The sequence below is a fragment of the Klenkia soli genome, assembly GCF_900103975.1.
Classification (GTDB): Bacteria; Actinomycetota; Actinomycetes; order Mycobacteriales; family Geodermatophilaceae; genus Klenkia; species Klenkia soli.
This window is the reverse complement of the sequence record NZ_FNIR01000006.1, coordinates 226,754-283,322: the sequence shown is the minus strand read 5'-3', so window position 1 is coordinate 283,322 and position 56,569 is coordinate 226,754. Positions and strand designations below refer to the sequence as shown.

At 74.6% G+C, this 56,569-nt stretch carries 56 protein-coding genes and 1 tRNA gene (2 of these 57 cut by a window edge); 26 read left to right on the top strand and 31 right to left on the bottom strand.

What is annotated here, in order from left to right; genetic code table 11:
- Together BLS67_RS11605 and BLS67_RS11600 are read left to right on the top strand one after the other, a co-directional pair.
- A protein-coding gene (locus BLS67_RS11605; RefSeq protein ID WP_091244901.1) for an alpha/beta hydrolase crosses the window boundary here: on the top strand, positions 1-401 show its end. Its footprint begins 547 nt before the window's first position; only the last 401 of its 948 coding nucleotides appear in the window; its start codon lies beyond the left edge, outside the window; its stop codon occupies positions 399-401.
- The gene (locus tag BLS67_RS11600; protein WP_091244898.1) at positions 398-1,843 is read left to right on the top strand and encodes a glycoside hydrolase family 43 protein; all 1,446 of its coding nucleotides are present in this window, start codon (positions 398-400) and stop codon (positions 1,841-1,843) included. Before BLS67_RS11605 ends, BLS67_RS11600 begins: the two co-directional genes overlap by 4 nt.
- On the opposite strand, the gene BLS67_RS23795 is transcribed toward BLS67_RS11600, so the two are convergent.
- Positions 1,816-2,286, bottom strand: coding sequence for a cupin domain-containing protein (locus BLS67_RS23795; RefSeq protein WP_165617551.1), 471 nt, complete (start codon positions 2,284-2,286; stop codon positions 1,816-1,818). The genes BLS67_RS11600 and BLS67_RS23795 overlap by 28 nt on opposite strands.
- 335 nt (positions 2,287-2,621) lie before the next feature.
- On the opposite strand from BLS67_RS23795, the gene BLS67_RS11590 reads away from it, so the two are divergent.
- The 12 genes from BLS67_RS11590 (at position 2,622) to BLS67_RS11535 (ending at position 14,174) form a co-directional block, all read left to right on the top strand.
- Positions 2,622-3,938 carry an HNH endonuclease signature motif containing protein gene (locus tag BLS67_RS11590; RefSeq protein ID WP_165617550.1) on the top strand — a complete coding sequence of 439 codons (1,317 nt, stop codon included), beginning with the start codon at positions 2,622-2,624 and terminating at the stop codon, positions 3,936-3,938.
- 74 nt (positions 3,939-4,012) lie between these two features.
- Positions 4,013-4,402 (top strand): hypothetical protein, encoded by a 390-nt coding sequence (locus tag BLS67_RS11585; RefSeq protein ID WP_091244892.1) that lies wholly within the window; start codon positions 4,013-4,015, stop codon positions 4,400-4,402.
- 41 nt (positions 4,403-4,443) lie between these two features.
- The gene (locus BLS67_RS11580) at positions 4,444-4,938 is read left to right on the top strand and encodes a GNAT family N-acetyltransferase (RefSeq protein ID WP_165617549.1); all 495 of its coding nucleotides are present in this window, start codon (positions 4,444-4,446) and stop codon (positions 4,936-4,938) included.
- Entirely contained in the window at positions 4,935-6,341 is a 1,407-nt protein-coding gene (locus BLS67_RS11575) for an NAD(P)-binding protein (RefSeq protein ID WP_091244886.1), read from the top strand. The genes BLS67_RS11580 and BLS67_RS11575 overlap by 4 nt, the downstream gene beginning before the upstream one ends.
- Before the next feature lie 5 nt (positions 6,342-6,346).
- Positions 6,347-7,324 carry a phosphotransferase enzyme family protein gene (locus BLS67_RS11570; RefSeq protein ID WP_091244884.1) on the top strand — a complete coding sequence of 326 codons (978 nt, stop codon included), beginning with the start codon at positions 6,347-6,349 and terminating at the stop codon, positions 7,322-7,324.
- Positions 7,325-7,428: 104 nt separating this feature from the next.
- Positions 7,429-7,983, top strand: a complete 555-nt coding sequence (locus BLS67_RS11565; RefSeq protein WP_091244880.1) for a quercetin 2,3-dioxygenase — start codon at positions 7,429-7,431, stop codon at positions 7,981-7,983.
- Complete coding sequence (locus tag BLS67_RS11560; protein ID WP_165617548.1) at positions 7,980-8,846, top strand: alpha/beta hydrolase; 867 nt, start codon at positions 7,980-7,982, stop codon at positions 8,844-8,846. Before BLS67_RS11565 ends, BLS67_RS11560 begins: the two co-directional genes overlap by 4 nt.
- Positions 8,843-9,706: a fumarylacetoacetate hydrolase family protein gene (locus BLS67_RS11555; protein ID WP_091244872.1), complete on the top strand. Its 864-nt coding sequence runs from the start codon at positions 8,843-8,845 to the stop codon at positions 9,704-9,706. Before BLS67_RS11560 ends, BLS67_RS11555 begins: the two co-directional genes overlap by 4 nt.
- Positions 9,703-10,935: a DUF3500 domain-containing protein gene (locus BLS67_RS11550; RefSeq protein WP_242654005.1), complete on the top strand. Its 1,233-nt coding sequence runs from the start codon at positions 9,703-9,705 to the stop codon at positions 10,933-10,935. The genes BLS67_RS11555 and BLS67_RS11550 overlap by 4 nt, the downstream gene beginning before the upstream one ends.
- A complete protein-coding gene (locus BLS67_RS11545; RefSeq protein WP_091244869.1) occupies positions 10,932-12,533 on the top strand; it encodes an FAD-dependent monooxygenase in 1,602 nt (533 codons plus the stop codon). Before BLS67_RS11550 ends, BLS67_RS11545 begins: the two co-directional genes overlap by 4 nt.
- The gene (locus tag BLS67_RS11540) at positions 12,530-13,696 is read left to right on the top strand and encodes a glycoside hydrolase family 1 protein (protein ID WP_091244866.1); all 1,167 of its coding nucleotides are present in this window, start codon (positions 12,530-12,532) and stop codon (positions 13,694-13,696) included. Before BLS67_RS11545 ends, BLS67_RS11540 begins: the two co-directional genes overlap by 4 nt.
- A gap of 61 nt (positions 13,697-13,757) precedes the next feature.
- Positions 13,758-14,174, top strand: coding sequence for a PaaI family thioesterase (locus BLS67_RS11535; RefSeq protein WP_091244864.1), 417 nt, complete (start codon positions 13,758-13,760; stop codon positions 14,172-14,174).
- On the opposite strand, the gene BLS67_RS11530 is transcribed toward BLS67_RS11535, so the two are convergent.
- The 14 genes from BLS67_RS11530 to BLS67_RS11465 are packed head-to-tail and all read right to left on the bottom strand — an operon-like array spanning position 14,146 to position 28,366.
- Positions 14,146-14,895, bottom strand: a complete 750-nt coding sequence (locus tag BLS67_RS11530) for an alpha/beta fold hydrolase (RefSeq protein WP_091244861.1) — start codon at positions 14,893-14,895, stop codon at positions 14,146-14,148. The two genes, BLS67_RS11535 and BLS67_RS11530, sit on opposite strands and share 29 nt — an antisense overlap.
- Positions 14,895-15,917 (bottom strand): ABC transporter substrate-binding protein, encoded by a 1,023-nt coding sequence (locus tag BLS67_RS11525; RefSeq protein ID WP_242654009.1) that lies wholly within the window; start codon positions 15,915-15,917, stop codon positions 14,895-14,897. The genes BLS67_RS11530 and BLS67_RS11525 overlap by 1 nt, the downstream gene beginning before the upstream one ends.
- Before the next feature lie 16 nt (positions 15,918-15,933).
- Positions 15,934-16,761 carry an ABC transporter ATP-binding protein gene (locus BLS67_RS11520; protein WP_091244858.1) on the bottom strand — a complete coding sequence of 276 codons (828 nt, stop codon included), beginning with the start codon at positions 16,759-16,761 and terminating at the stop codon, positions 15,934-15,936.
- Positions 16,758-17,819, bottom strand: coding sequence for a FecCD family ABC transporter permease (locus BLS67_RS11515; protein ID WP_091244855.1), 1,062 nt, complete (start codon positions 17,817-17,819; stop codon positions 16,758-16,760). Before BLS67_RS11515 ends, BLS67_RS11520 begins: the two co-directional genes overlap by 4 nt.
- Complete coding sequence (locus BLS67_RS11510; RefSeq protein WP_207500499.1) at positions 17,816-18,829, bottom strand: FecCD family ABC transporter permease; 1,014 nt, start codon at positions 18,827-18,829, stop codon at positions 17,816-17,818. The genes BLS67_RS11515 and BLS67_RS11510 overlap by 4 nt, the downstream gene beginning before the upstream one ends.
- 15 nt (positions 18,830-18,844) lie before the next feature.
- Entirely contained in the window at positions 18,845-19,960 is a 1,116-nt protein-coding gene (locus tag BLS67_RS11505) for an MSMEG_0565 family glycosyltransferase (protein WP_091244854.1), read from the bottom strand.
- Positions 19,961-19,970: 10 nt separating this feature from the next.
- Positions 19,971-20,786, bottom strand: a complete 816-nt coding sequence (locus tag BLS67_RS11500; protein ID WP_091244851.1) for a carbon-nitrogen hydrolase family protein — start codon at positions 20,784-20,786, stop codon at positions 19,971-19,973.
- A complete protein-coding gene (locus BLS67_RS11495) occupies positions 20,783-22,111 on the bottom strand; it encodes an MSMEG_0569 family flavin-dependent oxidoreductase (RefSeq protein ID WP_091244849.1) in 1,329 nt (442 codons plus the stop codon). Before BLS67_RS11495 ends, BLS67_RS11500 begins: the two co-directional genes overlap by 4 nt.
- On the bottom strand, positions 22,108-22,959 hold the full coding sequence (locus BLS67_RS11490) for a carbon-nitrogen hydrolase family protein (protein WP_091244847.1): 852 nt from the start codon (positions 22,957-22,959) through the stop codon (positions 22,108-22,110). Before BLS67_RS11490 ends, BLS67_RS11495 begins: the two co-directional genes overlap by 4 nt.
- A complete protein-coding gene (locus tag BLS67_RS11485) occupies positions 22,956-24,392 on the bottom strand; it encodes an MSMEG_0567/sll0787 family protein (RefSeq protein ID WP_091244844.1) in 1,437 nt (478 codons plus the stop codon). The genes BLS67_RS11490 and BLS67_RS11485 overlap by 4 nt, the downstream gene beginning before the upstream one ends.
- The gene (locus BLS67_RS11480; RefSeq protein WP_242654004.1) at positions 24,389-25,429 is read right to left on the bottom strand and encodes an MSMEG_0568 family radical SAM protein; all 1,041 of its coding nucleotides are present in this window, start codon (positions 25,427-25,429) and stop codon (positions 24,389-24,391) included. The genes BLS67_RS11485 and BLS67_RS11480 overlap by 4 nt, the downstream gene beginning before the upstream one ends.
- Positions 25,430-25,464: 35 nt before the next feature.
- Positions 25,465-25,998: an MSMEG_0572/Sll0783 family nitrogen starvation response protein gene (locus tag BLS67_RS11475; protein WP_207500498.1), complete on the bottom strand. Its 534-nt coding sequence runs from the start codon at positions 25,996-25,998 to the stop codon at positions 25,465-25,467.
- 31 nt (positions 25,999-26,029) lie between these two features.
- Positions 26,030-26,872, bottom strand: a complete 843-nt coding sequence (locus BLS67_RS11470; protein ID WP_091244837.1) for an amidohydrolase family protein — start codon at positions 26,870-26,872, stop codon at positions 26,030-26,032.
- Between the two features lie 57 nt (positions 26,873-26,929).
- The gene (locus BLS67_RS11465) at positions 26,930-28,366 is read right to left on the bottom strand and encodes a DHA2 family efflux MFS transporter permease subunit (RefSeq protein ID WP_242654003.1); all 1,437 of its coding nucleotides are present in this window, start codon (positions 28,364-28,366) and stop codon (positions 26,930-26,932) included.
- A gap of 53 nt (positions 28,367-28,419) precedes the next feature.
- On the opposite strand from BLS67_RS11465, the gene BLS67_RS11460 reads away from it, so the two are divergent.
- Positions 28,420-28,944 carry a winged helix-turn-helix transcriptional regulator gene (locus BLS67_RS11460; protein WP_091244831.1) on the top strand — a complete coding sequence of 175 codons (525 nt, stop codon included), beginning with the start codon at positions 28,420-28,422 and terminating at the stop codon, positions 28,942-28,944.
- Here BLS67_RS11460 and BLS67_RS11455 read toward each other — a convergent pair.
- The gene (locus BLS67_RS11455; RefSeq protein ID WP_091244827.1) at positions 28,910-30,148 is read right to left on the bottom strand and encodes an alpha-hydroxy acid oxidase; all 1,239 of its coding nucleotides are present in this window, start codon (positions 30,146-30,148) and stop codon (positions 28,910-28,912) included. The two genes, BLS67_RS11460 and BLS67_RS11455, sit on opposite strands and share 35 nt — an antisense overlap.
- A 40-nt stretch (positions 30,149-30,188) precedes the next feature.
- Positions 30,189-31,226 (bottom strand): LacI family DNA-binding transcriptional regulator, encoded by a 1,038-nt coding sequence (locus BLS67_RS11450; protein WP_207500497.1) that lies wholly within the window; start codon positions 31,224-31,226, stop codon positions 30,189-30,191.
- A gap of 241 nt (positions 31,227-31,467) precedes the next feature.
- Between BLS67_RS11450 and BLS67_RS11445 the strand changes: the two genes are divergently transcribed.
- The 9 genes from BLS67_RS11445 to BLS67_RS11405 all read left to right on the top strand — a co-directional run bounded on the left by BLS67_RS11445 (position 31,468) and on the right by BLS67_RS11405 (position 43,023).
- Positions 31,468-32,988, top strand: a complete 1,521-nt coding sequence (locus BLS67_RS11445) for a sugar ABC transporter ATP-binding protein (protein ID WP_091244824.1) — start codon at positions 31,468-31,470, stop codon at positions 32,986-32,988.
- Positions 32,985-34,034 carry an ABC transporter permease gene (locus BLS67_RS11440; protein ID WP_091244821.1) on the top strand — a complete coding sequence of 350 codons (1,050 nt, stop codon included), beginning with the start codon at positions 32,985-32,987 and terminating at the stop codon, positions 34,032-34,034. The genes BLS67_RS11445 and BLS67_RS11440 overlap by 4 nt, the downstream gene beginning before the upstream one ends.
- Positions 34,027-35,121 (top strand): ABC transporter permease, encoded by a 1,095-nt coding sequence (locus BLS67_RS11435; protein WP_165617547.1) that lies wholly within the window; start codon positions 34,027-34,029, stop codon positions 35,119-35,121. The genes BLS67_RS11440 and BLS67_RS11435 overlap by 8 nt, the downstream gene beginning before the upstream one ends.
- A gap of 169 nt (positions 35,122-35,290) precedes the next feature.
- Positions 35,291-36,370, top strand: a complete 1,080-nt coding sequence (locus tag BLS67_RS11430; protein ID WP_091244817.1) for a substrate-binding domain-containing protein — start codon at positions 35,291-35,293, stop codon at positions 36,368-36,370.
- An 81-nt stretch (positions 36,371-36,451) separates the two neighbouring features.
- Entirely contained in the window at positions 36,452-36,820 is a 369-nt protein-coding gene (locus tag BLS67_RS11425; protein WP_091244814.1) for an L-rhamnose mutarotase, read from the top strand.
- On the top strand, positions 36,817-37,986 hold the full coding sequence (gene rhaI, locus BLS67_RS11420; protein ID WP_091244811.1) for an L-rhamnose isomerase: 1,170 nt from the start codon (positions 36,817-36,819) through the stop codon (positions 37,984-37,986). The genes BLS67_RS11425 and rhaI overlap by 4 nt, the downstream gene beginning before the upstream one ends.
- A gap of 52 nt (positions 37,987-38,038) precedes the next feature.
- Entirely contained in the window at positions 38,039-40,075 is a 2,037-nt protein-coding gene (locus tag BLS67_RS11415; RefSeq protein WP_091244809.1) for a bifunctional aldolase/short-chain dehydrogenase, read from the top strand.
- Positions 40,076-40,103: 28 nt separating this feature from the next.
- Positions 40,104-41,555, top strand: a complete 1,452-nt coding sequence (locus tag BLS67_RS11410) for an L-fucose/L-arabinose isomerase family protein (protein ID WP_091244807.1) — start codon at positions 40,104-40,106, stop codon at positions 41,553-41,555.
- A 1-nt stretch (position 41,556) separates the two neighbouring features.
- A complete protein-coding gene (locus tag BLS67_RS11405) occupies positions 41,557-43,023 on the top strand; it encodes a rhamnulokinase (protein ID WP_242654002.1) in 1,467 nt (488 codons plus the stop codon).
- On the opposite strand, the gene BLS67_RS11400 is transcribed toward BLS67_RS11405, so the two are convergent.
- Entirely contained in the window at positions 43,009-43,803 is a 795-nt protein-coding gene (locus BLS67_RS11400) for a CPBP family intramembrane glutamic endopeptidase (RefSeq protein WP_207500496.1), read from the bottom strand. The two genes, BLS67_RS11405 and BLS67_RS11400, sit on opposite strands and share 15 nt — an antisense overlap.
- 173 nt (positions 43,804-43,976) lie before the next feature.
- Between BLS67_RS11400 and BLS67_RS11395 the strand changes: the two genes are divergently transcribed.
- Entirely contained in the window at positions 43,977-45,833 is a 1,857-nt protein-coding gene (locus BLS67_RS11395) for a GAF domain-containing SpoIIE family protein phosphatase (protein WP_091244804.1), read from the top strand.
- 91 nt (positions 45,834-45,924) lie between these two features.
- Here the strand turns inward: BLS67_RS11395 and BLS67_RS11390 are convergent.
- Positions 45,925-46,000, bottom strand: a tRNA-Asn gene (locus BLS67_RS11390).
- 115 nt (positions 46,001-46,115) lie between these two features.
- On the opposite strand from BLS67_RS11390, the gene BLS67_RS11385 reads away from it, so the two are divergent.
- Positions 46,116-46,316, top strand: a complete 201-nt coding sequence (locus BLS67_RS11385) for a hypothetical protein (protein ID WP_091244801.1) — start codon at positions 46,116-46,118, stop codon at positions 46,314-46,316.
- A gap of 1 nt (position 46,317) precedes the next feature.
- On the opposite strand, the gene BLS67_RS11380 is transcribed toward BLS67_RS11385, so the two are convergent.
- The 12 genes from BLS67_RS11380 to BLS67_RS11325 all read right to left on the bottom strand — a co-directional run.
- Positions 46,318-46,854 (bottom strand): hypothetical protein, encoded by a 537-nt coding sequence (locus BLS67_RS11380; RefSeq protein WP_242654001.1) that lies wholly within the window; start codon positions 46,852-46,854, stop codon positions 46,318-46,320.
- Positions 46,851-48,749, bottom strand: coding sequence for a DNA primase (gene dnaG / locus BLS67_RS11375; RefSeq protein WP_091245069.1), 1,899 nt, complete (start codon positions 48,747-48,749; stop codon positions 46,851-46,853). Before dnaG ends, BLS67_RS11380 begins: the two co-directional genes overlap by 4 nt.
- 56 nt (positions 48,750-48,805) lie before the next feature.
- Positions 48,806-49,426, bottom strand: a complete 621-nt coding sequence (locus BLS67_RS11370) for a YdcF family protein (protein ID WP_091244799.1) — start codon at positions 49,424-49,426, stop codon at positions 48,806-48,808.
- 36 nt (positions 49,427-49,462) lie between these two features.
- Entirely contained in the window at positions 49,463-50,077 is a 615-nt protein-coding gene (locus BLS67_RS11365) for a hypothetical protein (RefSeq protein ID WP_091244797.1), read from the bottom strand.
- An 87-nt stretch (positions 50,078-50,164) separates the two neighbouring features.
- Complete coding sequence (locus BLS67_RS11360; protein WP_091244795.1) at positions 50,165-50,614, bottom strand: Rv0361 family membrane protein; 450 nt, start codon at positions 50,612-50,614, stop codon at positions 50,165-50,167.
- Positions 50,611-51,774: a tRNA dihydrouridine synthase DusB gene (gene dusB / locus BLS67_RS11355; RefSeq protein WP_242654000.1), complete on the bottom strand. Its 1,164-nt coding sequence runs from the start codon at positions 51,772-51,774 to the stop codon at positions 50,611-50,613. Before dusB ends, BLS67_RS11360 begins: the two co-directional genes overlap by 4 nt.
- On the bottom strand, positions 51,771-52,418 hold the full coding sequence (locus BLS67_RS11350) for a response regulator transcription factor (RefSeq protein ID WP_242653999.1): 648 nt from the start codon (positions 52,416-52,418) through the stop codon (positions 51,771-51,773). Before BLS67_RS11350 ends, dusB begins: the two co-directional genes overlap by 4 nt.
- The gene (locus BLS67_RS11345; protein WP_091244793.1) at positions 52,415-53,539 is read right to left on the bottom strand and encodes a sensor histidine kinase; all 1,125 of its coding nucleotides are present in this window, start codon (positions 53,537-53,539) and stop codon (positions 52,415-52,417) included. Before BLS67_RS11345 ends, BLS67_RS11350 begins: the two co-directional genes overlap by 4 nt.
- 53 nt (positions 53,540-53,592) lie before the next feature.
- The gene (locus BLS67_RS11340; protein WP_091244790.1) at positions 53,593-54,375 is read right to left on the bottom strand and encodes an ABC transporter permease; all 783 of its coding nucleotides are present in this window, start codon (positions 54,373-54,375) and stop codon (positions 53,593-53,595) included.
- Positions 54,372-55,319, bottom strand: coding sequence for an ABC transporter ATP-binding protein (locus BLS67_RS11335; protein ID WP_091244788.1), 948 nt, complete (start codon positions 55,317-55,319; stop codon positions 54,372-54,374). Before BLS67_RS11335 ends, BLS67_RS11340 begins: the two co-directional genes overlap by 4 nt.
- A gap of 213 nt (positions 55,320-55,532) precedes the next feature.
- A complete protein-coding gene (locus tag BLS67_RS11330) occupies positions 55,533-56,186 on the bottom strand; it encodes a class I SAM-dependent methyltransferase (protein ID WP_207500495.1) in 654 nt (217 codons plus the stop codon).
- Positions 56,187-56,339: 153 nt separating this feature from the next.
- A protein-coding gene (locus BLS67_RS11325) for a glycine--tRNA ligase (protein WP_091244783.1) crosses the window boundary here: on the bottom strand, positions 56,340-56,569 show its 3' end. Its footprint extends 1,165 nt past the window's final position; the window shows 230 of its 1,395 coding nt (coding positions 1,166-1,395); its start codon lies beyond the right edge, outside the window — the gene reads right to left on this strand; it ends in the stop codon at positions 56,340-56,342.

The window sequence follows — 56,569 nt, the reverse complement described above, 5'->3', positions numbered from 1 at the left end:
CCCTGGTGCTGGCCTACACGACGACGCACGCCGTCCTCCCCCCGGCGACCGCCGAGCTGACCGCGCTCATGGCCGAGGTGCCCGCGCTGCTGCGCTTCCCCCCGGAGGCCCGCGCCGGGATCACCCGGAACTACGTCGGCGGGCCCGAGAGCCGGGCCGACGGGTACGCGATGCCGGCCGGGGCGGTGCTGACCGGGCTGTGCCCCGTGGTCGCGCTGACCGCCGAGTACGACGACCTGCGGGTGTCGGCCGAGCACTTCACCGCGGCGCTGGCGGTGGCCGGGGTCGACGTCCGGCAGGTCGTGCTGCCCGGGATGCTGCACGGCTTCCTCAACCTGCCGGCCACGGTCGAACCCGTCGGCCGCGCACTCGCCCTGATGAGCGAGGTGGTCGCGTCGTGAACCCGGTCCTCCCGGGCTTCCACCCGGACCCGAGCATCGTGCTGGTCGACGGCACGTACTACCTGGTCACGTCGACGTTCGAATACCTGCCGGGGTTGCCCGTGCACCGCAGCACCGACCTGGTGTCGTGGGAGCTGGTCGGCCACGTGGCCGTGCGGCCCGAGCAGCTGGGACTGGACGACGTCCCCACCCCGGGCGGCACCTGGGCGCCGACCATCCGGCACCGCGACGGCACCTTCCACGTCGTCGTGACCGTGATGCTGGGCGGTCGCGGCTGCGTGGTCTTCTCGGCCACCGACCCGGCCGGCCCGTGGAGCGACGGCGTGCAGGTGCCCGCCGTCGAGGGCATCGACCCCGACCTGGCCTGGGACGACGACGGCACCGCGCTGATCACCTTCGGCGGGTTTCCGCACCCGATCCGGCAGGTGCCCGTCGACCTGGCGACCGGCGAGGCGCTGGGCCCGGTGCGCGTCGTGTGGGAGGGCACCGGGGCGTTCGCGCCGGAGGGTCCGCACCTGTACCGACGCGGCGAGCACTGGTACCTGCTGGTCGCCGAGGGCGGCACCGACCGCGGGCACCGGGTCAGCATCGCCCGCGGCCCCTCGCCGTCCGGCCCGTGGGAGGCGAACCCGGACAACCCGGTGATCACCGCGGTCGGCACCGAGCACCGGGTGCAGAACCTGGGGCACGCGGACCTGGTCGACACCCCGGACGGCGGGACGGCGCTGGTGCTGCTCGGCGTGCGGCCGCTGGGCTTCGCGAACGCGTTCTCGCCGCTGGGACGGGAGACGTTCCTGGCCCCGGTCACCTGGGTCGACGGCTGGCCGCAGGCGACGCTGCCCGAGCCGACCGGGACACCGGACGAGGACGTCGCCGGGGGCGACGACTGGATCGCCGTCCGCCGGACGCCGTCGTCGGTGCTGACCGGCGACGGCCTGGTGCTGACCGGCGAGGGCACGACGCTCGCCGACCCGCGACCGGTGTTCGTGGGCCGGCGGCAGCGGCACCTGGGCTGCGCGGTCGACGTCGTGGTCGACGCGTCGGCCGGTCGCGGTGGCCTGGCCGCCCGGCACGACGAGCAGCACTGGTTCGGGCTGGAGGCGGCGACCTCCGGGGACCGGACCGTGGTCACGGGCCGCGCGGTGCTGTCCGGGCTGGAGAGCACCTGGACGGCGGCGTTCCCGGCCGGTCCGGTGCAGCTGACGATCGAGCAGCAGCTGCCGCCGAGCGGGTTCGTACCTGCGGCGATCGGCGGCGGGGTGGTGCGGCTGCTGGCCGCCTGGGCCGACGCCGACCCGGTGCTGCTCGCCGAGTTCGACGGCCGGTACTGGTCCTACGAGGTGGCGAAGTCCTTCACCGGCCGGGTCTGGGGGTTGTTCGCCGTCGACGGGACGGTGTCGTTCACCGACCTCCGCTACCGCGGCAGCGACGTGGTGTCGTAGCGGGAGCGGAGGGCGGCCAGCAGGTCGTCGGTGGGGTCCTCGCCCGCGGCGACGGCGGCGTGCACGTCGCGGAAGTACTGCTCGTAGCCGGCCGGGGTGTACAGGCACAGCGCCCGGGCCGGCTCGGTGCTGCTGTCGTTGCGGTAGCCGTGCGCGGTGCCGCGCAGTGCGGCCGCCGTGTCGCCCGGAGCGAGGACGACGTCGTCCCCCGCGGTGCTCAGCGTCAGCTGCCCGGCCAGGACGACGAAGTACTCGTCGTGCGAGCCGTGCACGTGCGGCCGGGCGCCCAGGGTGGACGGCGGGAGCGCGAACTCCTCCAGCCCGAACCGGCCACCGGTGTCGTCGCCGGTGAGCGCGAACAGGTGCCGGATGCCGCCGACGTCGAGCAGCTCGCCCTCGCCGCGGCGGACCACCAGCGGTTGCGGCCGCTCTGCTGACGTCACGGTCGGACCGTATCGAGGAAGGCCATGGGGTGGCCGCTGATCTCCGACGGTGGTCACCCGTTGCGATGACCGACGACCGTCAGGGATTCGAGGCCACCCCTTGCCCCGGCTCGCGCAGCTACCGGGCGACGGCCTCGTCACCCGTTTGACCTGGGCTTTCGCCTTGCCCACCTGTCGAGGTTCCGCTACTCTTCGATCAGGTGTTCGAAGACAAAGGAGGAGGGGTCGTGGGTCTGGAGTCCGAGACACCCCCTCGCGCCACGCCCACGGGGTGGGTGCCCGAGCCGCTGCCGCCCGGTGCGCTCGGTGCCGACCCGTCGCCTTCTCCATCCCCGGTGACTGCCGCCCGCCGGTTGCCGCAGCCACCGCCCGACGACGTCACGGCGGTGATCGATGCGCTGCTGGCGGCAGCCGGTGCCGAGCTGGGTGAGGCGTCCTCGGCGCAGCTGCTGGACCGGGCGCGGGGCCTGGCGCGGGTGGTGAACCTGGCGCAGGCCGAGCTGTCCCGGGTGGTGGCGCGCGCCGAGACCCAGGAAGCAGCTGCCGCCGACGGGCTGACCGGGATGCGGCCCTGGCTGCGCGGCCACGTGGGGGCCACCGGGCCCGAAGCCGCCGCGGTGCTCGCCGCCGGGCGGCTGCTCGAGCGCATGCCGGTCCTGGGTGCCGCGGCGGCCCAAGGCGCGGTCACCATGGGTCAGCTCGGCGTCGTGGGGCGGATCCTCACCGCCGACGTGTGGGCCACCGGCGCCGCCGGGGGCATCGACCTGCCGGCGATGGACCAGGTGGTCACCGACACGATCACCGGCGACCACCCCCGCACCCTGACCCAGGTGTGCCAGCGGATCGCCGACACCATCGACCCCGACGGACCACCACCGGTCGACCCCACCGCCGGGCGGTTCCTGCGGATCACCCGCCGCACCGACGGCACCCGCGCCCTGCGCGGGTCCCTGGACGCCGCCGGCGGGGAGAAGGTCGAAGCCGCCCTGGAGGCCATCGCCGCCGCCGGGCGCTGCGAAGGCGACCTGCGCACCCGCGACCAACGCAGCGCCGACGCCCTCGTGCAGCTCGCCGACCTGCACCTGGCCTTGGGCGACTTGCCGGTGCTGCGCAAGGTGCGGCCCCAGCTCGCCGCGGTCATCCAGCTCGAGGACCTGGCCGACCCCACCGGCGTCGCCGCCGCCGCCAGGCTCGGGTCGGGGGTCACGGTGTCGTCCCTGGTCGCGCGGCAGGCTGCCTGCGACGCCGACATCGCCCGCATCGTCCTGGGCCCCGACTCCCTCCCGCTCGACGTCGGCCGGGCCCAGCGCCTGGTCCCGGCCCACATCCGACGGGCCGCCGAGGTCCGGGACGGTGGGTGCGTGTTCACCGGCTGCCACAACCCGGCCTGGATGTGCGACGCGCACCACGTCGTGCACTGGATCGACGGCGGCGCGACGTCGCTGGAGAACACCGCACTGCTGTGCGAACGCCACCACACCCAGGTCCACCACGGCTTCACGATCAGGTGGGATCCCGACCAGGGCCGGTGGCGCACCCACCGGCCCGACGGCACCGAGATCCTCATCGGGCCGATGACCGACACCCGCGGCGACCCACTCCCCGACCTGCACACCGAAGACCCACCCCTCTTCGCCGACCGCCGAACCTGAGCACGCCGACCTGGGCCATGATCGACCGGCGCCGCGTCGTGAGCGGCTGAAGCCGACGGGCGGGAGGTGGGCACATGCTGTCCACGAGCGCTGAGCACATCGCCAGCGACCTGCTGCAGTACGGAGAGGACGCGACCGCGGCCTGGGTTCTGCGCTGCACGGATGCGGAGCTGGTCCGGGTCTGCTCCGTCGGCTGCTGGCTGCTGTTCCACGGTCCGGGACCGTCGAGCGGGGGCAGCATGCTCGTCGCGAAGGCGGTGTCGCTGGCCGCCGTCTACGTGCACGAGGGAGCGCCCCGCGAGCTGGCTCGGACGCGCCGTCGCGGGCAGCCCACCTGGACCACCCACCAGGACGAGGACGGCGTCTGGCACCTCGGGCGACTCCCCGATGCAGTCCTCGCCGCCCGGGTCACCGCTGACCACGGCGTCGGGGTCGATGCCCGAGCCGTCTGGCAAGCACGGTGATCGACCGGCGCTACGGTCGGGCCGTGGCCGAACCACCTCGCGTGACCCTTCGGGCGCGCACCGACGACGACCTCGACGTCCTCTTCGGGATCGCCGCCGACCTCGACACCTGGGAGGAGCGGAACCCGCAGGCGCCGGCGCCGCTCACCCGCGAGCGGTTCGACGCGCGGCGTGCGGCCGACCCCGGCGGCGACGCCGTCGAGTTCGTGGTCGACGCCGACGGCCGGGCCGTGGGCGCGGTCTCGCTGTTCGGGTTCGACCTGTACGCCCGGCACGCCGAGGTGGGCATCAGCCTGGCCCCCGAGGCCCGCGGCCGCGGCATCGGCACGGCGGCGCTGGTCCAGGTCGTGGAGTTCGGGTTCACCCGGCGAAACCTGCGCCGCATCCACCTGCAGGCCATCGCCTCCAACGTCGGCGGGCTCCGCGCCTACGAGAAGGCCGGGTTCGTCGTCGAGGGCCGGCTGCGCGAGCACGCCTGGGTCCGCGGCGGCTACGAGGACGTCGTGCTCATGGGCGTCCTGCGGTCCGACCGATGAGCGTGGTGGAGACCGACTACCTGGTCGTGGGCGCGGGTGCGACCGGCCTGGCCTTCGCCGACACCCTGCTCGACGAGACCGACGCGCACATCACGGTCGTCGACCGGCACGGCGCACCCGGCGGGCACTGGAACGACGCCTACCCCTTCGTCACCCTGCACCAGCCCTCGGCGTTCTACGGGGTCAACTCCCTCGAGCTGGGCACCCGGCGGAAGGACACCGCCGGCCCCAACCAGGGCCTCTACGAGCTGGCCTCGGGCGCCGAGATCACCGCCTACTACGACCGGGTCGTGCGCACCCGGCTGCTGCCCAGCGGTCGGGTCGGCTACCACCCGATGAGCGAGTACGACGGTGCGCACGGCTTCCGCAACCTGCTCTCCGGCGCGGTCACCGAGGTCCGGGTCCGCCGCAAGGTCGTCGACGCCACGTACGCCAGCCCGTCGGTGCCCTCGACCCACCGGCCCCGGCTCACCGTCGCGGACGACGTCCACCTCGTCCCGCCGAACGCCCTCCCCGGGCTCGCGCACCGGCCACCGGCCCGCTTCGTCGTCCTCGGCGGCGGCAAGACCGCGATGGACACCTGCGTCTGGCTGCTCCGCAGCGGCCTCGACCCGGAGGCGATCACCTGGGTCGTGCCGCGCGACTCCTGGCTGATCAACCGGGTCACCACCCAGCCCGGGACGGAGTTCTTCGCGGAGTCGATCGGCGGCCAGGCCGACCAGCTGGAGGCCATGGCGGCCGCCACCAGCACCGAGGACCTCTTCCTCCGGCTGGAGCGGGCCGGCATCCTCACGCGGGTCGACCAGGACCGCCGGCCCGGCATGTTCCACCTGGCCACCGTCGCCCCCGGCGAGGTCGAGGTGCTTCGCCGCATCCACGACGTCGTCCGGCTCGGTCGGGTCCGCGAGCTGCACCCGGATCACATGGTGCTGGACGAGGGCTCGGTGCCGGTCGCCCCGGGCACGGTGTTCGTCGACTGCACGGCCTCCGCGGTCGAGCCGCGCCCGCCCCAGCCGGTCTTCCAGGGCGACCGGATCGTGCTGCAGCTCGTGCGGCTCCCGCAGCCCGCGTTCAGCGCCGCGCTCACCGCCTGGGTCGAGGCCCACCACGAGGACGACGGGACGAAGAACCGGCTGTGCGGCACCGTCCCCTTCCCGCACACCCTCGACGACTACCCCGCGACCATGCTGGCCACGATGTGGAACCAGTTCCACTGGGGTCAGGACACCGAGCTGCGCCGCTGGATCCGGGCCAGCCGCCTCGACGGCTTCGGCGAGCTCATGGCCCGGGCCGACCGTGCGGACCCGCAGCAGCTGGCGATCCTGACCCGCCTCAAGCAGCACGCACCGGCCGCCGTGGCCAACCTGACCCGCCTCGTCGAGGCCCGCACCGGAGCGAGCTGACCGCAGTGCCGACCACCCCGCCGGAACCGGTGGTGTCGATGCTGTGGGAACGCACCGACGCGCCGACCGCGCTGCGCCGGCGGTTCGGCTTCCCGGACGGCGCGACCGCGGCGGCGCACCTGCAGGCAGCCCTCGGGCGGCACTGGGGCCTGCGCGCCACGACCTGCCGGCGGATGACGATGAGCGACCAGAACCTCCTGGCGTGGATGGACACCCCCGCCGGTCGGGTCGTGGTGAAGGCCTGCGCCTGGGCACCGCTGTTCGACCGGCTGGGTGTCATCGGCGAGGTGGTGACCGCCCTCGGGGACCAGGGACTCCCGGTCGCGGCACCGGTCCGCAGCACGGCGGGTGCTGCCCGCGCGCTGCTCGACGGCCCCGTCCCGCTGTCGGTGGCGGTGCTGCCCGAGGTGGACGGCGAGCTGCTGGACAGCACCGACCCGGGCGCCGTCCGCGCGACGGGCGAGGTGCTGGCCCGCGTCCACAGGGCGATGGCCGGGCTCGACCTCGAGCTGCCGCCGCTGGCCGGTGGCGGCGCGGTCCACCCGTTCGCCGCGCCGGAGGCCGCGACGGCCCGCACCCGCGGACGCGCACCCGGTGCGGCCGCCCGGCTGGACGCACTGCTCCGCGACCTGCCGGAGCTCGACGTCCCCGCTGCCCTGGTGCACGGGGATGTCCGGGGCGCCAACGTCCTCGTGTCCGGTGGCCGGGTGTCCGCGCTGCTGGACCACGACAGCCTGGTCGTCGGGCACCGGGTGCAGGACCTGGCGGCCGCCGCGGTCAAGCTCGCCACCCGCTTCCACGACTGGGACCCGCCCCCGCCCGGCAGCCGTGACCAGCTGCTGGACGGCTACCGGTCGGTGGCCGCGCTGACCGCGGCGGAGGAGCACTGGCTGGAGGTGTGCGTGCTCGCCGAGGGGCTGGGCCAGATCCCCGCAGGGCCCGACCCCGCCGGCTGGGCCGCCGCCGTGGAGCGCGGTCTCTGACCCGCCAGGAAGCCGTGCCGCTCAATGGCAGGCCGCTGCCGTGCGGTGACCGCGGTCACCGATGCTCGTGGGAGTCGACGCCGACCCCGCGCCTGGAGGCAGCCATGAGCTTCGAGTACCTGATCGACCCCGCCAACGGTCCGCAGTGGCAGGGCCAGCTGCCCGGTACGCCCGAGCCCTACGTGCTGCGCCGCGGCGAGGGCGAGCACGCCAAGCTCTTCGGCGACCTGTTCACCGTGCTGCTCTCGGGCGCGGAGACCGAGAACCAGTTCGGGATCATCACCGCCGAGTGCCCACCCGGCGACGTCATCCCCACCCACAAGCACGACGCCACCCACGAGACGTTCTTCGTCCTCGAGGGCCAGGTCCGGCTGTTCTTCGAGGACGCCGAGGGCGCTCAGCAGACCCGCCTGCTCGCCCCCGGCGACTTCGGCTACGTGCCCGCCGGCTTCGCGCACGCCTACCAGGTCCTCGAGCCCAGCCGCATGATGGGCACCCTCTCCGGCGGCTTCGAGCGGTTCTTCCAGCACATGGGCACCCCCACCGACCACACCGGCGAGCAGCCGCCGTTCATCCCGGACTTCCCGCGCATGCAGTCCGCCGCGCAGCAGCACCGCATGCAGTTCCTCCCCGAGCACCGGTGGGACGTCCAGGAGTGACCCCGCCGCCCCCGGCGCACACGGCTCCCCTGCCGCCCGCCCGCACCACCGCGGACGGCGTCCGGGTCCTGGCCGGCGTCCCCTACGCAGCCCTGCCCGGTGCCCGACCGCTCGAGCTCGACCTCCACCTGCCCGCGCACCCCGGACACGCGCCGGTCGTGGTGTTCCTGCACGGCGGCGGCTGGCGGCTGGGCAGCCGGCACTCGGCCGGCCCGTCGTTCACCGGCAGCGAGCCGTTCGAGCAGCTGGCCGCCGCCGGCATCGCGGTGGCCAGCGTCGACTACCGGCTCTCCGGCGAGGCGGTCTGGCCGGCCCAGCTGCACGACGCGAAGGCCGCCGTCCGGTGGCTGCGGTCCCGGGCCGACGAGCTGGGGATCGACCCCGACCGCATCGCGGCCTGGGGCGAGTCCGCCGGCGGGCACCTGGCCGCGCTGCTCGGGCTGACCGGCGGGGAGTGGGACGGCGAGGTCGGGGTCACCGGGGTGCCGAGCACGGTGTGCGCCGTCGTCGCCTGGTACCCGCCGACCGAGCTGGCGACGGTGGCCGACCCGGGTGACCCGGCCTCCCGCGAGGCCCAGCTGCTGGGAGCCCCGCCCGCGGCCGACCCGGTCCGCGCCGTGCAGGCCAGCCCGGTCAGCCACGTCACCCCGACCGCGCCGCCGTTCCTGCTGCTGCACGGGGACGCCGACCGGCTGGTCCCGCACGACCAGAGCGTGCGGCTCGCGCAGCTGCTCCCCGACGTCGAGTTCGAGACCCTGACCGGCGCCGACCACATGTGGCTCGGCTCCCCCGACGCCGCCGCGACCGCGCTGGCCCGCACCACCACCTTCCTGACCCAGCACCTGATCGGAGACCAGCAGTGAGGATCGTCGGCTTCCGCCACCGAGCCGGGGACGGCGCCGTCGGGGACGTGCAGGTCGGGGCGCTCTCCGAGGACGGCGCCCGGGTGACCGCGCTGGCCACCCTGGAGGAGTTCTGGTCCGACGCCGCCGCGCTGCTGGCCGCCGACCCGGCCGCCGCGATGGGTGCCCCCGACCTCGCGGTCGACGACGTCGAGCTGGTGCCGCCGGTGCTGCCCGGCGCCCGGGTGGTCTGCATCGGGCTGAACTACCTCAAGCACGTCGCCGAGGGCTCCTTCAGCGGCCAGGCCCTGCCCGAGCACCCCACGCTGTTCGCCCGCTGGACGCAGTCGCTGTCGGTCGGCGGGGTCGGCGTCCCGGTGCCGGTCGACGAGGACGGGCTGGACTGGGAGGGCGAGGTGATGGCCTACGTCGGCGCCGAGCTGGCCGACGCCACGCCCGAGGAGGCGCTGGCCGCCGTCGTCGGGTACTCGACGTTCAACGACATCACCGCCCGCCGGGCGCAGAAGCTGACCAGCCAGTGGATCCTCGGCAAGAACGCCGACCGGTCCGGCCCGCTGGGTCCGATCGTGCCGGCCGCCGAGGTCGGCGACCTGCGCGACGGCCTGCGGGTGCGCACCCGGGTCAACGGCGAGACGGTGCAGGACGGCTCCACCGACGAGATGGTCTACACCGTCGGCGACACCCTGGCCCTGATCAGCCGCACCTTCACGCTGCGGCCGGGCGACCTGCTGGCCACCGGCACGCCGTCCGGGGTCGGCTACGCCCGCGACCCGCAGTGGCTGCTGCACCCCGGCGACGTCGTCGAGGTGGAGATCGACGGGCTCGGCACGCTGACCACGCCCGTGGTGGCCGACCGGTGACCGACTTCCGGCAGTACCTGTTCCCGCACGACCACCCGCGGCTGGCGTCGGTCCGCGGCATGGACCCCTACGCCTACCGCGAGCACGCCCGCACGCCCGGCACCTTCACCGGCGGGCTGGTCGAGGGCTGGACGCCGCTGTACCTCGCGCCGTTCCGCGGCGTCACCGAGGACGGCGTGCTCCGCGAGGGCCTGCACGACCTCACCCCGGCCGAGCCCGGCGAGGAGGCCCCCGTCGCGGCGATGGTGGCCGCGGCGGAAGCGCTGATCGCGGTCGCCGACGACCCCCGCCTCCGGTACGACGTGGACGCCCCCGAGTGGCAGACCTGGGCCAACCCGGAGTTCCTGCAGTTCGACACCGGCCTGCGCCTGGAGCTGCAGCCCGACGCCGTGCGGCAGGCCGCGCTGGACCTGGTGCGGGCCTCGCTGAGCCCCGAGGGCTTCGACCTGGCGCACGGGATGATGCTGGTCAACGGCTTCCTCGGCGAGGTCGTCGACCTGCCCACCGTGCTCGGCGAGTTCAGCTACAACATCGCGGTCTACGGCACCCCCGACCTGCGGGCGCCGTGGGGCTGGCAGCTCTACGGCCACCACTGCGCGCTGAACTGCCTGGTGGTCGAGGGCCGGATGGTGCTCTCGCCGGTGTTCCTGGGCGCCGAGCCGGACCGGATCGACGAGGGACCGAACGCCGGCCCCACGCTCTTCGCGCACCGCATCGACCTCGGCCGGGCGGTCATGGCCGCACTGCCGGCCGACCAGCGCACGGCCGCCGTCGTCTACGAGCAGATGGTCGACCCGGCGATGCCGCCCGGCCGGGTGCACGCCGGCGACGAACGGCACCTGGCCGGGGCGTTCCAGGACAACCGGGTCATCCCGGTCGAGGGCGTCGCCGTCGCGGACATGCCGCCGGCCGCGCAGGACGCCGTCCTGGCGCTGCTCGAGGACTTCCACGTGCTGCTCCCGGCGGGCCCGCGGGCCGCCCGGATGCGGGAGATCCGGGCGCACCTGGACGGGACCAGCTTCAGCTGGATCGGCGGCACCGACGTCTACTACTGCCGCGTGCAGTCACCGGTCGTCGTCGCCGAGATCGACCACCACTGCGGCGTCTTCCTCGACTACCGCACCCCGCAGCCCTTCCACGTGCACACCGTGCTGCGCACCCCGCACGGCAACGACTACGGCCGGGCCTGGGTCCGCCGGTACCAGCAGATGCACGAGGAGCAGCCATGAACCAACGCGTCCCGGTGCTCGTCGCCGGGGGCGGGCCCAGCGGGCTGGCCGCGGCCATCGAGCTGGGCCGGCGCGGCATCGAGGTGCTCGTGGTGGAGCCGCGGGAGACCCTCGACCCGCTGCGCGCCCGGGCGAAGACCACCAGCGTGCGCACCATGGAGCACCTGCGGCGCTGGGGGCTGGCCGACGAACTGCGCCGGCGGGCACCGCTGCCGGTCGAGCACGCCCAGGACGTCGTCTTCTGCACCTCGGTGTTCGGCCGTGAGCTGACCCGCTTCCCGAACGCGTTCGGTCTGTGGACGCAGCCCCGCGACATCGCCGCCGAGGCCGGCCAGCAGGTGCCGCAGCCCGTCGTCGAGCAGCTGCTGCGCGACGCGGTGGCCGACCTGCCGTCGGTGACGCTGCTGCTGGGGCACCGGGTGAGCGAGGTCGAGGACGGGCCGGACGGCGTCCGCGCGGTGGTCACCGGGCCCGAGGGCACGACCACCGAGGTGCGGGCCGAGTACCTGCTCGGTGCCGACGGCGGCGGCGGGGTCTCCCGGGCGGCCATCGGCGCGAGCTACGCCGGCTCCTCGGGCACCGCCCCGAACCTGTCGCTGGCCTTCCGCTCGCGGATGCTCGACGAGCGGCCGCCGTGCGGGCTGGGTGTGCACTGGTGGGTGGTCGGCGGCGAGCGCGGCGGCCTGATGGGTCGGCTGGACCTCGACGGCACCTGGTGGGCGATCGTGCAGGGCGTCGACGTGCGCACCGAGGCCGTCGACCCGGTCGAGCTGGTGCGCGCCTTCGCCGGCGACCCGCACCTGGACGTCGAGGTGCTGGTCACCGACCCGTGGTCGGCCCGCATGCTGCTGGTGGACCGCTACCGCGGCGAGCGGGTGTTCCTGGTCGGGGACGCGGCGCACCTGAACCCCCCGTGGGGCGGGCACGGGTTCAACACCTGCGTCGGCGACGCGGTCAACATCGGCTGGAAGCTGGCCGCCGTGCTGCAGGGCTGGGCCCCGGTGTCGCTGCTGGACAGCTACGAGCCCGAGCGCCGGCCGGTGGCCGAGCGGACCATCGCCGCGGCCGGCGGGCAGGAGTCGTTCACCGCGGCCGCCTTCGCCGGACGGGACGCCGAGGCCCCCGGACCCGAGGGCGACGCCGTCCGGGCCGAGCTGGCCGCCGCGCTGCAGGCCAAGGACCCGGAGTTCCACAGCCTGGGCCTCGTGCTGGGCTACGACTACGCCGACTCCCCGGTCGTCGTCCCCGACGGGTCGACACCTCCGGCGCACGACGTCGTGGAGTACCGGCCCTCCGCGCACCCCGGTGCCCGGCTGCCGCACGCCTGGCTGCGGCCGGGGTGCTCGGTCTACGACGAGCTGGGCGACGGGTTCACCCTGCTCGTGCTCGCCGGTGACCCCGCTCCGCTGGCGGCCGAGGCGGTGCGACGGAGCATCCCGCTGACCGTGGTCGAGGTGGTCGTGCCACGTGAGCTGTGGGGCGCCGACCTCGTGCTCGTGCGGCCCGACCAGCACGTCGCCTGGCGCGGCGACGCGATCGACTCCCCCACCGACCTGCTCGACGCCGTCACCGGCGTGCACACCCTGGAGACCGCATGACCGCCACCTTCCCCGAGTCCTTCCTCTGGGGCACGGCCACCGCCGCCCACCAGGTCGAGGGCGGCAACACGCAGAACCACTACTGGGAGTGGGAGCACGCCGAGCACTCCCCGTTCGCCGAGGTCAGCGGCGACGCCTGCGACAGCTACCACCGCTGGCGCGAGGACCTGGACCTGGTCGCCGGCTCGGGGCTGGGCGCCTACCGGTTCAGCCTGGAGTGGAGCCGGATCGAGCCCGAGGAGGGCGAGGTCTCCCGCGCCGGGCTGGACCACTACCGGCGGATGGTCGACGGCTGCCTGGAGCGCGGGCTCTCGCCGCTGGTCACGCTGATGCACTTCACCACCCCGCGGTGGTTCCACGCCGACGGCGCGTGGACCTCACCGAAGGCGGCCGACCGGTTCGCCCGGTTCACCGAGACGGTGCTGCCTGTGCTGGCCGACGTGCCGTACACGGTGACCATCAACGAGCCGAACCTGGCCGCCGTCCTGCCGGTGCTGGGCGCGATGGCCGCCCGCGGTGAGGCCATCGAGGGTCTCCCCCGCCCCGACCAGCGGCTGACCGACGCCTTCCTCAGCGCGCACCGGGCCAGCACCGAGGTGCTCCGCGGTGCCGGTGTCACCCACGGGCTGTCGCTGGTCGGGCAGGAGTGGATCGTCGAGGACGGCGGGGACGACGAGCTGGTCGCCCACCGCGCCGCGATGGAGGACCAGTTCCTCGAGGTCGCGGCGGACGGCGACTTCGTCGGCATGCAGATCTACAGCTGCGCCCGGATCGGCCCCGACGGCCCGGTCGCCGGCGACCCCGCCCTGATGACGAAGGCCCACATGGAGTACCGCCCGGGCGCGCTCGGCGCCTCGGTGCGCCGGGTGTCGGAGGTGCTGCCGGGCACCCCGATCGTGGTCACCGAGAACGGCATCGCCACCGGGGACGACGCCCAGCGGGTCGAGTTCACCACCGAGGCGCTGCGGTCGCTGTCCGCGGCGATCGCCGACGGGGCCGACGTCCGCGGGTACGTGCACTGGTCGCTGCTGGACAACTTCGAGTGGTTCGCCGGCTACGGGCCCACGTTCGGCCTGGTGGAGGTGGACCGGCAGACGTTCGTCCGGACGCCGAAGCCGAGCCTGGCCTGGCTGGGCGGGGTGGCGCAGGCCAACGCGGTCTGAGGTCGCCCAGAGTTCACGCCGGGTCCACCCCGGCCGGGTCGGCGGCGCGCCACGCTCGGGCATGGCCTCGACGCTCCCCCTCGCCGACCGGGCCGCCCTGGCCCTGGCCGTCCCGCTCGTCCACGCGCTCGGGGCCCGGCTGTTCGACCCCGAGGACCCCCCGTCCGGCGTCGTCCTCACCGTCGAGGGCATCGCCGGCAACGGGGCCGGCGGGGCGCACGCCTCGGCGTTGTCGGCCCTGCTGGAGCTGGCCGGCTACCTCGCGCTGGCCCCCCGGCTGGCCGACGACGAGCACGCGGTCTCCCACGCGGTGGCCCTGCAGCTGATCGCCGCGGCACCGGTGGGCAGCGAGGTGCGGGCCACCGCCCGGCTGGACCGCCGCGGCAGCCGGCTGGCGTTCCTCACCGCCTCGGCCACGGTGGCCGACCACGTGGTGGCCCGCGCCCAGCTCACGAAGTCGATCGTGCCGTTCCGCTGACGCCGCGCAGGAACCGCTGCAGCAGGCCGGTGACCACCTCGTGCTGCTCGGTGACCAGGGCGTGGGTGGCTCCGGGGACGACGGCCAGCTGGGCGCCGGGGATGCTGCGGGCGATCAGCACGGTGTGCTCGAGCCGGACGGTGTCCCGGTCGGCGGCGACCACCAGGGCCGGCGCGGTGATCCGGGCCAGGTCGGCGGGGTCGATGTCCGGCTCGGTCAGCCACAGCCGTCGCAGCTTGGCCAGCACGACGCCGGCGTGGTCGGGGCCGTCCGGCGACAGCCGGGCGTGCGCCCGGGTGTCCTCGTCGTCGGGGTCCACCGCGACGGGCACGCCGGCCGTGGACAGCGCGGCGGCGAGCTCCTCGGGCGAGAAGGTGAAGCCCGAGGGGTGCAGGTTGGCGCTGATCGCCACCAACGACCGCACCCGCTCCGGGTGCTGCAGGGCCAGCAGGAGCCCGATGATCGCGCCGTCGCTGTGGCCCACCACGTGCACCCGGCCCAGGCCGACGTCGTCCAGCCAGGCCAGGGTGCGGGCGGTCTCGGCGGCGTAGGAGTAGGGCCCGTCGACGTCCGGGGTGCGGCCGTGGCCGGGCCGCTCGAACGCATGCACCCGGAAGTCCGCGGCCAGGGCGTCGGCCTGCGGCCGCATCGTCTCGATCGTGCAGAACCCGCCGTGCAGGAGGAGCACGGGTTCCCCGGCCCCGTGCTCCTCCGCGTGCATCAGGCGGGGTTGACGTCCTGCGACGAACGCAGGATCTCGGCCAGCTGCTCCATGTGGCCGGCCTGCGAGTGGTAGTCCATCGCCACCTGGTTCCAGGCGTGCACCTGGCCGGCGACCAGCGCCGGGTGGGCGGCGAAGGTGGCCTGGGCCGCGAGGTCGTCGGCCTGGAAGCCCTCGACGTTCACCAGCAGCACGTCGCCGGTCATCATCTGGGCGGCGTTCTCCCAGCTGTAGATGTCCCAGTAGTAGTTGCCGTCGTCGGGGTTCAGATCGGTGAAGTCGACGCCGTAGCTGCGGTAGAGCTCCATCTCGGGCTCGTCGTCGGGCTTGGCCAGGTAGATGCCCGAGCTGGCGTCGGCGTACATCTGGGTGACCTCGAGGTCGGACTCCTCGGCAGCCGACTGCAGGTCGGCCGCGGCGGCGTCGAACTCGGTCTTCGCCTCGTCGACCGACGACTGCTCGGCGCCCAGGGCCAGCGCCATCCGGTTGAAGTTGTCGATGACGTCGCTGCCCGTGCCGCCCACCACCACGGTGATGAGCGGTGCGATGGCCTCGAGCTGCTCCTGCTGCTCCACGTCGGCCAGGCCGTAGCGCGGGCCGTCGAGGGCCAGGGTGCCCTCGCGGTCCTCCGGGTAGAGCCCGACGACGATCACGTCCGGCTCGGTCTCGGCCAGCGCCTCCAGGTCGATCTCGCCGTAGCTGTTGCCGACCACCGGGATGTCGGCCGCCTCGGGGTACTCGGCGAACCGCTCGTCGCTCGCGACGTCGACGCGGCCGAAGACCGCCACCGGCTCGACGTCCAGGCTCAGCAGGCCCAGGGCGTAGTCGCTGTAGCTGGCGATCCGGTCCGGTGCCTCGTCGAGGGTCACCGTGGTGCCGGTGTCGTCGGTGAACTCCCACCCGCCCGAGCCGGACGAGCCGTCGGCGGCGTCGGCGGTGGGACCGGAGGAGCAGGAGGCGAGGGTCGCGGCGGCGGCCAGGGCGGCGGCCGCCAGCGCCGTGCGGCGCGGGAGGGAGGTCATGGTCACGCGAGTGAGGTTAGCCTACCCAAACAGGAGCATGATCACCGGCCGGCTCGACCGGCACCACCAGCGGGGTGCCGCAGCTCGGGTCGGGCACCACCCGGGCGTCCAGGTCGAACGCGTCGCGCAGCACCTCCGGGGTGAGCACGTCCCAGGGCGCCCCGTCGGCGAGCACCCGCCCTCGACCGAGCACGACCAGCCGGTCGGAGTAGCGGGCGGCCAGCGACAGGTCGTGCAGCACCATCACCACCGTCGTCCCCCGGGTGCGGTTGATCGAGCGCACCAGGCGCAGCACGTCGAGCTGGTGGGTGAGGTCGAGGAAGGTGGTCGGTTCGTCGAGCAGGACGACGGGCGCCTCCTGGGCCAGCACCAGGGCGATCCAGGCCCGCTGCAGCTGACCGCCGGACAACGAGCCGGCGTCCCGGTCGGCCAGCGCGGCCATGCCGGTGGCGGCGAGGGCGGCGTCGACGGCGGCGGCGTCGGCCGCCGTCCACGGGCGGAACATGCTCTGGTGCGGGTGCCGCCCGCGGGCGACCAGGTCGCGCACGCTGGTCGCGGTCGGCGTGAGCGGCTTCTGCGGCAGGATCGCCAGCCGCCGGGCCACCTCGCGGGTCGGCAGCGACCGGATCGGGGCGCCGTCGAGCTCGACGGTGCCGCTGCCCGGCCTCAGCACCCGGCCCAGCGCCTTGAGCAGGGTGGACTTGCCGCTGCCGTTGGCGCCGATGAACGTGGTCACCCGGCCGGTCTCGACCTCGAGGTCCAGGCCCTCGAAGACCGGGTCGCCGTCGTAGGCCAGGGTGACGCCGCGGGCGGCCAGCGCCGTGGTCGTGGTCGTGGTCGTCATGCGGACCCTCCTCGGGAACGGGTGAGCAACCAGATGAGGTACGGGGCGCCGACGACCGCGGTGATGATGCCGACCGGGACCTCGCCGGGCAGCAGGCCGCGGGCCAGGCCGTCGCCGCCCACCACGACCAGGGCACCCACCAGCGCGGAGGCGGCCAGCGGAGGCCGGTCGGTGCGGGCCAGCCGCAGCGCGATCTGCGGGGCGACGAACGCGACGAACTCGATCGGCCCGCTGGCCGACACCGCGGCGGCCACCAGCAGCACCGCGCACAGGATCACCAGCAGGCGGTGCCGCTGCAGCGAGACCCCGAGGCCGATGGAGACCTCGTCGCCGAGCTGCCCGATGCCCAGGTCGCGCACCTGCGACCAGGCCAGCGGGGCGAGGACGACGAGGGCGGCCAGCACCGGCCACACGCTGGCCCAGGAGATGCCCGACAGGCTGCCGACCAGCCACTGCGTGGCCGCACCGGCCTCGGTGATCTGCGCGCGGGCCACCATGTACTGGGTCAGCCCGGTGAGCGCGGCCGTGGTGCCGATGCCGATCAGGATCAGCCGGAAGCTGTCGATGCCCCCGCGCCAGGCCAGCCCGTAGACCACCGCGGAGGTCACCAGCGCGCCCAGGGCGGCCATCGCGGGCAGGCCCAGCGTCAGCAGCCCCGGCGCCACGGCGTAGGTGCCACCGCCCACCACGATGGCCAGCACCGCCCCGAAGCTCGCGCCAGAGGTGACGCCCAGGATGTCCGGGGTGGCCAGCGGGTTGCGGGCGAAGGTCTGCGTGAGCGCGCCGGCCAGGCCGAGGGCGGCGCCGACCAGGATGCCGCCGACCACCCGCGGCATCCGCAGCTGGTAGACGATGAGCTCCTGGCCGCCGGTCCCCTGGCCCACCAGCACGGCCGCGACGTCGGCGACGGTCAGCGACGACGAGCCGGCGGTGATGCCGTACAGCCCGGCCAGGACCACCGCGACCAGGCAGGTCAGGGTGGCGGCCAGGACCCGACCGCGGCGGAGCGCCGGCGGGGTGCCGCGATCGAGGGTGCCGCGGTCGACGGTGGCGGTCACAGCCGGGCCATCCGGCCGCGGCGGACGATCAGCACGAAGGCGACGCCCCCCAGCACGGTGAGCACCACGCCCACCTCCACCTCCGCGGTGCCGGCGATCAGCCGGCCGACGACGTCGCAGACCAGCAGCACCACGGCACCGACCAGGCCCGAGGCCGGGAGCAGCCAGCGGTGCCCGCCGCCGACCAGCGCGCGGGCCAGGTGCGGGGCGGTCAGCCCGACGAACCCGATCGGCCCGGTCAGCGCCACCGCGCTCGCGGTGAGCAGCGTGATCGCGGCCAGCCCGACCAGACGGGCGCGCAGCAGGCTCTCGCCGAGGCCGGTGGCCAGCTCGGTGCCCAGCGCCAGGGTGTCCAGCGAGCGCATGTTGGCCACCGCGCACAGCAGCCCGAGGACGGCGAACACCAGCGCCGGGGTGATCCCGGTCAGCGAGCGGCCCGACAGCGACCCGACCACCCAGATGCGGTAGCCGGCCAGCGTGGTCTCGTCGGCCAGCACCAGGTAGGACGTGGCGGCGATCAGCAGCGCGGAGACCGCGGTGCCGGCGATGGCCAGCGGCACCGGGCTGGACAGGCCGCGGCCCAGCGCGGCGACGGAGAAGACCACGACGCTGGCGACCGCGGCGCCGACGAGGGCCAGGACGAGGGTGGCCAGCACGGAGGAGGCGTCGAACACGTAGAGCCCGATGACCACGGCCAAGCCGGCACCGGCGGTGACGCCGAAGATGCCCGGGTCGGCCAGCGGGTTGCGGGTCTGGCCCTGCATCACCGCACCGGCCACGCCCATGCAGGCACCGACCAGCAGGCCGAGCACGGTGCGCGGCACCCGCGACCCCCAGACGACGTCGCCGACGTCCTGGCTGCGGTCGACCAGCGCCGTCAGCACCGTGCCGAGCCCCAGCCGGTTGCTGCCCAGCAGCAGGCTGACCAGGCACGCGGCGGCGACGGCGACCAGCAGGGCGGCCACGGCGAGGGCCCGCCGCGGGCGTCCGGTGGTGGTCGTGGTGAGCACGACGGGGAGCTTAGGTCACCCTTGCCTTACCGTGGCCAGGGGTCGACGTCCGAGCCGGTCGTAGAGCGCGAGGTGGGCGGCTGCGGCGGTGTCCCAGTCGTGCGCCAGGGCGAGCGCCCGGCCCGCCGCGAGGCGCTCCGGGTCGCGCGCGGCCGCGGCGTCGACCAGGGCGTCGGCCAGGCCTGCCGGGTCGGTGGCGAAGGCCGCCGTCCCGCCGAAGACCTCGCGCAGCACCGGCAGGTCGCGGGTCACGACCGGGACGCCGGCGGCCAGCGCCTCCATCGCGGCCAGCCCGAAGCCCTCCTTGGTGGAGGGGAAGGCGAACACCTGCGCCCCCGCGACGAGGGTCGGCAGCTGCTCGTGGTCGACCGGTCCGAGCACGAGCGGTCGGACGCCGAGCTCGGCGGCCCGCGCGTCGACCCGGGCCCGGTAGTCGCGGTAGTCGAAGAGCGTCTCGCCGCCGGCGACCACCAGCTCGAGGTCGGGACACCGGTCGCGCAGCAAGGCCATGGCCTCGACCAGGTCCAGGGTGCCCTTGCGCGGCTCGATGCCGCCGACGGCCAGCACGTAGCGGCCCAGCCGGTCCCGCCAGCGCTGCCGTCCCGCGGCGCCGTCGGGGCCGGCCGCGACGGCGAACCGCGCGGCCTCGACCCCGTTGGGGATGACCGTCGCCGTCCGACCCCAGCCGTCCGCCACCTCCCCCGCCACGGCGGCCGACACGCAGACCAGCGCGTGGGGGGTGACCACGGCCCGCTCGTGGCAGGCGGCCAGCTCGGGGGTGGTGAACCGGTCGAGGTGGTGCACGGTGCGGACGCAGTCGGGCACGGCGTTGGCGGAGATGCAGTCCTGGGCGTGCACGACGTCGTAGTCCTCGTCGGCGAACGCGGCCCCGAGGACGGCGATCGACCGCAGGATGCGCGCCCCGACGTCCTCCCCCGGGACATCGGGGAACGGCACCAGCCGCAGGGTCACCGCGGGGTCGACCGGCCGGAAGAACGCGTCGTCCCCGCCCCGGCCGAGCGACCAGACGTGCACCTCGTGCCCGGCCCGGGCCATCGCCTCGGCCAGCGCGAGGGTGTGCACCACGCCGCCGCGGGGCTTGGTCGAGTAGGTCAGCAGCGCGATCCTCATGAGGGCCTCCTCATCGATAGGCCTCCGGGCGCAGCTCCCGCAGGTGGGAGAGCACCAGCCGGGAGCGGGCGACCTCCCCGGCCACGTCCAGGTCGGCCACCGCGAGCCCCGCCTTGGCCCAGGTGCGGGCCAGCACGTCGCCGCCGGGGCCGACCACCTTGGACTGGCCGAGGAACCGCAGCCGGCCCATCGTGCCGGTCTGGTTGGCCGACACCACGACCACCTGGTTCTCCGCCGCGCGGGCGCAGTCGTAGAGGTCGAACAGCCGGGACTGCCGGTCCTGCAGCAACCGCGGCGCCCGGTTGGTCAGCGACGCCGGCCACGCCGACAGGCAGGCCAGCAGCTGCGCGCCGTCACCGGCCAGGGTGCGGGCGGCCTCGGGGAACGTCTTGTCGTAGTCCACGAGCATGCCCAGCCGACCGACCGGGGTGTCGAAGGCGGTGAAGGCGTCGCCGGCCGAGTACGCCGCCAGCTCGCCGACCGGCTGGTGCACCTTGCGGTGCCGGCCGAGGACGCCGTCCCCGGTCAGGCAGACGGCGCTGTTGAAGAACCGGTCGTCGGCGGCCTCCCGGTAGGCCAGGCAGACCACGGTCGGGCCGGCCGCGGCGGCCACCCGGCCGAAGACGTCGTCGTCGGCGGCCAGCGCCGGCGGCAGCCCCGTCTCCCCCACCGCGTCGAACCCGCCGAGGTAGCCGCCGATCGTCGCGTCGGGGAAGACCAGCAGGTCCACGCCCTGCGCCCGGGCGTCCGCGGTGATCGCCTCCACCTTCGCCGCGCAGGCGTCGACGTCCCGGCCGAAGTGCGCGGAGACCGCCGCGATCCTCACGCCATGCGGGAGGCCGACGACGCGGCGGCCGCGGCCAGGGCGCTGCCCAGCCCGGTGCGGGTGCCCGCCGTCGTCAGCTCGGTGATCCGGTCGGCGACGAACTCGGCGTCCCGGGCGATGCCCGAGAACCGGCCCGACCCCCAGGTGTGCAGCCAGGGCAGCCCGAGCACGAACAGCCCGGGTGCGGCGGTGACCCCGCGGACGTGGGTGGGGTACCCGGCACCGTCGAACACCGGCACCCGCACCCACGACCAGTCCGCGCGGAAGCCGATCGCCCAGACCACGCTGCCGACCCGCTCGACGTCCAGGGCGGTCGGGTCCTCCTCCGGCGCCCACACCGGCACGTAGCGCGGCTCGGTCGGGGCGTCGATGCCGGCCGCGGCGATGTGCCGGTCGATGACGTCCTTGGCGCTGTCGTCGACGGCGTCGGCCCGGTCCAGGTGCGCGGTCAGGTTCGGCTCGAAGGTCAGCACGCCGTCGACCAGGCCGGTGACCGTGCCGTAGAGCTGCATGCCCTGGGCTGCGAACGTGCGCAGGTCGATGTCCCGGCCGCCGTCCCGGCCGGTGACGTAGTGGTTGGTGCCGACCCGGGCGGCCTCGCCGTCCCGGTGCTGCTCGACCGGCATGTCGTAGTGGCCCAGGTCGTGCAGCCAGGCCACGACGTCCCGCCCGCGGTACCGGCGGGCGATCCGCGGCGCGCTGCCGACCGCGAGGTGCACCCGGCGGCCCGCGAGGTGCAGGTCCTCGGCGATCTGCGCCCCGGACTGGCCGGTGCCCACCACGAGCACGTCGCCCGCGGGCAGCTGCTCGGGGTTCCTGTACTGCTGGGAGTGCAGCTGGGTGACCCGCTCGGGCAGCGCGGAGGCCCAGGGCGGGACGACGGGCAGGTGGTAGCCGCCGACCGCCAGCACCACCTGGTCGGCGTGCAGCTCGCCCGCGCTGGTCAGCAGGGTGTAACCACCCTCGGCCGCCGGGGACAGCCGGGTGACGGCGACGCCCTCGTGCACCGGTGGGTCGAACGAGGCCGCGTACGAGCGGACGTAGTCGACGATCTCGTCGCGCAGCATGAACCCGTCGGGGTCGTCGCCGGTGTAGGGCCAGCCGGGCAGCTGGCACTGCCAGTTCGGGGTGACCAGGCAGAAGGTGTCCCAGCGGGCGTCGACCCACTCGTGCGCGACCGTCTCCCGCTCCAGCACGACGTGCTCGACGCCGCGCTGCACCAGGTGCCAGGAGATCGACAACCCGGCCTGCCCGCCGCCGACGACGGCGACCGGCACGTGCTGCGGGAGTCCGGTTCGGGTGGGTGCGTCCTCGGTCAGCGTCATGCCGACACCGCCAGCCCGTAGGTGTCCGGACGCCGGTCGCGCAGGTGCCCCATCGAGCGGCGGGCCCCCGCCAGCGCCTCGCCGACGTCCACGCTGGCGACCGCCGTGCCCGGGGCGACGCCGGTGGTGGCCAGCACGTCGCCGCCCGGGCCCACGACCTTGGCGCTGCAGACGAACCGCAGCGACCCGAACGTGCCCGACTGGTTGGCCGACACCCAGACGATCTGGTTCTCCAGCGCCCGGGCCTGGTCGAACAGGTCGAACCGGCGGGTCCAGCGGTCCTGCGCCAGGTCGGCGGCCGCACCGGTGCGGGAGCCGGGCCAGGCCGACATGCAGACCACGACCTCGGCGCCGTCGACGGCCAGCGTGCGGGCCGCCTCGGGGAAGGCCTTGTCGTAGCAGATCATCATGCCGATCCGGCCGACCGGCGTCTCGAAGGCCCGGAAGCCGTCGCCGGCGGCGTAGACGTTGGACTCCCCCAGCGGCTGGTGCACCTTGCGGTGCACGCCCAGCACGCCGTCGCCGGTCACCGCGACCGCGGTGTTGTAGCGGGCGGTGCCGTCGGACTCGCAGAAGCCCGCCGTCACCACCACGTCCCCCGCGATCCGGGCCAGCCGGGCGACCTCGGGGCCGTCGACGTCCAGCGCGGGCGGGAGCGCGTGCTCGGGCAGCACCTCGGTCACCCCGTGGTCGCCGAGGGAGGCCAGGTACCCGCCGAGGGTGGCCTCGGGCAGCGCGAGCAGGCCGACGCCGCGGGCCCGGGCGTCGGCGACGAGGCCCTCGATCCGGGCGAAGGCGGCGTCGAGGTCACGGCCGAACGGGGCGGCGACGGCGGCGAAGGTGGTCACGGGTTCTCCTCGGGGGTGCGGGATGCACCGAGGCCGGTCACCGGACCGGTCAGGGCGGGGGTGGTCGAGCCGTCGGGCCAGCGCAGCTGCACGCCGGAGCCGGGGACCAGCTCGCCGCAGGTGGCCGTCGTGGCCGGGCCCGCGGGGGCGACGGCGCGGTGCGCGTCGTCGGTGGTGAGGAAGGCGGAGCCGGGGAAGCAGGTGAACCAGTCCCCGACGGTCGCGGCGTCCGGGCGGGGCACTGCCGCGACGTCCAGCACGGCGCCGCAGCCGCTGGCCTCGGCCAGCATCCCGAGGGTGCCGACCAGGCCGGCCATCGACACGTCCTTGGCCGCGGCCGGGGCGGTGCGGGCGACGACGGACCCCATCAGCTGCAGCTCGGCCGTCGTCCGGCCGGTCGTGGAGTCCCACTGCCGCCCGGTGGCGCCGGGCCGCCAGCCCCCGCCCAGGTCGGCGGTCAGCCGGACGCGCTGGCCGGGCCGGCCGCCCGAGGCCGGGACCGGCCGGTCGGTGCGGCCCAGGGCGGTCACGCTGAGCGCGGCCGGGACGCCGAGCTGGGTGTGCCCGCCGAGCACCGGCACGCCCCAGGCCTGCGACCCGGCGCGCAGACCGGCGACGACCCGGGCGGCGAAGGAGGCGTCGCGGGCGCCGATCGAGTCCAGCAGGCCGAGCGGGGCGGCACCCATGGCGGAGAGGTCGTTGACGTTGACCAGCACCCCGCACCAGCCGGCCCACTCGGGGTCACGCTCGACCATCGAGGGCAGGATCGCGTCGCAGGCGGCGACGACGTCGGTGCCGGGCACCGGGGCGCCGTCGTCCCCGACGAAGCCGGCGCCCCCGAGGTGGAGGCCGGCGAGCAGACCGCCGAGCGGTGCCTTCGTGGCCCGGGCCAGTGCGGCCAGGCGGCCGATCGGCCAGGTCATGGCGGTGTGCGGGCGGCCGGCGATCACGGTGGCCCCGGTGCTCGCCCAGCCGAGCCGGGCGAACATCCCCGCGTACCGGTCCTGCACGGTGGCGTCGAACCGCAGGGCACCCGCCTGCTCGGCGCGGGCGCAGGCGGCGGCCACCAGGGCCGGGCCGATGCCGGGGGCGCTGCCGGGGGCGACGACCAACCGCGAGCCGGTCCACCAGCCCACGTCGGCCGCGCCCGGATCCGCCGGGGCGAGCCGGACGCCGCCGAGGACCGCGCCGTCGGACCCGCGGGCCACCAGGACGACGGCGCGGGCGTCGGCGTCGGTGTCGTCGAGGTCGGTGCCGGCGAACAGACCCTGCTCCTCGACGAACGCCCGGCGCCGCAGCTCCCGGTGGGCACGCACCCCCGCGGCGTCGGCCTCCTCGAGCTGCCAGCCCGGGCGGGCGACGGGCAGCCGGTGGTCGACCAGCAGCACGTTGCGGTCCCAGGAGACCCGCTCGGTGGAGCCCTGCTCGGTCATGCGCCGGCCGCCTGGAGCGCGCTGCAGGCACCGCACGCCGCGCAGCCGGCGCCCTGGTCGGCGCCGCGCATGCCCAGGTCTCGCAGGCCCGCGGCCACCCGCGCGGTCACGTCCTCCAGCACGGCCGGGTCGGGGGCACCGACGCCGTCGGCCATCGCCAGCGTGCCGGCCAGCGGCCGGTACGGGACGACGAACGGGTAGACCCCGCGCCGGGCCAGGTCGAGCGCGCCGGCGACCAGCTCGTCTGGGTCCTCCCCCAGCCCGACCAGCAGGTAGGTCGACACCTTGTTCCGGCCGAACACCCGCACGGCCTCGGCCCACGCAGCCCGGTACTGGCTCATCGGCACGGTGGCCTTGCCGGGCATCCAGCGGGCCCGCACGTCGTCGTCCAGGGACTCGACGTGGATGCCGATCGCGGTGGCCCCGGCGTCCTTGAGCTCCTGGATGGCGTCGAGGTCCTGCGGGGCAGGGGGCTCGCACTGCACCTGGATCGGCAGGCCGGGCACGGCCGCGGTGACTGCGCGGACGCAGCGCGCCAGGTGCCGGGCGCCCCGGTCGCGGCCGTTGGTGGTGCCCGTGGTCATCACCATCTGGGCGACGCCGTCCAGCCGGACGGCGGCCTCGGCCACCTCGGCGAGCTGGGCCGGGGTCTTCACCGCGGTGGTGGAGCCGGCGGCGAGACTGGCCTCGATGGCGCAGAACCGGCAGCGGTCGGCCTCGTCGTACCGGATGCAGGTCTGCACCACCGTGGTGGCCAGGACGTCCTTGCCGTGCAGCCGGGCGAGCTGCTCGTAGGGCACCCCCTCGGCCGTGGTGAGGTCGTAGAAGCGGGGGCGCTCGATCACCTCGGCGTCGAACCCGAGGTCGGCACCGTCGAGCAGCAGCCGGCCGCCGCTGATCGAGTAGGGGCTGTCGGCGTTGAGCGGCAGCGCCGTCCCCCTGCCGTCCAGGAGGACGTGGCCGTCGTCGCTGGGGCCCGCCCCGGCCCGTCTCCGGACCGGGGCGTCGACCCGGACGCCGAGGATCGCGACGTCCACGCGGGTGCTCGTCGTCCGGGTCATGGCCGCGCGGCTCAGAGGTTGTAGGTGCTGTTGATGATCGCGCCCTTGCGGGCGTAGTGGATGAGCGCGTCCTGCACGTCGAGCGGGTGGCAGGGGATGCAGCCGGCGATCAGGTCCTCCTCGCGGAGGCCGTGCAGGCTGAGCCCGAAGCGGCAGACGTAGACCGTGCCGCCCTCCTCGATGAACTTCTCGATCTGCGAGTTGATGTTCTGCTCGCCCGGGAAGGCGGAGTCGCCGGTGGTCGGGAAGCCGCGGGTGGCCATCGCGTTCATCGCGGCCGGGCCGTAGAAGTACAGGACCGACTCGTAGCCCTTGCGGAGGGCGCGCAGCGCCTGCAGGCAGGCCACGAAGCTGACCGACGACTCGTGCGCGATGCCGTGCACCAGGGTCAGGTAGCTCTCGCCCTCGCCGGCCTGGTAGTCCGGGAAGATCTTGGTCGAGCCGTAGAGGTTGCTGCCCTTGGGCAGCGAGGGGTGCGGGATCTCGGCCAGGCTGGCCTCGGCGTTGGCCTTGATCTCCTCGGGCGTGGCAAGGGGCGTGGTCACGGGGCGTCCTCCTGGTTGTGGGTGCTGCGGGTCAGGTCAGGCGGTGGAGCTGCTCGAAGTTGCGGCGGAACACCAGGTCGGCGAGCTCGCCGTCCCCGGTGGCCGCCGCGAGGCGGGCGTGTTCGCCCTCGAAGTCGCCCCAGGGCTGGTCGGAGGCGAACAGCACGCGGTCGTGGCCGATGCCGTGCCGGTCGATCTCGGCGGCGAACCAGCGCGGGGCGAAGCCGATGGCCCAGCTGGTGTCGGTGTAGACCCGCTTGCCGGCGGCGACCCAGGCGAAGAACTTCTGCCCGATCAGCTTGATGTGGCCGCTCATGCCGCCGCCCATGTGCACCAGGTGGACAGCGACGTCGTCGGCGTACCGGTCGACCAGCTGGCCGACCTCGTCGACGTCGCTGGCCGCGCCGGGGCTGGTGTGGACGTGGACGACGAGGTCGTGCTCGCGGGCTGCGGCGAAGATCGCGTCGAGCTGGGGGCGGCAGTCGTCGTCGGTGGCCCGGCCGCCGAGCAGGAAGGACAGCTTGAGCGCGCTGACACCCCGCTCACCGGCCAGCGCGAGGGCCTTCTCGGTGGCGACGGCGTCCTGCGGGCGGGGGCTGGTCCACAGCCCGGCCCGGATCCGCTCGTCGGTCTGCGCGGCCTCGACGACCAGCTCGTTGAGCGCGAACGACGCCGTCGGGTCGGGCACCCCGTAGTTGGGGATGACCAGCGCGAACTCCGTGCCCTCGGCATCCAGGTCGGCCCGCAGCTCGGCGATGGTGGCCCGCGCCGTGGTGTCCGGGTTGACCGGCGGGCCGCCGTAGAAGGGGAACGCGGGCAGCACGCCGAGGTGGCGGTGCGCGTCGTGCACCCGCTGCCGGGCCCCCGTGGTCATGGGGAGAACCGTCGTCCCGGGGTGTGTCGCCCGGGTGACGTCCGGAACGAGATGCCGTTACGTCTGCGACCCCGCCAGACCCGCAGACGTCGGCACCGTTTCCGTCCCCGCACCGCTACCCCCACCGGGGCGCCGCGGGGTCATGCCGGGGGCGGCGAGGGCCGCGAGGACGGCGACCGCGGCCAGCGCCCACCACGTGTACCGGAACGCCGTCCGGGCCGCGTCGAACCCGACCGGGGTGCCCAGGACGGCGACGACGAGGCTGACCCCGAGCGCCGTGCCGATCTGCCGGCTCATGTTCACCACCGCGCTGCCGGTGGCCGCCCGGGCCGGGGGCAGGTCGGCCGTGGCCGACGACAGGATCGACGGCAGGGCGAACCCGACCCCCACGCCGCCGATCAGCCACCCGGGCAGGAGGTCGCCGACGTAGTCGGGGGTGGGCCCGACCGACGCGGCGGTGAGCACTCCGCCGGCCCCGAGCAGCACGCAGCCGAACGCCACCAGCCACCCGACCGGGAACCGCCGGGCCAGGCGGTGGGAGACCGCGGCGAAGACCGGCACCATGAGCGGGCCGGGCGCGATGGCCAGGCCCGTGCGGATCGCCGAGTAGCCCCACACCTGCTGCATCCAGAGGATGTTGGTCAGCAGCGCGGCGGCGAAGGGCACGGCGAACAGCAGCGAGGTCGCGTTGGCCCAGACGAAGGCGCGCACCCGCAGCAGGGCCGGGTCGACCACCGGCGAGGCGTGCCGCCGCGAGCTGAGCAGGAACCCGCCCAGCGCCACGACGCTGACCACCCACGCCGCGCTGGTGCGGGCCGACCCCCACCCCCAGTCGGGGCCCTCGACCAGCCCCAGGGTGAGGGCGCCGATGGCGAGGGCGAGCAGGACCGCACCCCGGACGTCGGGCAGGGACGACGCGGCCTCGTCGCGCGAGCGCGGCACCAGCAGGGCGGCGCCGACCAGCGCCACCGCGCCGATCGGCAGGTTGACCAGGAACACCCAGCGCCACGAGGCCTCGACCAGCACGCCGCCGACGGCCGGGCCCAGCGCGGCGGCCACCGCACCGGTGCTCGCCCAGATCCGCACCGCCCCGGCCCGCCGCTCGGGCGGCACCGACGCGATGACCAGGCCCAGGCTGGCCGGGGTCAGCAGCGCGGCCCCCACTGCCTGCACCGCCCGGAAGGCCACCAGCCACCAGACCCCGTCGGCGGCCGCGCAGGCCGCGCTCGCCGCGGTGAACACCCCGAGGCCGAGCAGGAACCCGCCCTTGCGGCCGTACCGGTCGGCGATCCGGCCCGCGGGGACCAGCAGCGCGGCGTAGACGATCGCGTAGGCGTTGAGCACCCAGGACAGCTGCGACAGCGTCGAGCCGGTGAAGTCGGCGCCGATGTCGTCGAACGCGACGTTGACGATGAAGACGTCCAGGCTGGCCACGAACGCGGCCACCGAGAGCACGGCGAGCACGAGCGACGTGCGCTGGCTAGGGTTGGGCACAGCCAGCAACGTAGAGGTCTGGCTCCGGTCAGCACAAGCCAGGAGGCACTGTCGTGGACCAGCACACCGCCGTCCTCGAGGGCGGGCTCGCCGACCGCAGCCGGTGGCGGGACGAGGCGTGCCCCGTCCGCTCCGCGCTGGACGTCGTCGGCACCCGGTCGGCCATGCTGCTGCTGCGCGAGGCCTACTACGGCACGCGGCGGTTCCAGGACTTCGCCGCCCGGGTCCGCATCACCGACGCCGTGGCCGCGGCCCGCCTGCGCGAGCTGGTCGAGGTCGGGGTGCTCACCACGGTGCCCTACCGGGAGCCCGGCACGCGGACGCGCCACGAGTACGTGCTCACCGACTCGGGCCGCGACCTCCTGCCGGTGGTGCTCGGCCTCTTCGCGTGGGGCTCGCGGCACCGCACGCCCGACGGCCGCGGCCCGCTCGAGCTGCACCACCGCGACTGCGGCGGCGCCGTGCGGGTCGAGGTGCGCTGCGAGCACGACCACCCCGTCCCGCTGGGCGAGCTGGCCGTCTCCCCCGCCCGCGGCTCGCGGCTCAGCCGCGGGGCAGCAGGCGGTGCAGCTGGGTGACGTGCCGGGGCTCGAGCTCGGCGATCGAGCTGACCCCCAGCAGGCGCATGGTGCGCACGACCTCCGACCGGAGGATCTCGATGGTGCGGTCGACGCCCTGGCGCCCGCCGGCCATGAGGCCGTAGAGGTAGGCCCGGCCGATCAGGGTGAACGAGGCACCCAGCGCCATCGCGGCGACGACGTCGGCGCCGTTCATGATCCCGGTGTCGACCATGACGCAGGCGTCGTCGCCGAGCTCCTTGCGCACGGCCGGCAGCAGGTGGAAGGGCACCGGGGCGCGGTCGAGCTGCCGCCCGCCGTGGTTGGACAGCACGATGCCGTCGACCCCGGCGTCCATCAGCTTCGCGGCGTCGGCCACGGACTGCACGCCCTTGACCACGAGCTTGCCCGGCCACATGCCCCGGATGACGTCGAGGTCGTCGTAGCTGATGGTCGGGTCCATGGCCATGTCGAGCAGGTCGGCCACGGTGCCGCCGGTGGTCGACAGCGAGGCGAACTCCAGCTTCGGGGTGGTCAGGAAGTCCCACCACCACCAGGGCCGGACGGCGGCGTTGAGCACGGTGCCCGCGGTCAGCTGCGGCGGGATGGAGAATCCGTTGCGCTTGTCCCGCAGCCGGGCCCCGGCGATCGGGGTGTCGACGGTGAACTGCAGGGTGTCGAACCCGGCGGCCGCGGCCCGCTCGACCAGGCCGTAGGAGATCGACCGGTCGCGCATCACGTAGAGCTGGAACCAGTTGCGGCCGCGCGGGTTGGCCGCCTTCACGTCCTCGATCGTCGTGGTGCCCAGCGTGGACAGGGTGAACGGGATGCCGGCGGCACCGGCGGCACCGGCCCCGGCGCTCTCGCCCTCGGTCTGCATGAGCCGGGTGAACCCGGTCGGCGCGATGCCGAAGGGCAGCGCGCTCGGCCCGCCCAGGACCTGCACCGAGGTGTCGACGTCGACCGCCGGGCGCAGCACGTCGGGGTGGAACTCGACGTCGGCGAACGCCTGGCGCGCCCGGGCCAGCGACAGCTCGCCCTCGGCGGCGCCGTCGGTGTAGTCGAACGCCGCCCGCGGGGTGCGGCGCTTGGCGATCGTGCGCAGGTCGGCGATGGTCAGCGCCGACTCCAGCCGGCGCTTGCGGCCGTCCAGCTCGGGCTTCTTGAACTTCACGAGCTCGAGCAGCTCGGCGGGTCGGGGCGCCTGACGGCGGGTCGGGGACATCACAGCACCTCGCGGGTGTCGGGGACGGGGATCCGGTGGGTCACGCGGTGCGCTCCCCCTGCGCGGTGGACCGGCGGGCCATGGAGGACTCCCGCACCACCAGCACGGGTTCGTAGACGATCTGCTCGTGCACGTGGTCGTCGCCGGCCTCGGCCAGCAGCAGCTCGGCAGCCCGGCGGCCCATCTCCTGCCGGGGCTTGCGCACCGAGGTCAGCGGCACGGCCGCGGCCGCGGCGAACTCGATGTCGTCGTAGCCGACGATGGCGCACTCCTCGGGCACCCGCACGCCGTGCCGGGTCATCTCCTGCAGCACGCCGAGGGCCAGCAGGTCGTTGGCGCAGATGACTGCGGTCGGGCGCACCGCAGCGGGCATGCCGACGATCTGCGCGGCCGCCTCCCGCCCGGTGGCGACCGTGAGCACGTCGGGGGCGAAGACCGTCAGGGAGTCCTCGTCGCCCCACTGGTCGCGGACGGCCGCGACCACGCCCGCGTGCCGCTCCTCGATCTGCGGGAGCCCCGACGAGCCGCCGACGAAGGCGATGCGCCGGTGGCCCCGCTCGATGAGGTGGTCGGCCGCCAGGCGCCCGCCCAGGACGTCGTCGACGGCGACCGAGCACTGACCCGGGCCCGTGGCCCGACGGTCGACCAGCACGACCGGCACACCCCGCCGGCGCAGCGAGTCCAGGTGCGGCGCCAGGTCGGCCGTGGGCGTGATCAGCACCCCCTGCACCCGCTGCTCGGCGAGCAGGTCGAGGTAGGCCGACTCCTTGGCCGGGCGGTCGTCGGAGTTGCAGAGGATCACGGCGAGGCCGGCGTCGTCGGCCACCTCGGACACCCCGCGGGCGACGTCGGTGAAGAACGGGTTGGCGATGTCCAGGACGACCAGGCCCAGCGTGCGGGAGGTGCCGGCGCGCAGCTGACGGGCCGACTCGTTGCGCACGAAGCCCAGCTCGGCGATCGCGGCGAGCACCCGCTCCCGACTGCCGACGCTGACCTGGTCGGGCCGGTTGAGCACGTTGCTGACCGTGCCCAGCGAGACGCCGGCACGCCGGGCGACGTCGCGGATGCTGGCGGACACGGGGCTCCTCGGGGCAGGTCTGCAGGACCCCGGACGACGGCGCGCCGGTGGTCGAGGTCACGTCATCGTCGCACGGATATGAAACGTGTCAACCACTGCATACCGGCTCAGATCTCGCTCAGATCACGCATCGCTGTGGTGCTTGACACGTGTCCGGGGACGCTCTTATGGTCTGCGCCACACGTCGGATGAACCGTTTCACAGCCGCTCCGACGCACCACGTCATCGAGGAGGACCGGGCATGGCCACCGCCGCCCCGCACGACCCGCTTCTCGTCCTGGACCGGGCCGAGAAGAGCTTCGGGGCGGTCCGCGCCCTCGTCGACGGCTCCATCACCCTCTACCCGGGCGAGGCGCACGCCCTCCTCGGCGAGAACGGGGCCGGGAAGTCCACCCTGGTGAAGATCCTCGCGGGCGTGCACCAGCCCGACGCCGGGTCGCTGGTCGTCGGCGGCGCACCGGTGGTGTTCGCCGGCCCCTCCGACGCCCGCGACGCCGGTGTCTCGATCATCTACCAGGAGCCCACGCTGTTCCCCGACCTCACCGTCGCGGAGAACATCTACATGGGCCGCCAGCCCACGGTGGCCGGTCGGCGCATCGACCGGCGCGCGATGAACGCCGCCGCGCGGGAGGTGTTCGCCCGCCTCGGGGTGGTCCTGGACCCCTCGCGGCCCGCCCGCGGGCTGTCGGTCGCCGACCAGCAGATCGTCGAGATCGCCAAGGCCCTGTCGCTGAACGCCCGGGTGCTGGTCATGGACGAGCCGACCGCCGCGCTGACCGGCGTCGAGGTCCGACGGCTGTTCGACGTGATGGAGACGCTGCGCGCCGAGGGCGCCGCCGTCATGTTCATCAGCCACCGGCTCGAGGAGGTCTACGCCAGCTGCCAGCGCGTCACGATCATGCGCGACGGCCGGTTCGTCCGCACCGCGCCGATCGACGAGGTCACCGTCGACGAGATCATCCGGTCGATGGTCGGCCGGGACCTCGACGCCCTGTTCCCCAAGACCACCACCGAGCCCGGTCAGGTCGTCCTCGACGTCGACGGCATGAGCGAGGACGGCGTGTTCTCCGACATCTCCTTCCAGGTGCGACGGGGTGAGATCGTCGCCCTGGCCGGTCTGGTGGGCGCTGGGCGCAGCGAGGTGGCCCGGGCCGTCTTCGGCATCGATCCCCGCACGACCGGGACGGTGTCGGTGCTCGGCGAGGTCCTCCCCGCCCACCGACCGCGCGCCGCGATGGCCGCGGGCATCGCGCTGGTGCCCGAGGACCGTCGTCAGCAGGGCCTGGTCATGGACCTCCCGATCGACCAGAACATGGCGCTGGCCTCCCTCGGCCGGCTCGCCACCGGGGGTCTGCTGCGCCGGTCGGCCGAGCGGAAGCTGGCCGCCGACTGGGCCCGTCGCCTGCAGCTGAAGTTCGGCAGGCTGGGCAACCCGGCGTCCACGCTGTCCGGCGGCAACCAGCAGAAGGTCGTGCTGGGCAAGTGGCTCAGCCGGGACCCGCAGCTGCTCATCATCGACGAACCGACCCGCGGCATCGACGTCGGCACCAAGGCCGAGGTCCACCGCATCATCGACTCCCTGGTCGCCGCCGGCATGGCCGTCCTCATGATCTCCTCCGAGCTCCCCGAGGTCCTCGGCATGGCCGACCGCGTCCTGGTGCTCCACGAGGGCCGGATCACCGCCGAGCTCTCGCGGGCCGACGCGGACGAGGACTCGATCATGCGCGCGGCGTCCGGCCTGACCTCTGGAGCCACAGCGTGACCGCGACCCTGCCCCGTCCCACCCCCGCCGGATCGACGCGGACCCCGGTGGGCGCCCGCCTCGGCGGTCTGCTGCGCGCCCGGGAGACCGGCATCGCCCTGCTGATCGTCGTCGTCTTCGTCGCGGCGACGGTCAAGAACGACGCCTTCGCCAGCGCCAACAGCATCCAGCAGCTGCTGCTGGGCGCCTCGCTGATCGCCCTCCTCACCGTCGGGCAGACGATGGTGATCGTCACCCGCAACGTCGACCTGTCCGTGGGGTCGGTGGTGGGCATCTCGGCCTACGTGGTCGGGATGACCTTCCGCGACCACCCCGGCACGCCGATCCTGCTCGGCTTCGTCGTGGGCATCGCGGTCGGCGCCTTCTTCGGCGCGGTGAACGGTGCCGTCGTCACCCTGTTCCGGGTCCCCAGCCTGGTGGTGACCCTCGCCGGGCTGTACGTCATCCGGGGGCTGGACGGCCTCCTCGTCGACGGCGTGATCATCAACCCGCAGTCCATCCCGCGGGGCTTCCAGCGGATCGGGTTCGAGACCGTGCTCGGCGTCCCGGTCCTGTTCCTCCTGGTGCTGGTCGTCGTGCTGGTCGCCGCCTACGCGATGCGGTCCTTCCGGTCGGCCCGCGACCTGTACGCCATCGGCTCCAACCCGGACGCCGCCGAGCTCGCCGGCATCCCCACCCAGAAGCGGGTCTTCACCGCCTTCCTGGTCAGCGGTTCCCTCGCCGGCCTCACCGGCGCCCTCTTCGTCGCGCTGTTCGCCCAGGTCGACGTCACCGCCGGGCGCGGCTACGAGTTCCTGGTCGTCGCCGCGGTCGTCGTCGGCGGGGTCGCGATCTTCGGCGGGAGCGGGACCGTGATCGGCGCCGCGCTGGCCGCCGTCCTGCTCAACACGATCGACCAGGCCCTGGTCTCCAGCCGCATCTCCGGCTTCTGGACCGATGCCATCGCCGGCGCCCTGCTGCTGGCGGCCATCGCCTTCGACCGCTCGCTCAGCCTCCGCATCGCCCGCAAGCTGCGGACCCAGGAAGGAGCCCACCGCGATGTCTGAGACCGCGGTCCACGCCGAGACCCCCCGGGACAGCGGGCCCGCGCCCACCTACGAGGGCGTCGACACCGCACGCCCGCCCCGGTGGCGCCTGGCCCTGCGGTGGGAGACCGCCCTGGTGGCGATCCTGCTGCTGACCTTGCTGATCGGGTCGAACGGGTCCGCCCGGTTCTTCACCGGGACGACGTTCTTCTTCGCCGGGCTGAACATCGGCGAGATCGCCATCATGGCTCTCCCGCTGCTGATGATCGTCCTGATCGGCGAGATCGACCTGTCGGTGGCCGCCATGCTCGCCCTGTCCGGGGCGGTCATGGGCGTGCTGTGGCAGTCGGGCACGTCCTTCGGCGTCGCCGTGGCCGCCGCCCTGGTGACCGGGCTGGTCGGCGGCGCCCTCAACGGCTACCTGATCGCCTACCTGGGGCTGCCGTCCATCGCGGTGACCATCGGCTCCCTGACGCTCTTCCGCGGCATCGCCCAGATCATCCTGCCCAACCCCACCACCACCCCGTTCCCCACCGAGGTGGCCACCCTCGGGGTGCTGCCCATCCCGGGCACGCAGGTCCCGTACTCGATCGCGGTGTTCACCGTCCTCGCCGTCGCGACCGCGACCTTCGTGCACGCCACGCCCTCGGGCCGGTCGCTCTACGCGATCGGGCTCCAGCCCGAGGCCGCCGAGTTCGCCGGCATCCGGGTCACCCGCGTGCGGTTCGAGCTCTTCGTCCTCTCCGGGCTCGTCTGCTCCCTGGCCGGCGTCCTGTTCGCCCTGAAGAACTCCTCGGCGAGCTACTCGGCCGGGTTCGGTCTCGAGCTCACCGTCGTGGCCGTCGTGCTCTTCGGCGGCGTCTCCATCTTCGGCGGCCGCGGCACGGTGGCCGGGGTCGTGCTGTCCCTGGCGATCGTGGCGGTCCTGCAGCAGGCGCTGACCCAGCAGCAGGTCCAGGCCGAGGTGCAGAACATCGTCACCGGCGGCCTGCTGCTGGCCAGCGTCCTGGTGCCCAACGCCGCCGCCGCCGGCCGGCGGGTCCGCACCGCGCTGCGCGGCCGGGGCCGACCCGCCCCACCGCCGCCCACCCCCGCACCCACCCCCTGACCGGGACGGTCCGGCCCCGGTCGGACCTCCACCCCTGCACCACCCACCCCTGCACCACCCACCCCAGCACCACCCGCACCGCACCACCCGCACCGCAGGTCCTGGCCACCGGCCGACGTCGAGGCACCGATGCACCGACGCCTGAGCACCACCTCCGAGGAGAGCAGCGATGAAGCAGCACAACTTCACCCGGCGACGGCTGGCCGCCGTCGCCAGCACGGTCCTGGTCGGCGTGACCCTGGCCGCCTGCGGGTCCAGCTCGGACGGCGGCAGCGCCTCCTCCGGCGGGTCCGGCGACGGCACCCTCCAGGAGGGCCTGAACGTCTACTTCATCCCGAAGGACACCCAGAACCCCTACGAGGTCCTCGCCGACCAGGGCGGCCAGGCCGCGCTCGAGGAGCTCGGCGGCACGGTGACGATCAGCAGCGGCACCGAGGCGACCGCCGCGGCCCAGATCCCGTCGATCCAGGCCGCCATCCAGGCCCAGGCCGACGCCATCGTCATCGCGGCGAACGACCCGCAGGCGCTGTGCCCCACCCTGCAGCAGGCCGACTCGGCGGGCATCGCCATCGTCGCCTTCGACAGCGACTTCAGCTGCGACGGCTTCGACCACCTGTTCATCAACCAGGCCGACACCACCACGATCGGCACCGCCGAGGTCGACCTGCTCGTCCAGAACATGGGCACCGACAGCGGGCAGATCGCCATCCTGTCCGCCGCCGCGTCGGCGACGAACCAGAACGCCTGGATCGACGCGATGAAGACCTACATCGACGAGAAGTACCCGAACCTCGAGCTGGTCGACACCGTCTACGGCAACGACGACCCGGCGACCTCCCTCACCGTGCTGCAGGGTCTGCTGTCGGCCTACCCCGACCTGAAGGGGATCATCTCGCCCACCACGGTCGGCATCTCCACGGCGGCGCAGTACCTCTCGAACAACCCCGACGTCGCCTCGCGGATCACCCTGACCGGCCTGGGCCTGCCGTCGCAGATGCGCGAGTACGTCAAGAGCGGCGTCGTGAAGAGCTTCGCCCTCTGGAACCCCACCGACCTGGGCTACCTCGCCGGCTACGCGGCGGCCAACCTGGCGTCGGGCACGACCAACCTCGACACCGGCGCCACCTTCGACGCCGGTCGACTGGGTTCCTACACCGTCGACGCCCCGGCCGGTGACACCGGTCCGTCGGTCGTCCTCGGCCCGCCGACCACGTTCGATGCGACCAACATCGACGACTTCGACTTCTGAGCCGACGTCGCTCGGGTGCGGGGGCCGCCGTCCGCGGCGGCCCCCGCACCACCCGACACCACCCCACCGGGAGACAGGTCCGTGCCCCGCTACTGCTTCCTCCTCCAGGTCCGCCCGGAGATGCTGGACGAGTACTCCCGCCGCCACGCCGCGGTGTGGCCCGAGATGACCGCGGCCCTGGCCGAGTCCGGGTGGCGCAACTACTCGTTGTTCGCCCGCCCCGACGGCCTGCTCGTCGGCTACGTCGAGGCCGACGACCTCGACGCCGCGCAGGCCGCCATGGAGGCCACCGAGGTCAACGCCCGGTGGCAGGCCGAGATGGCCCCCTTCTTCACCGGTCTGGCCGGACGGCGCCCCGACGAGGGGCTGCTGCTGCTGACCGAGGTCTTCCACCTGGAGGACCAGCTCGACCCCACCACGACCCGCGCCCGAGAGCAGGACACCCGATGACCGACCTCCGCACCGCAGCCCTCGACGTGCTGCGGACCCAGACCATCGAGCTGCCGTCGTGGGCGTTCGGCAACGCCGGCACCCGGTTCAAGGTCTTCAGCACCCCGGGCGTCCCCCGCGACCCGTTCGAGAAGATCAGCGACGCCGCCCAGGTCCACCGGGTCACCGGGGTGGCCCCGCGGGTGTCGCTGCACATCCCCTGGGACCTGGTCGACGACTTCGGGAAGCTCGCCCGGCACGCCGCCGACGAGGGTGTGTCGATCGGGGCGATCAACTCCAACCTGTTCCAGGACGACGCCTACAAGCTGGGGTCGATGACGCACGCCGACCCGGCGGTGCGGGCGAAGGCCGTGGCCCATCACGTGCAGTGCATCGACGTCATGCGCGCCACCGGGTCGACCGACCTGAAGATCTGGCTGCCCGACGGCACCAACTACCCCGGTCAGGACGACATCACCGACCGGCAGGAGCGGCTGGCCGACTCCCTGCAGCAGGTCTACGCCGAGCTCGACCCCGGGCACCGGCTGATCCTGGAGTACAAGTTCTACGAGCCGTACTTCTACACGATGGACATCCCCGACTGGGGCACCTCGCTGCTGCACTGCCTGGCCCTCGGCGACCAGGCGAAGGTCGTGCTCGACACCGGCCACCACGCCCCGGGCACCAACATCGAGTTCATCGTGGCGCAGCTGCTGCGGGTCGGGCGGCTGGGCGCGTTCGACTTCAACTCCCGCTTCTACGGCGACGACGACCTCATCGTCGGTGCCGCCGACCCGTTCCAGCTGTTCCGGATCATGAACGAGATCGTGCGGGCCGGCGCCCTGGCACCGGACTCCGGCGTCAACTTCATGCTCGACCAGTGCCACAACATCGAGGCCAAGATCCCCGGCCAGATCCGCTCGGTGATGAACGTGCAGGAGGCCACCGCCAAGGCGCTGCTGGTCGACCGCGACGCCCTGCGCAGCGCCCAGCGCGACGGCGACGTCCTGGGTGCCAACGGTGCCCTGATGGACGCCTACAACACCGACGTCCGCCCCCTCCTGGCCGAGCTGCGGGAGTCGCAGGGGCTGCCGGCCGACCCGTACCGCGCCTACCTGTCCTCCGGCCACGCGGAGCAGGCGGCCGCCGAGCGCGTCGGCGGCCAGCAGGCCTCCTGGGGCGCCTGAGCGCGCCGGCCCCGCCCACCGCACCCCTCCACCGATCCTGAGGACGACGAACGTGACGAACCCCGTGGTCAGCGAGCTGCTGCAGCGCTCCAACGCTCTCGGCGCCGACCCCCGCAACACCAACTACGCCGGCGGCAACACCTCCGCCGCCGGCACCGACACCGACCCGGTCACCGGGCAGCCGGTCGAGCTGCTGTGGGTGAAGGGCTCAGGCGGCGACCTGGGCACCCTGACCGAGCCCGGCCTCGCCGTCCTCCGGCTGGACCGGCTGCGCGCCCTGGTCGACGTCTACCCCGGTGTCGACCGCGAGGACGAGATGGTCGCCGCGTTCGACTTCTGCCTGCACGGCCGCGGCGGCGCCGCCCCCTCGATCGACACCGCCATGCACGGCCTGGTCCGCGCGGCGCACGTCGACCACCTGCACCCCGACTCCGGCATCGCGCTGGCCACCGCCGCCGACGGCGAGGAGCTCACCCGCCGCTGCTTCGGCGACCGCGTGGTGTGGGTGCCGTGGCGCCGTCCCGGGTTCCAGCTGGGCCTGGACATCGCCGCGCTGGCCGAGGCCAACCCGCAGGCGATCGGCGCCGTGCTCGGCGGGCACGGCATCACCGCCTGGGCCGACACGAGCGAGCAGTGCGGGGCCAACAGCCTGGAGATCATCCGCACCGCCGAGGCCTTCCTGGCCGAGCACGGCCGCCCCGACCCGTTCGGCGCCCGGCTGCCCGAGTTCGAGCCGCTGCCGGAGACCGAGCGGCGGGCCCGCGCGGCGGCGCTGCTCCCGCTGCTGCGCGGGTTGGCCTCGACCGACAAGCCGCAGGTCGGCCACCTGACCGACACCGACGTCGTCCTGGACTTCCTGGCGTCGGCCGAGCACCCCCGGCTGGCCGCGCTGGGCACCTCCTGCCCGGACCACTTCCTGCGCACCAAGGTGCGCCCGATGGTGCTCGACCTGCCGCCGACCGCTCCGCTCGAGCAGGTCACCGAGCGACTGCGCGAGCTGCACGAGGCCTACCGCGCCGACTACGCCGCCTACTACGAGCGCCACGCCGAGCCCGGCAGCCCGGCGATGCGCGGGGCCGACCCGGCGATCGTGCTGCTGCCCGGCGTGGGCATGGTCAGCTTCGGCGCGAACAAGCAGACCGCCCGGGTCGCCGGCGAGTTCTACGTCAACGCGATCAACGTGATGCGCGGCGCCGAGTCGGTCTCGACCTACGCCCCCATCGACGAGGTCGAGAAGTTCCGGATCGAGTACTGGTCGCTCGAGGAGGCCAAGCTCGCCCGGATGCCGAAGCCGAAGCCGCTGGCCTCCCGGGTCGCGCTGGTCACCGGTGCCGCCTCCGGCATCGGCAAGGCCATCGCCGAGCGGCTCGCCGCCGAGGGCGCCTGCGTCGTCGTCGCGGACCTCGACCTCGCCAAGGCGCAGGAGGCCGCCGCCGGCATCGGCTCGGCCGACGTCGCGGTCGGGGTCGCCGCGGACGTCTCGGACGCCGCCGCCGTGGCCGCCGCGTTCGCCGACGCGGTCCTGGCCTTCGGCGGGGTGGACCTGGTGGTCAACAACGCCGGGCTGTCGATCTCCAAGCCGCTGCTGGAAACCACCGAGCGCGACTGGGACCTGCAGCACGACGTGATGGCCAAGGGCAGCTTCCTGGTCTCCCGCGAGGCCGCCCGGGTGATGATCGAGCAGGGCCTGGGCGGCGACGTCGTCTACATCTCCTCGAAGAACTCGGTGTTCGCCGGGCCGAACAACATCGCCTACTCGGCGGTCAAGGCCGACCAGGCGCACCAGGTCCGCCTGCTGGCCGCCGAGCTCGGCGAGCACGGCATCCGGGTCAACGGCATCAACCCCGACGGCGTGGTGCGCGGGTCGGGCATCTTCGCCGGCGGCTGGGGCGCCAAGCGGGCCGCGGTCTACGGCGTGCCCGAGGAGGAGCTGGGCGCCTACTACGCCCAGCGCACCCTGCTCAAGCGCGAGGTGCTGCCCGAGCACGTCGCCGACGCCGTGTTCGCCCTGACCGGCGGCGAGCTGACCCGCACCACGGGCCTGCACGTCCCCGTCGACTCCGGCGTCGCCGCCGCCTTCCTCCGCTGACCGCCCCGGAACCCCAGGAGCTCCCCCGATGACCAGCACCCTCGACCAGGTCCACGCCGGGCTCGCCCGCGTCTCCACCCGCCCGGTGAAGGTCGGCCTGGTGGCCGGTGGCCTCGGCGCCTACTGGCCCCAGTTCCCCCAGCTGCTCCCCCAGCTGCAGTCCAGCGCGCGCCGGGTGTCCGAGCGCATGCAGGCCCTGGACTGCGAGGTCGTCGACGTCGGGTTCGTCTCCGACGCGCAGGAGGCCGCGGTCGCCGCGGAGAAGCTGCGCGCCGCCGGGTGCGACCTGATCGTCGGGTTCCTGACGACCTACATGACGGCGTCCATGCTGGTGCCGGTCGCCCAGCGGGCCGGCGCTCCGGTGCTGCTGCTCAACCTGCAGCCCACCGAGGTCATGGACCACGCCACGTTCGGCACGGGCGAGTGGCTGGCCTACTGCGGGGCCTGCCCGCTGCCCGAGATGGCGAACTCGTTCCGCCGGGCGGGCATCCCGTTCCGGTCGGTGTCGGGCTACGTCGAGGACGAGCGCGCCTGGGGCCGCATCGCGCACTGGGTGAAGGCGGCAGGCGTCCGCGGCATGCTGCGGCACGGCCGCCACGGCCTGATGGGCCACCTCTACCCGGGCATGCTCGACGTCTCCACCGACCTGACCAGCATCTCCACCCAGCTCGGCGGGCACGTCGAGGTGCTCGAGATCGACGACCTGCGGGTGCGGGTGGAGAAGGTCACCGAGCGGGAGGTCGACGAGCGGGTGCAGCTGGCCCGGGACGTCTTCACCCTCGACGACTCCGTCCAGGAGCCCGAGCTGCGCTGGGGCGCGCAGGTCTCGGTGGCCCTCGACCGGCTGGTCGAGGACTTCCAGCTGGACTCGATGGCCTACTACCACCGCGGACTGGACGGCGAGGCGCACGAGCGGGTCGCCGCCGGGATGATCCTGGGGGCCTCGCTGCTCACCGCGCGGGGCATCCCGCTGGTCGGCGAGTACGAGCTGCGCACGTCCATCGCCATGCTGGTCATGGACCGCCTCGGCGGGGGCGGCTCGTTCACCGAGCTGCAGGCGCTGGACTTCCGGGCCGGCGTCGTCGAGATGGGCCACGACGGTCCGGCGCACCTCGCGATCAGCGCCCGCCGTCCGCTGCTGCGCGGGCTCGGGGTCTTCCACGGCAAGCGCGGCTACGGGGTCTCGGTCGAGTTCGACGTCCAGCACGGCCCCGTCACGCTGTGCGGGCTGGGCCAGCTCCGCGACGGCTCGTTCCGGCTCATCGCCGCCGAGGGCACCGTCGTCGACGGGCCGCTCCTGGCCATCGGCAACACCACGTCCCGGGTCGACTTCGGCGTCGACCCGGGTGAGTGGACCGACGAGTGGAGCGCCTCCGGCGTGGGGCACCACTGGTCCCTCGGGGTGGGCCACCGCGCCGCCGAGCTGGCCCGGGTCGCCGAGCTGTGCGAGCTGGACTTCCTGCACGTCCAGCCGAGCTGACGTGGCGGAGCTGCGGCTGGCCGCCGTCGACCTGGGGGCCTCCAGCGGGCGGGTGATGGTCGGCGAGGTCGGTCCGGGCCGGCTGGAGCTGACCGAGGTGCACCGGTTCGCCAACCGGCCGGTGCACGTGGGCGGCCGGCTGCACTGGGACGTCCTGTCGCTGTACGCCGGGGTGCTCGACGGCCTGCGGGCCGCCGGGCGCACCGGGCCCCTGGACGGCGTCGGCATCGACAGCTGGGCCGTGGACGTCGGGCTCCTGGACGGCGACGGCGAGCTGCTGGGCAACCCGCTGCACTACCGGGACGCCGGGCACCTCGTGGGCGTCGACCGGGTGCACGCGGTCGCCGACGCCGGGGAGCTGTACCGGCTCAACGGCCTGCAGCACCTGCCCTTCACCACCGTCTTCCAGCTCGCCGCGCGGCAGGGGTCGGCTCAGCTGGCCGCTGCCCGCACCGCCCTGCTGGTGCCCGACCTGGTCGCGCACTGGCTGACCGGCGTGGTCGCGGCCGAGGTCACCAACGCCTCCACCACCGGCCTGCTGGACGCCGGCACCCGCCAGTGGGCGTGGCCGCTGGTCGACGCCCTGGGCCTGCCCCGCGAGCTCCTTCCCCCACTGGTCTCCCCCGGCGACCCGCTCGGCGTCCTGACCCCCGCGGTGCTGGAGCAGACCGGCCTGACCGGGTCGGTACCGGTCACCGCGGTGGGGTCGCACGACACCGCGTCGGCCGTCGTCGGCGTCCCGGCGGCGTCCGACCGGTTCGCCTACGTCTCGTGCGGCACCTGGTCGCTGGTCGGCGTCGAGCTGCCCGCACCGGTGCTCACCGACGACAGCCGCGCCGCCGGGTTCACCAACGAGCTCGGCGTCGACGGCACCGTGCGGTACCTGCGCAACGTCATGGGCCTGTGGCTGCTGTCGGAGTCGATCCGCACCTGGTCGGCCGCCGGGCTGCCCGCCGACCTGGCCGAGCTGCTGTCCGCCGCGGCCCGGGTGCCGGCGTTCACCGCCGTCGTCGACTGCGACGACCCCCGCTTCCTCGCCCCCGGGGACATGCCGGCCCGCATCGCCCAGCTGTGCAGCGAGACCGGGCAGACCCCACCGCAGAGCCAGGCCGAGACCGTGCGCTGCATCCTGGACAGCCTCGCGCTGGCCTACCGGCGGGCGGTGCGGACGGCGGTCGAGCTGTCGGGCACCGCCGTCGAGGTGGTGCACGTGGTCGGCGGCGGCGCGCGCAACACCCTGCTCATGCAGCTGACCGCCGACGCCTGCGGGCTCCCGGTCCGGGCCGGCCCCGTCGAGGCCGCGGCCCTGGGCAACGTGCTGGTGCAGGCACGGGCGGCCGGTGCGGTCACCGGCGGGCTGGCCGAGCTGCGGGCGCTGCTGCGCGACACCCAGGACGTCGTCCGGTACGAGCCGGGCGGGGACCCGTCGGCCTGGGCCGCCGCCGAGCGACGCTCAGGCCGTGGGTAGCCAGGACACCTGCCCGGCGAGGACGGCGTACCCGACGAAGGCGACCACGTCGATCAGCGTGTGCGCCACGACGAGCGGGCCGACCCGGCCCCACCGCTGGTAGAGCCGGCCGAACAGCAGGCCCATGACCACGTTGCCGACGAACCCGCCCAGCCCCTGGTACAGGTGGTAGCTGCCCCGCAGCAGCGCGCTCACCGCGAGCGCCCGGTTGTCCGACCAGCCCAGCTGCCGCAGCCGGTGCAGCAGGTAGGCCGCCACCAGCACCTCCTCCAGCACCGCGTTCTGGGCGGCGGACAGCACGAGCACGGGGATCCGCCACCAGACGTCGGGCAGGGCCTCGGGCACCACCGTCAGGTTCACCCCGGCACCGCGGGCCGCCAGGTAGAGGGCCAGCCCGGTGCCGCCGACGAGGGCGGCCAGCCCCACCCCGCGGGCCGCGTCGGAGCCGACCCGTGCCGGGCGGAGGCCCAGTGGGCGCACGCCCTCCCCGGAGCGGGTCAGCAGGTGCACCGCCAGCAGCACCGGCACCAGGCCGGCGGCCAGCCCGGTCAGCTGCAGCGCCAGGTCGACCCACGGCTGGCCGGGCGCCCGGGAGGAGTTGAGCACCGCGGTGCGGCCGGCCAGCGGACCGCTCGCGGTCAGCGCACCGACCAGCTGCACGGCCGCCCGGAGGCCGGCGGCACCCAGGGACACCCCGAACACCAGCCACACCTCGACCGCCAGCCACCGCCGGGGCACGCCCACGACGGCCGTGCCGCCGGAGCCGTCGTCCTGGGTCACGGGAGGAGTGTCGGCGGTGATGCTGTGCGGGAGCTGACCGCCGGGACCACCACGGGACGTCGTCGGTCCAGGCTCCTGGTGCCCGGACCGGCGCGACGATAGGTTGTGGTCCACAGAACCGGAGTTGCACGCCTCCTCGCCCCGGCCCCGGCGACCCGTTTGTCAGGACGACCATGACCACCGATCTGATGGCTGATCGCCTCGCGACCACCACAGCCGGCCGCGCGAGCGGTCCGGTCCCGGATGCGTTGCACGAGCTGACCGTGGTGGTCCGGGACCTGCTGGACTGCCCCGTCTCCCTGGTCAGCCTGCTGGACGGCGACCGGTTGCGCTGGCTGGCCTCCTCCCCGGTCCGCACCCCGGACGTCGACCCGACCGATCTCGGCAGCGGCTACGTCGTCGAGCCCACGGTGTTCTGCCGCCGGGTCATCGCCACCGGGCTCCCGTTGTCGGTCGACGACACCTCCACCGCCCCCGGGGTCCTCGACGGCGACCTCCAGCGCGGCACCACCCTCACCGGGCTGGGTGCTCGCGCCTACTGCGGCGTCCCGCTCACCGCCGGCGACGCAGGCGTGGTCGGGGTGCTGGTCGCCCTGGACGTCGAACCCCGCACCTGGACACCGGCCGAGGTGGCCGTGCTCACCCGGCTGGGCGTGCTGGCCTCCGCGGCTCTGGGACTGCGCAGGGTCGGTGACGAGGCGACCCGCAGCAGGGCCGCCGCCGAGACGGCCACCACCCAGGCCCAGGTGCTCCTCGCCCTGTCCGAGGCGCTGGCCGACACCGAGACCGCCGTCGACATCGCCTGCGCGGTCTCCGACGTCGCCGCCCGCACGCTGGGGGCCAGCTACTGCTTCCTGGGCCTGGTCGACCCCACCCGTCGCCGGCTGGAGTTCGTGCCCGTCCCCGGCCACCCCGGCCTGGAGGACCCGCAGTGGGACTGGGTGCCCGTCGGCGACGCGCACCCGGCCGGGAACGCCGCCGTCACCGGCCGGGCCACCTGGTTCCCCGACGCTGCGGCCCTGATGGAGCGGCACCCCACCACGTGGGACCCCGCGACCGGCCCCGTCGCCTACGAGGCCACCGCCCACCTGCCCCTGTCCCACGCCGGGGAGGTCGTCGGCGTGCTCAGCCTGGTCTTCGACACCCCCCGCAGCTGGACCGCCGCGGCCCGGGACGAGAAGCTGGCCCTGGCCCGCTACACCGCGCAGGCGCTCAACCGGGCCCAGCTGCTGGCCGAACGACGCACCGCCGCCCAGACCCTGCAGCTGGCGATGCTCACCCGTCTGCCCGAGCCCGACCACCTGCAGCTGGCCGGCCGCTACGTGCCCTCCAGCGACGTCGACCAGGTGGGGGGCGACTGGTACGACGCCTTCCTCAGCCCCGACGGCGCGACCTGCCTGGTCATCGGGGACGTCACCGGGCACGACACGGCGGCCGCCGCCGTCATGGGTCAGGTGCGCTCGATCCTGCGCGGGTACGGCGTGGACCGCGACGAGGACCCCTCCCGCACCGTCGCCCGCCTGGACCACGCCATGGGCGCGCTGGCCATCGACACCTACGCCACCCTCGTCCTGGGGCGCATCGAGCAGCCCGCCCCCGCCGCGGCCTCGGGCATGCGGCGCCTGCGGTGGACCAACGCCGGTCACCCCCCTCCGCTGCTGCTGCACCCCGACGGCCGGGTCGAGGTCCTGGACCGCCCCCCGCACCTCTTGGTGGGCCTGCACCCCGACGCACCGCGTGTCGACCACACGGTCGACATCCCGCCCGGGGCCACCGTCGTCCTCTACACCGACGGGCTCGTCGAGCGCCGCGGCGTCGACCTGGACACCGCCGTCGACCACCTCGCCCAGCGGTTGGCCGCCCTCGCGCCCCTGCCACTCGAGGACCTGCTGGACGAGCTGCTCGCCGAGCTGTCCCCGGGCGCCGACGACGACATCGCGATCCTCGCCGCCCGCTTCCACCCCGAGGACCGGCCCCGCCCCGCCGAGGCCGGCCCGTCCGAGGTACCAGCGACCCCCGTCCCGGCGTAGGCCGGCCGTACGAGCCGGGCGGTCGCGACCGCCATCTCGTCGCCGCGGACGACGAAGGCCCCGACCGGGGTTCCGGTCGGGGCCTCCGTGGTGGCTCCCCCGTCTGGACTCGAACCAGAAACCGTTCGATTAACAGTCGAATGCTCTGCCAATTGAGCTACGGGGGACCGCGTCGTGCGGGTGCCGAGATTACCCCACGGTGCGGGGATCCCCTGGGGGCACCCCCGGGTGTGTCGGGCCGGTAGCGTCGATCACTCCCAGCCACTCCTCAGGAGGTCCCCCGTGGCCAAGTTGTCCTTCCTCGCCGGGTTCGGTGCCGGCTACGTGCTGGGCGCGCGGGCCGGCCGCGAGCGCTACGAGCAGATCCGCCGCGCCTACGACCACGCCAAGGACGACCCGCGCCTGCAGTCCCTGGCCGGCACCCTGCGCGCCCAGGCCGACCACGCCGTCGCGGCCGCCAAGTCGGAGCTGCGCGACCGCTGACTCAGCGGGTGGTGTCCTCGCCGTCCACGGCCTCGGCCAGGCGCTGCCGGGCGACCTCGCGCGCCGCGGGGTCGTCGCGGTCGGCGTCGTCGTCGAACACCACGGTCCACTCCCGGGCAGCCTGACCGGGCACGCGGCGGGCCACCAGCAGCACCCCTCCCCCGGCCGGCAGCGGGTGCCGCTTGCTGGCCACGACGGTCTGGTCGACCCGCCGGCGGACGACGGCCGGGAGCTCGCCGGCGTCGTCCAGCACGTGGCGGGTGGCCGGGCCGCGGGTCTGCACCCCCGGCTCCACCTCGACCAGCGGGGTGACGGCGAACGTGCCCCCGGTCTCGGCCGCGGCCCACCGCGCGTGGCCGACCAGGTGCCAGGGCAGCAGCTCGCCGTCGGGCACCGCTCGCAGCCCGGCCGAGGTCGCCACCAGCCAGCCGCCGTCCCGGCGCGCGCCCCAGGCGAGGACGTCGTCGTCCCCCGCGGCCTCGGCGACCGGACCGGGCGGCCGGCCGAACCGCTGGGCCAGCCGGCGGAACGGGTTCACCGGGCCAGCCCGCCGATCGCCCGCTCGCGCAGCGCGCGGGCCTCCTGCTCGAGGGCGACCAGCTGGCCGAACACCTTGGTGTACTCCTCGGGGGCCTCGACCGGGTTCATCCGCTGCAACCGGCCCTTGAGCGCAGCCACCCGGCGGACCGTCGCCATCTCCTGCAGCCGGGTCAGCACCGCGTGCACGTACCCGCTGTCGGGCTCGTCGGTGGGCGACTTCAGCGGCTCGACGGCCAGCGCGGGCAGCAGACGGCGCGCGTCGTCGGACTCCGCCGCGGCCCCGACCTGGTCGACCCAGGCCGCGCCGCCGACGGTGGCCGCCGCCGCACCGCCGGCCGCGGCCACCGCGGCGGCGACGGCGGCGTACTCGGGCTGGGTCCAGGACTCGGGGGCGACGGCGTCGAAGGCCGGGCCGGCCAGCTCCGGGCACTGCAGCGCGGTCTTGACCGCCTCGCGCTCGATGAACGCCGCGGCGTCGTCGGCCGTGCGGGCCGGCGCCTTCTGCCGGGGTGCCTGGCGGCCGTTGCCGGCCCCGTCACCGGTCAGCGCGCGCACCCGGGCCAGCACCTCGGCCTCGTCGGTGTTGCCCAGCATGCCGGCGAGCTGCCGGGCGTAGGCCGGCCGCAGCGCGTGGTCCTTGATCTGGGCGACCATCGGCACGGCCTTGTCCAGCGCGTGCACCCGGCCCTCGACGGTGTCCAGGTCGTAGCCGGCCAGCGTCGTCTTCAGCACGAAGGCGATCAGCGGCACCCGGCGGGCGACCAGGTCGCGCACGGCGGCGTCGCCGTGCGCCTGCCGCAGCTCGCAGGGGTCGCGCCCGTCGGGCTCGACGGCGACGAAGGTCTGGCCGACGAAGCGCTGGTCCTCGGCGAAGGTCTTCATCGCCGCCGCCTGGCCGGCCTTGTCGCCGTCGAAGCAGTAGACGACCTCGCCGCGGAACTCGTCCTGGTCCATGAGCAGCCGGCGCAGCACGTTGATGTGCTCGGCGCCGAACGCCGTGCCGCACGAGGCCACCGCGGTGGTGACACCGGCGATGTGGCAGGCCATGACGTCGGTGTAGCCCTCGACGACGACCGCCCGGTGCTGGCGGGCGATGTCGCGCTTGGCCCGCTCGACGCCGTAGAGCACGGTCGACTTCTTGTAGAGCGGGGTCTCGGGGGTGTTGAGGTACTTGGGCCCCGGGTCGTCGTCGGCCAGCTTGCGCGCGCCGAAGCCGATCACGTCGCCGGTGATGTCGCGGATCGGCCACAGCAGGCGGCGGTGGAACCGGTCGATCGAGGTGCCGCGGGAGGACTGCTTGCTCAGCCCGGCCAGCTCGAGCTCGGCCTGGCTGAACCCCGCCCCGCGCAGGTGCCGGGTCAGGACGTCCCACCCGGCCGGGGCGAAGCCGCAGTCGAACTCGGCGGCCATCTCCCGGGTGAACCCGCGCTCGGCGAGGAACGTGCGGGCGATCGCGGCGTCGGGGGTGGCCAGCTGCTGGCGGTAGAACTCCGCCGCCGCGGCGTTGGCCGCCACCAGCCGGGCTCGCTGGCCGGCCGCGGCCCGGTCGGGGGCTCCGGTGGGCCGCCCGCCGTCGTCCTCGTACTGCAGCTGGACGCCGGCCTTGCCGGCCAGCAGCTCGACGGCCTCGGAGAAGGACAGGTGGTCGATGTCCTGCACGAACTTGATGACGTCGCCGCCGGCGCCGCAGCCGAAGCAGTAGAACAGCTGCCGGGCGGGGGTGACGTGGAAGGACGGCGACTTCTCGTCGTGGAACGGGCACAGCCCCTTCAGCGAGCCGCCGCCGGCGCGCTTGAGCTGCAGGTGCTCGCCGACCACCTCGTCGATCTTGGCGCGCTCGCGCACCGTGGCGATGTCCGCGGCCCGGATCCGCCCCCGCCGCTCACCTGCCATGCGGTCCATCATCCCAGCGCCGCGCCACCAGCGTCACGACGGGCTGCAGAGGGTGGTCACCCGATGCCCGGGGCGCCGGCCACGCTCTCCCCGGTGGCCCGGTAGAGCAGGTAGGCCGCGGTCTCGCGGACGATGTAGCGGAACTGGGTGGCACGGGTCTGCACCGCGGGGCCCTGGCGGGTCGGGGAGCTGGCCGCGTCGATGCCGGCGTCCTCGGCCATGCGCTCGGCCCGCATGACGTGCCACGGGTCGGTCACCAGGACGGCGGTGGACCAGCCGCGGTCGTCGAACTCGGCGGCCACCAGCCGCATGCTCTCCAGGGTGTCGACCCCGTCGGTCACCGCGACCAGGTCGTCGGCGGGGATGCCCGCGTCGAGCAGGTAGTCCCGACCGGCCTCGGCCTCGGTGAACTCGTCGCCGTCCTTCTTCCCCCCGACGGTGACCACCACCGGGGCCACGCCGTCCTGCCAGAGGGCGAGGGCGTGCTCGAGCCTGGCCTCGAAGATCGAGCTGGGCACGCCGTTGTACTGCGCCGAGCCGAGCACCACGATCGCGTCGGACCGGGGCTCGGCGTCCTGCCGGGCGGTCCACCAGATCGCGGTGGCCGTGGACACCACGATCAGGCCGAGGGCGAGCACGGCCGCCCCGACCGCACGCCCCACGAAGCCTCCGACCATGTCGACATGGGTACCACGCGGGGCCGTGGCGGGGGCTCAGCCGAACCCGAGCGTGCCGCCGCAGACCCGGTAGCCCTCCTCCTCGACCAGGACGACGTCCTGCTGGGCGGTCTGCCCGAACACCGTCAGCGCGAGCACCACGTCGACGGCGGGCCGACCGTCCGCGGCGACCGTGTCGGTCTCGCTCACCACCTCGGCCTGGACCGCGTCGGGCACCCGGTTGCCGCCCATCACGTTCGACTCGACGGCGGACTCGGGGACGACGGCGCGGACCCGCTCGCACAGCAGGTCGTGCACCTTCCCCGAGTCGCCGTCGACGGCGGCCTGCACGTAGGCCAGCGCCGCCGCCGAGGGGGTGCTGGGCGCCCGGCCGGACACGAGCACGAAGCCCACCACGGCGAACAGCACGGTGGCCGCCACGACGACCAAGCCGACGACCAGCGACGTCTGGTTCTTCGGGGAGGGCGCCGGCGACCGGTAGCCGGGGAACCCGACGGCGCGCGCGGCGCCGCCCTGCGAGGCGGCCTGGGCCGGCGTCGGGGCGTACTGCTGCTGCGGGGCACCGATCTGGCCGGGGAACACCAGCTGCGTGGGTGCGGCCTGGGGCTGGGGGCCCGGCTGACCGGGGCCGGACGGCGGTGGCTGGACCACGGCGGTCCTCTCTGACACGGGGGCTGGCGCGGGGTGGCGCCATGCTGCCAGCCCCGGCCGGTCACCGGAAGTGCTCGGTCCCCGGGGTCAGGAGATGCCGCAGACCTTCGCGCCGTCCTCGGCGATGACCGTCAGCTCGACGGTCACCGTGGCACCGCCGGCGGACCAGGTGACCGGCACGACCTCGGCCCGCTGCCCGTCGCGCTCGCCCTCGGCGGGGTCGCCGACCGAGGGGGTGCCCGGACGGAGGTAGTCGGCGGCGACCTGGTCGACCTGCACCCGGTTCTGCTCGTCCTCGCAGAGCAGGCCCCACGCGGTCTCGGCGTCCCCCGCCGCCAGCGCCCGGGTGAACACGTCGGCCACCTCGGTCACCTGCTCCTCGGCGCTGCCGGTGAGCAGGGGCAGCGCCACGACCGCGGCGACCGCGACCGCGACGGTGCCGGCGCCCAGCGCCAGCAGCAGACCGCGCCGGGGCCGCCCCGGCCCGGCGTGCAGCGGCTGCGGGTCGTCGTCGTACAGGTAGTCGGGGGTGCTCATCCGCCGCTGACCTCGAGCTCGGCGCCGGCCGGCGGGCGGGGGTCGTCGCGGTCGGCCAGCCAGCCCTCGGGCAGGGCGACCGGCCGCGGCGGCGTGGTGCGGCCGCGCGGCTCGCCCAGGACGGCGGTCGGGTAGGGCTGGTCCTCGATGCCGGCCAGCAGCTCGGCGAGCTCGTCCAGCGAGCTGACCATCGCCAGCGCCCGCCGGGTGGCCGACCCGACGGAGAAGCCCTTCAGGTACCAGGCCACGTGCTTGCGGAAGTCGGCGCAGCCGTGCTGCTCGCCGTGCTCGGCGGTCAGCAGGGTGGCGTGCCGGTGCATGACCGCGGCCACCTCGCGCAGCGTGGGCAGCGCCCGGGACGACGACCCGGCGAAGGCGGCGGCCAGGTCGCCGAACAGCCACGGCCGGCCCAGGCAGCCCCGGCCGACGACGACGCCGGCGCAGCCGGTCTCGGCCACCATGCGCAGGGCGTCGTCGGCCTCCCAGACGTCGCCGTTGCCCAGCACCGGGATGTCGACGGTCTCGACCAGCCGGGCGATGTAGCTCCAGTCGGCGGTGCCGCTGTAGAGCTGGTCGGCCGTGCGGCCGTGCAGGGTGATCGCGGCGGCGCCGGCGTCCTGCGCGATGCGGCCGGCGTCGAGGTAGGTGTGGTGCTCGGGGTCGATGCCGATGCGGGTCTTCACGGTCACCGGCACGTCGCCCGCGGCCCGGACGGCGGCGGTGACGATGTCCTCGAACAGCCGGCGCCGCCAGGGCAGCGCCGACCCGCCGCCCTTGCGGGTCACCTTGGGCACCGGGCAGCCGAAGTTGAGGTCGACGTGCGCCGGGCGGGTGCCGGCGACGCACTCGTCGACCAGCATCTCGACGGCCCGGCCGACCGTGGCGGGGTCGACGCCGTAGAGCTGCACGGAGAACGCGTCGCGCTCCTCGGCGGTCGCCCGGACCATGCGCAGCGTCTTCTCGTTGCGCTCGACCAGCGCCCGGGTGGTGATCATCTCGCAGACGTAGAGCCCGGCCCCGAACTCGCGGCACAGGGTGCGGAACGCGGGGTTGGTGATGCCGGCCATCGGCGCGAGCACGACGGCGGGGTCGACGGTCAGCGCCCCCAGCCGCAGCGGGGCCGGGCCCGTGGCGGTACGGGTGTCGAGGACGGCGGTCACCGCCCCAGGGTAGGCGGGGCCCCGAGCCAGCCGTTCTCCTCGGCGATCCGCACCGCCTCGGCCCGCGTGCGCGCGCCGGTCTTGCCGATCGCCGCGGACAGGTGGTTGCGCACCGTGCCCTGCGCCAGGTGTAGCACGGCGGCCAGGTCGGCCACGGTGCCGCCGTCCTGCGCAGCGGCCAGCACCTCGGTCTCCCGGGCCGACAGCGGGGTGTCCCCGGCGGTCAGCGTCTCGGCGGCCAGCACCGGGTCGACCACCCGCAGGCCGGCGTGCACCCGGCGGACGGCGTCGGCCAGCTGCCGGGCCGGGGTGTCCTTGACCACGAACCCGGCGGCCCCGGCGTCCATCGCCCGGCGCAGGTAGCCCGGGCGGCCGAACGTCGTCACGACCAGCACCCGGCACCCGGGCACCTCGCGGTGCAGCTGCGCGGTCGCGGTGATGCCGTCGGCGCCGGGCATCTGGACGTCGACCAGCGCCACGTCGACCCGGTGTTCGCGGACGGCGGCCACCAGCTCGTCGCCCCGGCCGATCTCGGCGACCACCTCGAGGTCGGGCTCGAGGTCCAGCAGCGCCGCCAGCGCGCCCCGGACCAGTGCCTGGTCGTCGGCCAGCAGCACCCGGATGCGGCCCGTCGGGGCGCTCACGCGACCACCAGCCGGAGCCGGAAGCCACCGCCGGGCACCGGCCCGGACTCCAGGACCGCCCCGGCGGCCTCGGCGCGGGCCCGCAGGCCCGCCAGCCCGGTGCCGGCCGCCGTCACCCCGATCCCCCGGCCGTCGTCGACGACCTCGAGGCAGGCGGTGTCCCACCGGACCGCGCAGTGCCGGGCGGCGGAGTGCCGGACCACGTTGGTGATGCCCTCGCGCAGGGTCCAGGCGAACAGCTCGCGGTGCGCCGCCGGGGCGGCCTCGACCGAGCCGGGCAGCTCCGCCTCGATGCCCGCGGACGCGAGGGCCCGGCGGGCGGCGACCAGCTCACCGGCCAGCGACACCTCGCGGGTGCCGGCGACGGTGGCCCGGACGTCGGCCAGGGCACCGCGCGCCAGCTGCTCGATCTCGGCCACCTCGACGCGGGCGCGCTCGGGCCCGGCGTCCTCGAGCAGCCGGCCGACCAGCTCGCTCTTCACGGTGATGACGGTGAGCGAGTGGCCGAGGATGTCGTGCACGTCGCGGGCCAGCCGCTCGCGCTCCCGGCTGATGGCCAGCTCGACGATCTGCTCGCGCGCCCGGGTGAGCTCGACGTTGCGCAGCAGCACCTGGTCCACGCCGTAGGCGGCGAAGCAGGCCAGCAGCAGCTCGGGCAGGAAGTCCCACTGCGGCTGCCAGCCGGGCAGGCCGTACCCCAGGCCGATCGCGGAGAACACCAGCCCGGCGACCGTGAACAAGGCCTCCCGCAGCGGCAGGCCCATGACCGCAGCCACCCCGAGGTAGACGTAGCCGACGAGGACGTCCTCCCCCGCGGCGGGCTCGGCCAGCACGAGCAGCAGCACCCCGGCGACCAGCGCCCCCGCGACGACCGGCCTGGCCACCACGGGCCCGGCGCTGCGGACCGCGCGCAGCCAGCCGAAGAAGACGGCGAACCCGACCGCGAAGGCGCCCAGCGCGGTCAGCGCCAGGACCCGGGCGCCGGTGCCGACGTCCGGGCTGGTCCAGGCGGTGTGCACCGGCTGCAGCAGGTAGACCAGCCACACCACGGCGAACAACCCGCCCCACCGCCGCGGCTGCCGCCCGGCCACGGGCCGGTCCTCCAGCGACGTGACCACCACGCGGACCACCTCCGGGGGCCAGTCTGGCCCCCGGAGGTGGGTGTCGGTGCTGGTCACACGCGCGCCGTGTCGCGGCGGAACCGGAGGGCGGCACCGGCGACGAAGACCGCCGTCCACACCGCGACGTTGAGCACCGCCGTGACCAGCGACCCCTCGTCGGTCAGCGGCATCCGGGCCAGGGCGCCCACCCCGTAGGCCGGGGTGTACTCCGCCAGGTTCCGGAAGGTCTCGCCCAGCACGTCCAGCGGCACGAACAGCCCGCCCAGGAAGGCCAGCACGGCGAGCAGCGGGCCCAGCAGCTGCATCACGTTCTCCGAGGGCAGCAGGTACCCGGCGAACAGCCCCAGGGCGGCGAACACCAGCGCACCGACCCAGGCGACGAGGCCGGAGACGACCCAGACCCAGAGGTCCATGCGGGCCCCGCCGAACACCCCGGCGGCGAGGAACACCACCGCGACGGCCAGCGCGCCCATGACCATGGCTGCCAGCAGCTTGGTGACGATGTAGGCCACCGGACGCAGCGGGGTCAGGCGCAGCTGCCGGGACCAGCCCACGGCCCGCTCGACCGAGACCGAGGCGCCGGCCGAGGTGGTGGCGATCATGGCGCCGTACACGGCCAGGCTGATCATCACGTACGCCGAGACGTTGCCCCGGCCGGCGCTCTCCCCGGTGTAGCTCGCGCCGCCGAACAGGAAGTAGAAGGCCGGCGGCAGGACGACGGTGAACACCAGCGTGCGGCGGTTGCGCAGCAGCCGGCGGATCTCCAGGCCCAGGAAGCCGAGGGAGAACCCACCCGCCTTCGGGGCGCGGCGGACGGGGATCGCGGTGGTGGTCATCGGGTCTCTCCGTGGGTGCGGCCGGTCAGGGCGATGAAGGCGTCCTCGAGCCCGCGCGAGCTGATCTGCACGTCGTGGGCGGCGGTGGCGGTGAGCAGGTGCCGGGCGACGACGTCGGAGTCCGCGCTGTGCACGTGCACGGTCTGCCCGCGCAGCTCGACCGACTCGACCCCGGCCAGCCCGCGCAGCTCGGCGAGGTGCGCCTGGCCGTCGGGCAGGGTGGCGGTGACCAGGCGGCCGGCCGACAGCGCGCGGATCTCGGCGGCGGTGCCGTCGGCGACGACCTTCCCGCCGGCGACCAGCACGATCCGGTCGGCGTAGGCGTCGGCCTCCTCCAGGTAGTGGGTCGCGAAGAGCACGGTGCGGCCCTGCTCGGCGTCGGCCCGGATCGCCGTCCAGAAGTCCCGCCGGCCCTCGACGTCCATGCCGGTGGTGGGCTCGTCGAGCACCAGCAGCTCGGGCTCGGGGAGCAGGGCCATCGCGAACCGCAGCCGCTGCTGCTGGCCGCCGGAGCACTTGCCCACCCGGCGGTCGGCGATGTCGGCGATCCCGGCGCGCTCGAGCACCTCGGCGACCGGCCGGCTGTGCGCGAAGAGCCCGGCGGTCAGGCGCACCGTCTCGGCGACGGTGAGGTCCTTGAGCAGGCCGCCGGTCTGCATGACCGCGGCCACCAGGCCGTGGGCGACGGCGGTGCGCGGCGGCAGGCCGTACACCTCGACCTCCCCGCCGTCGGGGCGGGACAGGCCCAGCATCATGTCGATCGTCGTGGTCTTGCCGGCGCCGTTGGGGCCGAGGAAGGCGACGACCTCACCGGCCCGGACGGTGAGGTCCAACCCGTCGACGGCGGTCACGGCGCCGAAGCGCTTGGTCAGCCCGGCGAGCCGGACGGCGGGCGGGGGCCCGCTGCTGGTCGGCGCCGCGGGCGCCGCGGTGGTCTGCGTCATGCGGCCAGCCTGGCGAGCGCACGGCCCCCGCACATCGGCCGCCCATCACGACCCCGCCATGACACCTGTCACCGCCACGCCCCGACCACCCGTTCCCGGAAACCGCGGTTCCCGGGATCCGGCGGCACCCCACCGACCGCAGACCCACGCCGTCCAGGGATGTCGTGCCCCTGCAGAGCGACAGCATCCCTGCACCGCGTGGGTCTGCGGAGATCAGCCGTGACCCACGACCAGCATGCGGTCGGCCCCGCGCTGGAACTCGTAGCCGACCGGCACGGTGTCAGCGGCGTACCCGCGCTCCCGCAGTGCCGCGACCAGGTCGGCCAGGAACGGGACGTCGTCCCCGGTCCCCTGCACCACGAGCGGGAACACCCGCACCTCGGCCGCCACCCGCAGCAGCTCGACCAACGCGGCCTCGTGCCAGGCCTGGTCCAGCACGTCGGACCAGGTGAAGAGCAGGTGCGAGCACAGCGCCAGGTCGAACGCCCCGTCGGTGAACGGCAGTGCGGGCAGCGCGCCGGCGACGTAGCCACCCGACCGCCCCACCACGTCGGCCGAGAAGGCGCGCTGGGCGGCGGCCCGCATCTCGGCCCGGCGCTCGGGGCTGCCGTACCAGCGCCAGGTGAACCGGTCGTGGTGGTCGGTGATGATCGCCTGCCCGCCGCTGGTGCCGTCCCGGGCCGCCCGGGCCAGCGCATCCGGGCCGCCCGCGTAGGCCGGGTCGACCGCGACGACCTGCCCGCCGCACTGCGCCAGGACGGCCGTGAAACCGGAGGCGCCTGCGCAGCAGTCGAGCACCCGCCGGCCGAGGTCGTCGTCGGTCAACCCGAAGAAGGCCCGGTACTCGTCGAAGGAACGCGAGGTCACCAGCACCGCGTCAGCATGGCCGACCCCGAGCCGCCCCCACCGCGCGGCGTGGATCAGGTGCGACGAGCACCGTGCATCCTCAGCCGCCGACGTCGGTGGCTGAGGATGCACAGTCGTCGTCCCAGCTGATCCACGCCGGGCAGACGGACCCTTTCAGCAACCGACGAGGCGCTGGGCCAGGTAGCCGACGACCTGGTCCAGGGCGACGCGCTCCTGGGTCATGGTGTCGCGCTCGCGCACCGTCACCGCGTCGTCCTCGAGGGTGTCGAAGTCGATCGTGAGGCAGAACGGCGTCCCGATCTCGTCCTGGCGGCGGTACCGGCGGCCGATGGCGCCGGCGTCGTCGAACTCGACGTTCCAGTTCTTGCGCAGCGCCGCGGCCA

Bases quoted from the DNA above. Each gene is read 5' to 3' on its own strand.
- BLS67_RS11585 (WP_091244892.1), top strand. From the start codon at position 4,013: ATGCTGTCCACGAGCGCTGAGCACATCGCCAGCGACCTGCTGCAGTAC.
- BLS67_RS11575 (WP_091244886.1), top strand. From the start codon at position 4,935: ATGAGCGTGGTGGAGACCGACTACCTGGTCGTGGGCGCGGGTGCGACC.
- BLS67_RS11565 (WP_091244880.1), top strand. From the start codon at position 7,429: ATGAGCTTCGAGTACCTGATCGACCCCGCCAACGGTCCGCAGTGGCAG.
- BLS67_RS11545 (WP_091244869.1), top strand. From the start codon at position 10,932: ATGAACCAACGCGTCCCGGTGCTCGTCGCCGGGGGCGGGCCCAGCGGG.
- BLS67_RS11540 (WP_091244866.1), top strand. From the start codon at position 12,530: ATGACCGCCACCTTCCCCGAGTCCTTCCTCTGGGGCACGGCCACCGCC.
- BLS67_RS11535 (WP_091244864.1), top strand. From the start codon at position 13,758: ATGGCCTCGACGCTCCCCCTCGCCGACCGGGCCGCCCTGGCCCTGGCC.
- BLS67_RS11530 (WP_091244861.1), bottom strand. From the start codon at position 14,895: ATGCACGCGGAGGAGCACGGGGCCGGGGAACCCGTGCTCCTCCTGCAC.
- BLS67_RS11525 (WP_242654009.1), bottom strand. From the start codon at position 15,917: ATGACCTCCCTCCCGCGCCGCACGGCGCTGGCGGCCGCCGCCCTGGCC.
- BLS67_RS11520 (WP_091244858.1), bottom strand. From the start codon at position 16,761: ATGACGACCACGACCACGACCACGGCGCTGGCCGCCCGCGGCGTCACC.
- BLS67_RS11505 (WP_091244854.1), bottom strand. From the start codon at position 19,960: ATGAGGATCGCGCTGCTGACCTACTCGACCAAGCCCCGCGGCGGCGTG.
- BLS67_RS11495 (WP_091244849.1), bottom strand. From the start codon at position 22,111: ATGACGCTGACCGAGGACGCACCCACCCGAACCGGACTCCCGCAGCAC.
- BLS67_RS11485 (WP_091244844.1), bottom strand. From the start codon at position 24,392: ATGACCGAGCAGGGCTCCACCGAGCGGGTCTCCTGGGACCGCAACGTG.
- BLS67_RS11470 (WP_091244837.1), bottom strand. From the start codon at position 26,872: ATGACCACGGGGGCCCGGCAGCGGGTGCACGACGCGCACCGCCACCTC.
- BLS67_RS11455 (WP_091244827.1), bottom strand. From the start codon at position 30,148: ATGTCCCCGACCCGCCGTCAGGCGCCCCGACCCGCCGAGCTGCTCGAG.
- BLS67_RS11445 (WP_091244824.1), top strand. From the start codon at position 31,468: ATGGCCACCGCCGCCCCGCACGACCCGCTTCTCGTCCTGGACCGGGCC.
- BLS67_RS11435 (WP_165617547.1), top strand. From the start codon at position 34,027: ATGTCTGAGACCGCGGTCCACGCCGAGACCCCCCGGGACAGCGGGCCC.
- BLS67_RS11430 (WP_091244817.1), top strand. From the start codon at position 35,291: ATGAAGCAGCACAACTTCACCCGGCGACGGCTGGCCGCCGTCGCCAGC.
- rhaI (WP_091244811.1), top strand. From the start codon at position 36,817: ATGACCGACCTCCGCACCGCAGCCCTCGACGTGCTGCGGACCCAGACC.
- BLS67_RS11410 (WP_091244807.1), top strand. From the start codon at position 40,104: ATGACCAGCACCCTCGACCAGGTCCACGCCGGGCTCGCCCGCGTCTCC.
- BLS67_RS11395 (WP_091244804.1), top strand. From the start codon at position 43,977: ATGACCACCGATCTGATGGCTGATCGCCTCGCGACCACCACAGCCGGC.
- dnaG (WP_091245069.1), bottom strand. From the start codon at position 48,749: ATGGCAGGTGAGCGGCGGGGGCGGATCCGGGCCGCGGACATCGCCACG.
- BLS67_RS11370 (WP_091244799.1), bottom strand. From the start codon at position 49,426: ATGGTCGGAGGCTTCGTGGGGCGTGCGGTCGGGGCGGCCGTGCTCGCC.
- BLS67_RS11360 (WP_091244795.1), bottom strand. From the start codon at position 50,614: ATGAGCACCCCCGACTACCTGTACGACGACGACCCGCAGCCGCTGCAC.
- BLS67_RS11340 (WP_091244790.1), bottom strand. From the start codon at position 54,375: ATGACCACCACCGCGATCCCCGTCCGCCGCGCCCCGAAGGCGGGTGGG.
- BLS67_RS11335 (WP_091244788.1), bottom strand. From the start codon at position 55,319: ATGACGCAGACCACCGCGGCGCCCGCGGCGCCGACCAGCAGCGGGCCC.